This is a genomic window from Falsiroseomonas sp. HC035 (assembly GCF_050563525.1).
Taxonomy (GTDB): Bacteria; Pseudomonadota; Alphaproteobacteria; order Acetobacterales; family Acetobacteraceae; genus Falsiroseomonas.
Genome location: NZ_JBNXUN010000008.1, coordinates 111200 through 166781, shown reverse-complemented (window position 1 = coordinate 166781; position 55582 = coordinate 111200). Strand labels below are relative to the sequence as shown.

General features: G+C 70.8%; 48 protein-coding genes and 2 riboswitches (2 of these 50 cut by a window edge). Of the genes, 26 read left to right on the top strand and 22 right to left on the bottom strand.

Going from position 1 to position 55582, the window contains the following annotated elements; translation table 11 throughout:
• Positions 1-301, bottom strand: partial view of a site-specific integrase gene (locus tag ACLF3G_RS17980; RefSeq protein ID WP_430670787.1) — the 5' portion only. Its footprint begins 323 nt before the window's first position; 301 of the gene's 624 nt are visible here — the first part of the coding sequence; the start codon lies at positions 299-301; its stop codon lies beyond the left edge, outside the window.
• Here ACLF3G_RS17980 and ACLF3G_RS17975 point away from each other — a divergent pair.
• Positions 300-1421, top strand: a complete 1122-nt coding sequence (locus tag ACLF3G_RS17975; protein ID WP_430670786.1) for a class I SAM-dependent methyltransferase — start codon at positions 300-302, stop codon at positions 1419-1421. The two genes, ACLF3G_RS17980 and ACLF3G_RS17975, sit on opposite strands and share 2 nt — an antisense overlap.
• Here the strand turns inward: ACLF3G_RS17975 and ACLF3G_RS17970 are convergent.
• Genes ACLF3G_RS17970 through ACLF3G_RS17950 form a run of 5 tightly spaced genes read right to left on the bottom strand, consistent with a single transcriptional unit; the run spans position 1362 to position 11083 of the window.
• Positions 1362-3461 carry a glycosyltransferase gene (locus ACLF3G_RS17970; RefSeq protein ID WP_430670785.1) on the bottom strand — a complete coding sequence of 700 codons (2100 nt, stop codon included), beginning with the start codon at positions 3459-3461 and terminating at the stop codon, positions 1362-1364. The genes ACLF3G_RS17975 and ACLF3G_RS17970 overlap by 60 nt on opposite strands.
• Positions 3458-4456, bottom strand: a complete 999-nt coding sequence (locus ACLF3G_RS17965; RefSeq protein WP_430670784.1) for an NAD-dependent epimerase/dehydratase family protein — start codon at positions 4454-4456, stop codon at positions 3458-3460. The genes ACLF3G_RS17970 and ACLF3G_RS17965 overlap by 4 nt, the downstream gene beginning before the upstream one ends.
• Positions 4453-5721 (bottom strand): glycosyltransferase family 4 protein, encoded by a 1269-nt coding sequence (locus tag ACLF3G_RS17960; protein WP_430670783.1) that lies wholly within the window; start codon positions 5719-5721, stop codon positions 4453-4455. Before ACLF3G_RS17960 ends, ACLF3G_RS17965 begins: the two co-directional genes overlap by 4 nt.
• Entirely contained in the window at positions 5721-6665 is a 945-nt protein-coding gene (locus ACLF3G_RS17955) for a glycosyltransferase family 2 protein (RefSeq protein ID WP_430670782.1), read from the bottom strand. Before ACLF3G_RS17955 ends, ACLF3G_RS17960 begins: the two co-directional genes overlap by 1 nt.
• Positions 6666-6670: 5 nt before the next feature.
• Positions 6671-11083 (bottom strand): rhamnan synthesis F family protein, encoded by a 4413-nt coding sequence (locus tag ACLF3G_RS17950; RefSeq protein ID WP_430670781.1) that lies wholly within the window; start codon positions 11081-11083, stop codon positions 6671-6673.
• A 456-nt stretch (positions 11084-11539) separates the two neighbouring features.
• Here ACLF3G_RS17950 and ACLF3G_RS17945 point away from each other — a divergent pair, with 456 nt between their 5' ends.
• The gene (locus ACLF3G_RS17945) at positions 11540-12655 is read left to right on the top strand and encodes a class I SAM-dependent methyltransferase (RefSeq protein ID WP_430670780.1); all 1116 of its coding nucleotides are present in this window, start codon (positions 11540-11542) and stop codon (positions 12653-12655) included.
• A 10-nt stretch (positions 12656-12665) separates the two neighbouring features.
• On the opposite strand, the gene ACLF3G_RS17940 is transcribed toward ACLF3G_RS17945, so the two are convergent.
• The 4 genes from ACLF3G_RS17940 to ACLF3G_RS17925 form a co-directional block, all read right to left on the bottom strand.
• A complete protein-coding gene (locus tag ACLF3G_RS17940; protein ID WP_430670779.1) occupies positions 12666-14027 on the bottom strand; it encodes a glycosyltransferase in 1362 nt (453 codons plus the stop codon).
• A 445-nt stretch (positions 14028-14472) separates the two neighbouring features.
• Positions 14473-14667, bottom strand: coding sequence for a hypothetical protein (locus tag ACLF3G_RS17935; RefSeq protein WP_430670778.1), 195 nt, complete (start codon positions 14665-14667; stop codon positions 14473-14475).
• Between the two features lie 202 nt (positions 14668-14869).
• The gene (locus tag ACLF3G_RS17930) at positions 14870-15022 is read right to left on the bottom strand and encodes a hypothetical protein (protein WP_430670777.1); all 153 of its coding nucleotides are present in this window, start codon (positions 15020-15022) and stop codon (positions 14870-14872) included.
• Positions 15019-15807: a Rieske 2Fe-2S domain-containing protein gene (locus ACLF3G_RS17925; protein ID WP_430670776.1), complete on the bottom strand. Its 789-nt coding sequence runs from the start codon at positions 15805-15807 to the stop codon at positions 15019-15021. The genes ACLF3G_RS17930 and ACLF3G_RS17925 overlap by 4 nt, the downstream gene beginning before the upstream one ends.
• Positions 15808-16053: 246 nt before the next feature.
• Between ACLF3G_RS17925 and ACLF3G_RS17920 the strand changes: the two genes are divergently transcribed.
• Entirely contained in the window at positions 16054-17085 is a 1032-nt protein-coding gene (locus ACLF3G_RS17920) for an ABC transporter substrate-binding protein (protein ID WP_430670775.1), read from the top strand.
• Between the two features lie 117 nt (positions 17086-17202).
• The gene (locus ACLF3G_RS17915) at positions 17203-17394 is read left to right on the top strand and encodes a hypothetical protein (RefSeq protein WP_430670774.1); all 192 of its coding nucleotides are present in this window, start codon (positions 17203-17205) and stop codon (positions 17392-17394) included.
• A 10-nt stretch (positions 17395-17404) separates the two neighbouring features.
• On the opposite strand, the gene ACLF3G_RS17910 is transcribed toward ACLF3G_RS17915, so the two are convergent.
• Both ACLF3G_RS17910 and ACLF3G_RS17905 read right to left on the bottom strand, forming a co-directional pair.
• Positions 17405-17821, bottom strand: a complete 417-nt coding sequence (locus ACLF3G_RS17910; protein WP_430670773.1) for a hypothetical protein — start codon at positions 17819-17821, stop codon at positions 17405-17407.
• 9 nt (positions 17822-17830) lie between these two features.
• Entirely contained in the window at positions 17831-18376 is a 546-nt protein-coding gene (locus tag ACLF3G_RS17905; protein WP_430670772.1) for a GAF domain-containing protein, read from the bottom strand.
• A gap of 208 nt (positions 18377-18584) precedes the next feature.
• Between ACLF3G_RS17905 and ACLF3G_RS17900 the strand changes: the two genes are divergently transcribed.
• The 5 genes from ACLF3G_RS17900 (at position 18585) to lpxK (ending at position 23773) form a co-directional block, all read left to right on the top strand.
• On the top strand, positions 18585-19427 hold the full coding sequence (locus ACLF3G_RS17900) for a UDP-2,3-diacylglucosamine diphosphatase (RefSeq protein ID WP_430670771.1): 843 nt from the start codon (positions 18585-18587) through the stop codon (positions 19425-19427).
• Positions 19428-19465: 38 nt separating this feature from the next.
• On the top strand, positions 19466-20542 hold the full coding sequence (locus ACLF3G_RS17895) for a glycosyltransferase family 4 protein (RefSeq protein WP_430670770.1): 1077 nt from the start codon (positions 19466-19468) through the stop codon (positions 20540-20542).
• 81 nt (positions 20543-20623) lie between these two features.
• Complete coding sequence (locus ACLF3G_RS17890; RefSeq protein ID WP_430670769.1) at positions 20624-21325, top strand: lysophospholipid acyltransferase family protein; 702 nt, start codon at positions 20624-20626, stop codon at positions 21323-21325.
• Positions 21322-22620, top strand: coding sequence for a 3-deoxy-D-manno-octulosonic acid transferase (locus tag ACLF3G_RS17885; RefSeq protein WP_430670768.1), 1299 nt, complete (start codon positions 21322-21324; stop codon positions 22618-22620). Before ACLF3G_RS17890 ends, ACLF3G_RS17885 begins: the two co-directional genes overlap by 4 nt.
• A gap of 166 nt (positions 22621-22786) precedes the next feature.
• Positions 22787-23773, top strand: coding sequence for a tetraacyldisaccharide 4'-kinase (lpxK, locus tag ACLF3G_RS17880; protein ID WP_430670767.1), 987 nt, complete (start codon positions 22787-22789; stop codon positions 23771-23773).
• Here lpxK and ACLF3G_RS17875 read toward each other — a convergent pair.
• Genes ACLF3G_RS17875 through gcvT form a run of 4 tightly spaced genes read right to left on the bottom strand, consistent with a single transcriptional unit; the run spans position 23770 to position 28644 of the window.
• Positions 23770-24252: a CinA family protein gene (locus ACLF3G_RS17875; protein ID WP_430670766.1), complete on the bottom strand. Its 483-nt coding sequence runs from the start codon at positions 24250-24252 to the stop codon at positions 23770-23772. The genes lpxK and ACLF3G_RS17875 overlap by 4 nt on opposite strands.
• A complete protein-coding gene (gcvP, locus tag ACLF3G_RS17870; protein ID WP_430670765.1) occupies positions 24249-27155 on the bottom strand; it encodes an aminomethyl-transferring glycine dehydrogenase in 2907 nt (968 codons plus the stop codon). The genes ACLF3G_RS17875 and gcvP overlap by 4 nt, the downstream gene beginning before the upstream one ends.
• Positions 27152-27529, bottom strand: coding sequence for a glycine cleavage system protein GcvH (gene gcvH / locus ACLF3G_RS17865; protein ID WP_430670764.1), 378 nt, complete (start codon positions 27527-27529; stop codon positions 27152-27154). Before gcvH ends, gcvP begins: the two co-directional genes overlap by 4 nt.
• Before the next feature lie 14 nt (positions 27530-27543).
• Positions 27544-28644, bottom strand: a complete 1101-nt coding sequence (gcvT, locus tag ACLF3G_RS17860) for a glycine cleavage system aminomethyltransferase GcvT (RefSeq protein WP_430670763.1) — start codon at positions 28642-28644, stop codon at positions 27544-27546.
• A 48-nt stretch (positions 28645-28692) separates the two neighbouring features.
• Positions 28693-28803: riboswitch (glycine riboswitch) on the bottom strand.
• 13 nt (positions 28804-28816) lie between these two features.
• Positions 28817-28927: riboswitch (glycine riboswitch) on the bottom strand.
• Between the two features lie 194 nt (positions 28928-29121).
• Between gcvT and ACLF3G_RS17855 the strand changes: the two genes are divergently transcribed.
• The 3 genes from ACLF3G_RS17855 to ACLF3G_RS17845 are packed head-to-tail and all read left to right on the top strand — an operon-like array spanning position 29122 to position 31962.
• Entirely contained in the window at positions 29122-30150 is a 1029-nt protein-coding gene (locus ACLF3G_RS17855) for an alpha/beta fold hydrolase (protein WP_430670762.1), read from the top strand.
• Between the two features lie 31 nt (positions 30151-30181).
• Positions 30182-31357 (top strand): zinc-dependent alcohol dehydrogenase, encoded by a 1176-nt coding sequence (locus tag ACLF3G_RS17850; RefSeq protein WP_430670761.1) that lies wholly within the window; start codon positions 30182-30184, stop codon positions 31355-31357.
• Positions 31354-31962 (top strand): hypothetical protein, encoded by a 609-nt coding sequence (locus ACLF3G_RS17845; RefSeq protein WP_430670760.1) that lies wholly within the window; start codon positions 31354-31356, stop codon positions 31960-31962. The genes ACLF3G_RS17850 and ACLF3G_RS17845 overlap by 4 nt, the downstream gene beginning before the upstream one ends.
• Before the next feature lie 3 nt (positions 31963-31965).
• Here the strand turns inward: ACLF3G_RS17845 and ACLF3G_RS17840 are convergent, their stop codons facing one another.
• On the bottom strand, positions 31966-34002 hold the full coding sequence (locus tag ACLF3G_RS17840) for a PAS domain-containing protein (protein ID WP_430670759.1): 2037 nt from the start codon (positions 34000-34002) through the stop codon (positions 31966-31968).
• Positions 34003-34116: 114 nt separating this feature from the next.
• Here ACLF3G_RS17840 and ACLF3G_RS17835 point away from each other — a divergent pair, with 114 nt between their 5' ends.
• Complete coding sequence (locus tag ACLF3G_RS17835; protein WP_430670864.1) at positions 34117-35172, top strand: chemotaxis protein CheB; 1056 nt, start codon at positions 34117-34119, stop codon at positions 35170-35172.
• A gap of 13 nt (positions 35173-35185) precedes the next feature.
• Here the strand turns inward: ACLF3G_RS17835 and ACLF3G_RS17830 are convergent, their stop codons facing one another.
• The 3 genes from ACLF3G_RS17830 to ACLF3G_RS17820 all read right to left on the bottom strand — a co-directional run bounded on the left by ACLF3G_RS17830 (position 35186) and on the right by ACLF3G_RS17820 (position 37900).
• Entirely contained in the window at positions 35186-36676 is a 1491-nt protein-coding gene (locus ACLF3G_RS17830; protein WP_430670758.1) for a PAS domain S-box protein, read from the bottom strand.
• Positions 36640-37425, bottom strand: coding sequence for a CheR family methyltransferase (locus ACLF3G_RS17825; RefSeq protein WP_430670757.1), 786 nt, complete (start codon positions 37423-37425; stop codon positions 36640-36642). Before ACLF3G_RS17825 ends, ACLF3G_RS17830 begins: the two co-directional genes overlap by 37 nt.
• Before the next feature lie 88 nt (positions 37426-37513).
• Complete coding sequence (locus ACLF3G_RS17820) at positions 37514-37900, bottom strand: hypothetical protein (protein ID WP_430670756.1); 387 nt, start codon at positions 37898-37900, stop codon at positions 37514-37516.
• A gap of 249 nt (positions 37901-38149) precedes the next feature.
• Between ACLF3G_RS17820 and ACLF3G_RS17815 the strand changes: the two genes are divergently transcribed.
• The 3 genes from ACLF3G_RS17815 to ACLF3G_RS17805 are packed head-to-tail and all read left to right on the top strand — an operon-like array spanning position 38150 to position 40728.
• Positions 38150-38983: a hypothetical protein gene (locus ACLF3G_RS17815; protein WP_430670755.1), complete on the top strand. Its 834-nt coding sequence runs from the start codon at positions 38150-38152 to the stop codon at positions 38981-38983.
• Positions 38984-38995: 12 nt separating this feature from the next.
• The gene (locus ACLF3G_RS17810) at positions 38996-39439 is read left to right on the top strand and encodes a phage holin family protein (RefSeq protein WP_430670754.1); all 444 of its coding nucleotides are present in this window, start codon (positions 38996-38998) and stop codon (positions 39437-39439) included.
• Positions 39436-40728: a DUF3618 domain-containing protein gene (locus ACLF3G_RS17805; protein WP_430670753.1), complete on the top strand. Its 1293-nt coding sequence runs from the start codon at positions 39436-39438 to the stop codon at positions 40726-40728. Before ACLF3G_RS17810 ends, ACLF3G_RS17805 begins: the two co-directional genes overlap by 4 nt.
• On the opposite strand, the gene ACLF3G_RS17800 is transcribed toward ACLF3G_RS17805, so the two are convergent.
• Positions 40725-41300, bottom strand: a complete 576-nt coding sequence (locus ACLF3G_RS17800; RefSeq protein WP_430670752.1) for a TetR/AcrR family transcriptional regulator — start codon at positions 41298-41300, stop codon at positions 40725-40727. The two genes, ACLF3G_RS17805 and ACLF3G_RS17800, sit on opposite strands and share 4 nt — an antisense overlap.
• A gap of 126 nt (positions 41301-41426) precedes the next feature.
• On the opposite strand from ACLF3G_RS17800, the gene ACLF3G_RS17795 reads away from it, so the two are divergent.
• Entirely contained in the window at positions 41427-43031 is a 1605-nt protein-coding gene (locus ACLF3G_RS17795) for an ABC transporter substrate-binding protein (RefSeq protein ID WP_430670751.1), read from the top strand.
• Between the two features lie 136 nt (positions 43032-43167).
• On the opposite strand, the gene ACLF3G_RS17790 is transcribed toward ACLF3G_RS17795, so the two are convergent.
• Positions 43168-44307 (bottom strand): YihY/virulence factor BrkB family protein, encoded by a 1140-nt coding sequence (locus tag ACLF3G_RS17790; RefSeq protein ID WP_430670750.1) that lies wholly within the window; start codon positions 44305-44307, stop codon positions 43168-43170.
• Positions 44308-44407: 100 nt separating this feature from the next.
• Between ACLF3G_RS17790 and ACLF3G_RS17785 the strand changes: the two genes are divergently transcribed.
• From ACLF3G_RS17785 to ACLF3G_RS17745, 9 genes are all read left to right on the top strand, one after another.
• Positions 44408-45385 carry an ABC transporter permease gene (locus tag ACLF3G_RS17785; RefSeq protein WP_430670749.1) on the top strand — a complete coding sequence of 326 codons (978 nt, stop codon included), beginning with the start codon at positions 44408-44410 and terminating at the stop codon, positions 45383-45385.
• Entirely contained in the window at positions 45385-46077 is a 693-nt protein-coding gene (locus ACLF3G_RS17780; RefSeq protein ID WP_430670748.1) for an ABC transporter ATP-binding protein, read from the top strand. Before ACLF3G_RS17785 ends, ACLF3G_RS17780 begins: the two co-directional genes overlap by 1 nt.
• Positions 46059-47096, top strand: coding sequence for an MlaD family protein (locus tag ACLF3G_RS17775; protein ID WP_430670747.1), 1038 nt, complete (start codon positions 46059-46061; stop codon positions 47094-47096). Before ACLF3G_RS17780 ends, ACLF3G_RS17775 begins: the two co-directional genes overlap by 19 nt.
• On the top strand, positions 47093-47974 hold the full coding sequence (locus tag ACLF3G_RS17770; protein ID WP_430670746.1) for a hypothetical protein: 882 nt from the start codon (positions 47093-47095) through the stop codon (positions 47972-47974). The genes ACLF3G_RS17775 and ACLF3G_RS17770 overlap by 4 nt, the downstream gene beginning before the upstream one ends.
• 37 nt (positions 47975-48011) lie before the next feature.
• Positions 48012-49709: a dihydroxyacetone kinase family protein gene (locus tag ACLF3G_RS17765; RefSeq protein WP_430670745.1), complete on the top strand. Its 1698-nt coding sequence runs from the start codon at positions 48012-48014 to the stop codon at positions 49707-49709.
• 55 nt (positions 49710-49764) lie between these two features.
• The gene (locus ACLF3G_RS17760; protein WP_430670744.1) at positions 49765-51267 is read left to right on the top strand and encodes a helicase HerA domain-containing protein; all 1503 of its coding nucleotides are present in this window, start codon (positions 49765-49767) and stop codon (positions 51265-51267) included.
• Between the two features lie 17 nt (positions 51268-51284).
• Complete coding sequence (locus ACLF3G_RS17755) at positions 51285-53285, top strand: M3 family metallopeptidase (RefSeq protein ID WP_430670743.1); 2001 nt, start codon at positions 51285-51287, stop codon at positions 53283-53285.
• A gap of 58 nt (positions 53286-53343) precedes the next feature.
• Complete coding sequence (locus ACLF3G_RS17750; RefSeq protein ID WP_430670742.1) at positions 53344-54978, top strand: alpha-D-glucose phosphate-specific phosphoglucomutase; 1635 nt, start codon at positions 53344-53346, stop codon at positions 54976-54978.
• 181 nt (positions 54979-55159) lie between these two features.
• Positions 55160-55582, top strand: partial view of an amino acid ABC transporter substrate-binding protein gene (locus ACLF3G_RS17745; protein WP_430670741.1) — the start only. 597 nt of this gene lie beyond the right edge of the window; 423 of the gene's 1020 nt are visible here — the first part of the coding sequence; it begins with the start codon at positions 55160-55162; the stop codon falls past the right edge of the window.

Below are 55582 nucleotides of genomic sequence, written 5' to 3'. Positions count from 1 at the left end.
CGAGCGCCCGCACCGGACAGGTGAGTTCGTGCTGGCCGTGCGGCAGCGCCACCTCGGTGCCGGCGCCGTCTGGGTCGGTCTTGCTCCGGCGAAGCGTCAGCAAGATGCCTTTCGGCACTGGCCGAAGATCGGCGACGTCGAGCCCCACTAGCTCCGCGCGGCGCAGCGCCGCGGCAAAGCCGACCAGCAGCAGGGCGCGGTCGCGCAGCGGCCGCAGCCCCGGGGCGGCGGGCCAACTCGCGCAGCGCGTCGCGCAGCACCTCGCTGGTCGCCGCGGTGGTCTGGCGCGGCGCGGTGCCATGCGTCCGCCGGATGCCGGCCCAGACCTCGCGCACCGCCGGGTGGCGGGGGTTGAGGCTGTGGCCCTGCAGGCGGTGCGCCTGGCCGATGGCGACCAGGCGCAGCCGCAGCGAGGCCGGGCGGTGGGTCTGCGCCCGGTCGGCGAGGAACCGCCCGACGGTCTGGGGGGCGGCCGGCAGTGGCGCGAGGCCATGGCCGGCGCACCAGGCGCAGAAATCCGTCCAGGCGATGGCGTAGCTGCGCCGGGTGTTGTCCGCGCGGGCCTGGTGGGCGTAGCCGCGGGCGCGGTCGGCGGTGGCGGCGAGGTCGGCCAGTGCCGGCGGGGTGCCGGGGCGGGAGCGGGGCAGGGGGCTGGGTCATGCGCGCTGATCCGGCCGGAGCCGATCTTTGTGGTGCTTGGCCATTGCTGGGTCTGCCACCGCGCCTCGCAGTTCCAGACCAGCTACGCGCATGGATTCACGGCGGATGACGGCACCCGCACGCCGAACTGGCGAGAACACCTGACCTGCCCGAGCTGCGGCCTGAACAACCGCATGCGCGCGGCGCTGATGTTCATGACGGAGGCAACCAACCCCGCGGATGCCGTCTACCTGACCGAACAGCTGACGCCGCTGTATCGCGCCACCGCCGCACGCTTCCCGCGTCTGGCCGGCAGCGAATACCTGCGCGATGGCGCCGCCCCCGGTCAGATCAACGCTGCCGGCGTGCGGCATGAGGACGTGGCCGCGCTGAGGCTGGCGAGCGGTACCTTCGCCTGCATCGGAAGCTTCGACGTGCTGGAACACGTGCCCGATCACATGGCTGGGCTGCGTGAATTCGCGCCCTGCCTGCGGCCGGGCGGAACGCTGCTGATGACGGTGCCATTCGCGCTGGAATCGCACCTGCATGTCACGCGTGCGGAGCTGCAGCCAGATGGCGCCATCCGCCACATCCTGCCGCCGGAATACCACGGCGACCCGCTGGACGAATCCGGCGTGCTCTGCTTCCGGCACTTCGGCTGGGCACTGATGCAGGATCTGCGCGAGGCCGGATTCCGCGATCCGACGATGGTGTTCTACTGGTCAGCGGAACTGGGGCATCTCGGCGGCATGCAATCGATCCTGCAGGCAACCCGCGCCTGAAGCTTTGCGTGCCGCATCCGGTTCCGCGGCGTTGCGTGGCGGGAAGGCCAGCTTCCATTCAACGCCAAGCGCCAGGCCGAGGTTTGGGTTGTGGAAGGGATCGTTGGCGCAGACCGCTTGCCAGCGCCGCCGCATCCGATGCACCTCGAGGGCGTGGAAGGCGGCGCGGTCGCCGGCATAGTGGTTGCCGTAGGTCAGCAGCTCATGGTGGTGCAGTTCCGCCTGCGGCGCATAGACGATGGCGTGCCCGGTCTCGCCGACGCGCAGCGCGAAATCCACGTCGTTGAAGGCGCTGGGATAGCTTTCGTCGAGGCCGCCGACCTGTTCGAACAGGCTGCGGCGCACCAGCATGCAGGCGGCCGTCACCGCCGAAAGCTCCTGCGCCAGTACGGCGCGGGACATGTAGCCGGGGTCGCCGCCGGGCAGGTGGCGATGCGCGTGGTCGCACAGGCCGGACAGGCCCATGATGATGCCGCCATGCTGCACGCTGCCGTCGGGATACAGCAGCCGCGCACCCACCATGCCCACCTGTTCGTCGGCCAGGAAGGCGCACATCCAGCGCAGCCAGTCGCGCCGGATCGGGGAGATGTCGTCGTTCAGCAGCAGGATGTGCTCGCCGCGCGTACGCTTCGCCATGTGGTTGTTGGCGGCGGAGAAGTTGAAGCCCGGCGCCTGCAGCCAGGTCACCGTCGCGTTCGGGTGGCGCGTGATCGCCGCCGCCGCCGCGCGCTGCCGGGCATCCAGCGGGCCGGGCTGCATCACCACCACATGCAGCTCGAACGCCGCATGGTCGGTGCCGTCCAGGATGGCGCGGATGCAGGCCAGGGAATGGCGCGCACGCAGCGTGGACGGGACGATGGCGGCGACGCGCGGCTCCTTCCCCGTGGCGCCGAGCCGGAACGTCAGCGGCCAGGACGCGACGGGCGTGATGGCCGGTCCGCCATCCTCCAGGTGCCGCGCCACGATCGCCGCCAGCGCCTCCGGCGCGGCCGCTTCCGCATCCGGCCGGCGATGTGCCAGGATGTGCGGGATACGATGGCTGAAGGGCCGCGGGTCTGCGCGATGCCGCGCGAGCCAGGTGGCAAGGCGCAGCGCCTCCGCCGTATCCACGGCCTCCGGCGCGTGGCGCAGCAGCGTGTCCCGCCGCACCAGCCACAGGCCGCGCGACTGCGTGCCGGACAGCATCAGCGCCAGGTTCGGCCGGGGCTTGAAGCGCGGATCGTGGCGGGTGCCGTCCGCCGCCAGATCATCCTCGTCGGCGATGGTGATCTCGGCTGCGCCGAGGTTCCGTGCCGCGAGCTGGGTCGCATGCGGCGGCAGCACCTCCCCGGCCTGGAGTATGCCGATGCTGCCGGCATCCAGCGTGGCGATGGCCGGCCGCAGCGGCGCGTCTGGATGCAGCACGGCATGGGCCGGCCGGGTCGGCTGCGCGGCGAGGCTCGCCAGCGTCGCGGCCAGGGCGGGCGATTCCGCATCCCGCGCCAGCACCAGATAGGCGATGTCCGGCACCGGGGCGCCTTCGGGAAAATCCTGCGCCGACCATTGGTCGAACAGCGCGATCCAGGCGGCATAGGATTGCCGGGGCACCTGCGCCTTGTTGGCCGTCAGTGCCAGCACGTGGCGAAGCTGGCGGCGCAGGCTGCGCGGCTGGGTCAGCGCTAGGCGCGCCAGGCCGGCAACCTCCTCCAGCGGGGCGTGGCGCAGCAGTCGCGCCGCGGCTGCTGCACGGCTCAGCGGCTGCAGCAGGAATGCCTTGGCCCGCAGCGCGGCCGCGGCGGGACCGAGCGCGGAAAGCCGCGCCTCGCAGGCCTCGCCGGGCACGTACCAGATCAGCTGATGTTCCTCCCGCCCGCCATCCGGCGCGGGTGGCGCGTGCAGGTACAGGTTGCCGCTGAGCGATTCGCCGGCGGCGTCGTGCAGGGTCACATAGAGGATCGTGGTTTCCTCCAGCGCCTCCACCGCGAAGAAGATGCGGTGCCAGCCGCCCTCCGCGGAGGGTGCCAGGCGGCGGGACTGGATCAGCGTCGCCTCGCGCCTCATCGCCGCACCAGCGCGCCCTGCCGCGCCGGCAGCACGCCGCGCAGCCATTCCGCCGTGCCACGCAGCCCGGCCATCCAGTCGGTGCGCGGCGCCCAGCCCAGCACGCGCCGGATGCGGGAGATGTCGAGCACGTTGACCGGCACGTCCACCGGCCGCGCCGGGTGGTGGTGGATCTCGGCGCCGCGCAGGCCGAGCATCGCATCGACCGAGGCGACGACATCGAGGATCGAGCGGCCGGTGCCGGAGCCGACGTTGAAAAGTCTCTCCTCCCCCGCATGCACCGCGGCGCGCAGCATCGCTGCCACCAGGTCTTCCACATGCAGGAAATCGCGCACCACCTGGCCGTCGCCCCACACCTCCACCGGCATCCCGGCCAAGCGACGGGCGATCAGCGCGGCGATGACACCCTGGCCGCGATCGGGGCTCTGGAACGGGCCATAGGGGTTGGCGGCGCGCAGCACGACCGAATGCAGCCCGTGCCGGTGAGCCAGCAGGCCGAGGTGCTTTTCCACCAGCAGCTTGTGGATGCCGTAGGCCGAGATCGGGTCGGTCGGGTGATCCTCCGGGATCGGCAGGATGCGCGGCACGCCATAGACGGTGCCGCCCGAGGAGACGAAGACCATGCGCCGCACCCCGGCCGCGCGGCACAGGCCAAGCAGTTCGACCGAGGCAACACCGTTGATGCGAAGATCCGCCGCCGGGTCACGCTCCGCCGCCGCGGGCACGCTGCCGCCGAGCAGGTGGAAGACGACCTCCGCACCCTCCAGCGCGGCGCCGAGTGCGGCCGTGTCGCCGAATTCAGCCTGCGTCCAGCGAAGGTCCGGCAGCGCACCCGGCCAAGCGGGCGGGCGGCCATAGCCATGCACAGCGGCACCCGCGCGCAGCAGGGCGCGGCACAGGTTCAGGCCGATGAAGCCACCGGCGCCGAGCACCAGACAACGCGTGCCCGACAGGCCATCGCCGAGCACCGCGCCATGGCGACGCTGCATGTTCATGGCGCCGCCTTCAGGAAAGCTTCCATTTCGCTGGCCATGCGTTCGAAGGTGAAGCGCCGCCCCGTCTCCTGCCCTTCCGCCGCCAGCCGCGCGCGCAGCGCCGGATCGCCGGCGAGCCGGCCGATGGCAGCGGCGAGGCTGGCGGCATCGCCCTTGCGGAACAGCAGCCCGGATTCCCCGTCGCGCACGATCTCCGGGTTGCCGCCGACATCGGAGGCGATGGTCGGAATGCCGCAGGCCAAGGCGTGGATCAGGGTGAGCGAGAAGGGCTCGTAGAGCGAAGGGAACAGGTAGATGTCGTGCGCATCGAACAAGGCCGGAAGCTCGGCCTCCGCCACCGGCGCACGCATCTCGATATCGGCGACGCGGCCGCTCGCGGCGACCGCGGCCTGGAAGCGTGCGAGATAGGCAGCATCCTGGCCATCGCCGAGGATGGTGAGCGTGACGCGTTCGACGCCGAGTTCCGCCGGATCCAGCAGCGGCAGCGCCGCCACCGCCGTATCGGCGCCCTTCAGGTCCACCAGCCGGCCGGCGAACAGCAGGCGCAGCGTGCCGGGCTGCACCAGCCGGCTGCGGTCCGGCACGGCGGTGGCTGGTCGCGGCGCCTGGCGGACGCCGTTGTGGACGACGCGGTGGCTGCGGAACAGCGATCCGCCGGCGGCGTAGAAGTCACGCATGAAGCGGGCGCCGAAGATCGCCTCCAGCCGCCTCGGCGGCTGGAGGCCGATGGCGCGCTGCAGCGCACGCTTGGTGCGGCCGGCCAGGGCGCGCCAGGCAGGCGGCGGCGGCGGCGGGATGAAGGCGCCACTGCCATGCACCACGTCGCGGAAGAAGCCGGCGACGAATTCCGGGTTCCGCATGACCAGCAGCCAGTTGTCGGTCAGCATGACCACGGTGCGGCAGGGGCTGGCCTCCAGCGCCGCCAGGATCGAAGCGTCAAGGAAGAACAGGTTCCAGGCGAAGACGATGTCGGGCCGGGTTTCGTCCAGCACGCGATGCAGCGTCGCCAGGTTTTCCGCGTTCACGGCGGCGCGGTCCTCGGCGGTGCCGGGGAAAGGCGCGTAGATCTCGGCGCCGGTCAGCAGGTTCCAGTCGCGGATGATGCGCTGGCCGGGGTAGTCCGCCACCTTGCCGCCGTGGCGGCTGGTCAGCACCGTGATCTCGTGTCCGCGCGCCGCGAGCTCGGTCGCGACCTCGTGGCACAGGCGCTCATAGCCGCCGACCACGTTGGGCGGATACAGGTTGCTGAGGATCAGGATGCGCATCAGACCCAGCCCGCCAGCCGAGCGCGGAAGGGCTGGTCCGCCAGCAGCGGGGAAAGGTCCAGTCGTGCCTCCCCGTGCCGGCGCAGATAGGCCATGCAGGGGTGCACGGCGCGCGCCAAGTCGTGGCGCTGGAACACCTGTTCCATGGCGGCCGCCGCGTCCCAATCCGGCTCCGCCGCACCCGGTCGGTCCCAGAGCAGGGTCAGGTAGGCGGCGGCGGAGGCGGCCCATTCGGCACGGACGCGGCGGTGATCCTCTGCGATCGTATTGCTGCCGTGGATGCGGTAGCGCAGCAGCGCCTCGTCGAGCCAAGCGATGCGATGGCCCAGCGCCAGCGCCCGCAGCGCGAAATCCAGGTCGTGCGTGTAGCGCAGCGCCGCGAAGCCGCCGATCCGCGCCGGCAGGTCACGGCGGAACAGGAAGTTCGACGTCGTCATCAGGAAGTTCGCGTTGACCAGCGCGGTGGCCCAGTCCTGCCCGGCGCGGAAGGCCAGCGCCTCCGCATGCCAGGGATTGGCAATGGCGGCGCCGTTGCCGTCGATGAAGGTGATGCCGGTGGCGGCGAGCACGCAATCCGGCTCCGCATCCAGCCGCAGCGCCAGCGCATCCAGCCGGCCGGGCAGGAAGACGTCGTCGGAATTCAGGATGGCGATGTAGTCCGCGCCGCACTCGGCCAGGCCGGCGTTGATGGTGGCGTGGGCGCCCTGGTTCGGCTGGCTGCGGAAGCGGATGCGGGGATCGCGCGCGGTCAGGCCCTGCATGACGCGCGCCGAGTCATCGGTCGAGCCATCGTCGATGACGATGACTTCCCGCAGCACCTCCCCCTGCGCCAGCACGCTGTCGATCGCGGGCGCGATGTAGCCGGCATGGTTGTAGAGCGGTACGACGACGCTGACGCGCCCTGCGCCGGCCCGCGGTGCGGCCGGCTTGCGGAAGAATCGCACCGGCCTCAGAACCCCCGCTGCGCGAGGCGTCGCACCAGCCCGGGCGGGATGCGCGTGACCAGCGGCGGCAGGCCCTCCGTCACCGGCAGCGCCGCGGGGCCGGTCAGCATCACGCCATATTCCGTCAGGTAGCGTTCCAGTTCCATCGGGCTGCGGATGGTGACGATGGTGCTGGTATCCGCATGCAGCGCCGGCTGCGCCACCTTCAGCCACGCATGACCGCTGCGCTCGCAGGCCAGGAAGTACAGGCGCTCGATCACATGCGCCGTGGTGTGGTCCAGCTGCGCGCCTTCCGGCGGGAAGTCGTCAAAGGACAGGTCAAGGGCGAGCAGCGGCTGCAGCGCCGCCGGCCGTGCCCAGAACATGGAGCCTGAGGGAAAATCCAGCGCCCTCGTCGGCGAGACGGCGATACCCATGCGTCGTGCCATGTCGCGCGCCTGCGGGTAGTTGCCGTTCCAGCCGAGCCACCGGCGAACGCCCTCATAGTGCTGCGGCGCCAGCATGCCGAGGCGTGGCAGGCGCGCGAAGGCATCCAGGATGCTGGACACGACGGCGCGGGAGCCGAGAAGATTCTCGAACAGGAAGCTGCGCCACGGCATCAGGAAGGGCGCGTGGTGCGACTGCTTGGAATGCAGGTGCAGCACCAGGTCGTGGTCGGCATAGGCGTCCTTGAACCCGACCAGCTTCGGCGCGATGTCGCGGCCACGGTTCGGCATAACGCGCACATCCACCCGGCCCTCCTGCCAATCGGCGAAGGTAGCACCGATGGCGGCGGCCTTTTCCGCCGTGTCGGTGGACAGGAACAGGTTCGCGGGCACCGGCAGGTTGCGCAGATAGGCCCGAACCTCCGGCCCGATCTCCGGATGGAACAGGTGGCAGATCACGCCGATGCGCGGCGTGGGCGCCTGCATGGGCGGAAAATCGAACGGCACCGCCATGCTGTGGTCCGATGCGAAGGCGCGGCTGGTGCCGGGTTCGGCAGGTCGTTGCGCGACGGGCGACTGGCGTGGCGGCGCGTGTTGCACGCGGCGGCGGGTGATCGGCACGTTGGCCAGCGCGGAGCGAAGTTGAGCCCGGAAGGCGCTCGGCGCGCATTCCACGCGCACCCGGTCCAGCGCCGTGCGGCGCAGCCGTTCCCACAGTGCCGGGTCGCGGTACAGCCGGGCGACGGCGGCGGCGAAGGCGGCGCCGTCATCGGCCACCAGCACCTCCTGCCCATCCTGCCAGCCAAGCTGGTCCGCGATCAGCTTCGTGACCACCATCGGGATACCGAGCGCGGCGGCCTGGTGGACCTTGTGCGGGATGCCGGCGCCGAGCCGCGTCGGCACCACCATCACCCGCGCATCGGCCAGCGCCGCACGCAGGTCCTCGACCATGCCGCGCAGCTCCAGCGCCGTGCCGTCCAGCGCCGCGATGCTCGGCGCGCGGTTCATGCCGACGACGGTCAGGCGCGTTGCCGGGTCCAGCACGCGGCGGATGCCGGGCAGGATCTCCTGCGCGAACCAGCGCACCGAATCCGCGTTCGGTGAATCCTCCTGGTGGATGGCGCCGAGAAAGACGATGCGCTCGCGATCGGCGAAGCCGCTCTCCAGCGGTTCCTCTTCCAGCGCATGGGCCAGGATGAACACCTCCCGCGCGCCATAGGTCTCCAGCGTCTCGCGCTCGGCGGCGGAAACCGACATCACGCTGTCGGCCAGCCGCGTCAGCGCGGCTTCCTTCGCCACAAGCGCATGGCGTTCGGCATCCGTGGCCGCGTCGCCGGAAGCGGCGCGCTGCTGCAGGTCGCGCGTCACGAACAGCGCCTCCGCGTCATAGATCACGCGGGCCTCGCCGATCAGGTCGCGCTGGAAGCCTACTGCTTCCTCCAGCGACGCCATGTTGTGCGGGCGGCAGACGATGATGGCGTCAAAATGCCCACGCCTGGCGCTGAGATAGGCGTGGAGCTGCGCCGCCTCGGCCTTGATCAGCACCTCGATGCGCTTGTCCAGCGCCCGCCGCACGCCGTGCCAGGTCTCCGGCTTGCTATGTGTCGGGAACAGCGTGACCTCCGCGCCGGCCTCGACCAGCTCGTGCAGCAGCCGGTTCGAGCGCGGATAGCCGCTGCCCAGCTCCACTTTCGGCACGCGATCCTCGATCACCAACACACGGGGGCCGTCGCTGCGTGCGGTGCGTGCGGCCAGCACGTTCTGCGGGTCGGGCGGGAACTGGCCATCAAGCCAGTCGCGGTGCCGCTGCACGAAGATACGGTGGTTCGCCTCCTGCAACGCGAGCGCGGCCTCGGTGGAACTTGAGCTGCCGAATTCGTAGTGCAGGATTGCCACGTCCGGATCGAAGACAACACGTCGGCCGGACTTCCACAGCCGCACGCAGTAATCGGTTTCCTCGTAGTAGGCCGGTGCGAAAGCCTCGTCGAAGCCTCCGAGCCCGCGCCATGCCGCCATGGGCGTCAGCAGGAAGGCGCCGGAGCAGTAGTCGACGTCGCGCTGGAACATCACGTCCGGCCCGTTCGGGTCCTGGCCGCGGCCATAGCCGGCGGCGGCTCCGGTGTTCCACAGGATCGACCCGGCTTCCTGCAGGGTTCCGTCCGGCAGGATGATGCGGCCACCTACAGCGCCGATGTCGTCGGCCGAGTCCAATGTCCGTAGTGCCGCGGCGACAGCGCCGGGCAGCAGCTGGGCATCGTTGTTCAGCAGCAGCAGCGTCCGACCGGTGGCGGCGTGCGCGGCCCGGTTCACGCCCTTCAGGAAATGCAGGTTGGTGTCGCTGCGGATGATCTCCGCGCCCGTGACGCGTTCCAGGAGTTCGCTGGTGCGGTCGGTGGAGGCATTGTCCAGAATGATGACCTGGACGCCGGTCTCGGTACCGGCCAGCGTCTCTGCGATCGATGCGAGGCAAGCGAAGGTCAGTTCGGCCTGGTTGTACAGAACCAGCACGATGCTGACATCTGGCGCCTCGGCGCAGGGCAGGCGCAGCTTCGCCGGGGTAGCCAGGAAGGCATCGAGCCGTGCCGAAAGCGTAGCACGCATCGCCGCCTTGGCCGAAAGCCTTGGCGCGTCTTCAGCCCTGGGTTCCGGCGGCGGCAGGGCGAATTGCGGCGGTTGCGCCGGCGGGCTGGGCAGCAGGTCCTGCTGCGGGCGCAGGCGGCCTTCGCGCAGCAGCCGCACGGCGACTCGCATGGGCCGCGTCAGTCGCCAGGAGGTGGAGCCGACATATTGCTGCGTGACGGCCTGCACCGCCTGCTGCGCCTCAGCCTGGACCCGGGCGACCTGTCCCGACATGTCGTCCCGCTGCTGCTTTGCCTGCAGCACCTGGTTCTGAAGCTCGCTCGCTTCTTGCCGGGCGATGTGGCGTTGTTCGTGCAGCTGAGCGGCCATCCGCATCGCCAGCTGGTCGCGCTGGTTGATCAGGCCATCGCGCAGCGCGATGGCGGCGGCACGCGCCGTGACGATATCGGCAAGCATTGCAACCATGGCGTCCCGCGCGCTGACCTGCTCGCGTTGCAGCGCCAGCAGGTCCGCCTGCCAGGCGGCGGCGCGGCCGGCTTCCTCCTGCCGGGCCTCCAGCTCCGCGAGCCGGGCGCGCAGCGTCTCGGCTTCCGTGCGGGCAGCCGCATGCTCCGCGACCAGCGCCGGCAGATCCGCCAGCTGCGCCGTCAGCGCACCGATATGCGTGTCCTTTGCGGCGATCTGGTCCCCCAGCGCCAGGAGATCCGCCTGGCGCTGGAACGCCTCGCCGCGCGCCGCGATCCGACGGCGGAACCGCGCAGCGCCCTCGGCGCCCATGCTGAACAACGCGCGCAGCTCGGGGTCCTGGTCCGGGCCGACGCCGAGCACGCCGAGGCCGTTGGAATGGTCGAAGGCGAAGCCGGGATAGATGCCGCGCAATTCCTCCCACAGCTTCCAGACGCCGAAACCACGCTCGCGCACGTTGATGTCGTGGAACAGCACCACGGCGCGCGGCGACAGGGCGCCGCGCCAGGTCTCGAAATCATGGCGCACAGCCTCGTAGCTGTGCAGGCCGTCGATGTGCAGCAGGTCGATGCCGCCGGCTGAGCCGTCATCGGGGAAATAGGCGCGGGCGTCGTCGAAGGTGTTGCGGATCAAGGTCGAGAATTGGCCGAAATGCGCCGCGTTGAAGCGCGTCACATCGTTGAAGACTTCCTCGCCGTAGTGGCCGGCATGGTCGTCGCCCTGCCAGGTGTCCACGGCGAAGGCGCGTGCGCCCGGGCAGAACACGTTCAGCGCCTGGCAGAGGGCGAAGTAGGAATTGCCGGTGTGGGTGCCGAGCTCGACCAGGCAGGCCGGCCGCAGCGTCTTCACGACCCAGAACGCAAAGGGGATGTGGCCCACCCAGGCACCGGGCTGGGCAATCCGCACCGGGTCCCAGGTCAGCTCCTCGCCGAGGGTGACGCCTGCCATCTGATCCAGCATGTCGATGACCCAGTCTCCTGATCCTGTCCAACCGGCCGCGCCCGTCCGCCGGTAGACTTCCGGTCGATTACCATGCGTTCCCGCCAGCTCCGGCCCAACACATCGTGACCCGCCATGGTTTCATTCCGCATTCGCAGAATAAACTAGCGCGTGATAACGGGATTGCGTGATCCGATGGCGTGATGCGGCCGAGGAAATAGTTCTCCAAGGTCACGCAGCCCTGTCGAGGCCAACGCGATTCTTCTCCGGATAATCGACCGGCACGAGATTGTCGCTTTCAGGACGCCTCAAATGTCCGTGAACATGGTCTTTATACGAAGCGGGCAAACTCATGTCCGAACTGCGTTGAATTGCCCATAGTTTCATTTCACGTTGGCTTCATCCTGCCGGATCAGCGCGCCGTTTAGCTCGTCATCCCTCCGCGGGCCCGGCTATACCGTCTCTATGGAAACCACAGACGCGCCCGACGAGGATCTGCGCCGGGCCAAGGTCAACGAGGTCTGGTCCGCGGATGCGGCCCGCGACACCCAGGAGCTTGGCCGCTATTGGATGGCCCACCCAATGGTGCGCGACCGCGTGAACCGGCTGGCCTCGGGCCGCGCCGACTGCGACGCCTATGGCCATCTGGCGGAGCTTCTTCGGGCCCGTGGCTGGCGCCTGCCGGTGGCCCGCACCCTGTCGATCGGCTGCGGCTTCGGCGCCCTGGAACGTGGCCTGATCGCCACCGACCTGGTGCAGCGTATCGAGGCGCTGGACCTGGCGGAGGGCGCCATCCTGGAGGCGCGGCGCCTGGCGGCGGAAGCGGGCTATGCCGACCGCATCAGCTACGAAGTCTCCGACCTGGAATCCGCGTCCTTCGCGCCGGGCTTCGACATCATCTTCGCGCATTCGTCGGTCCATCACGTGGAGCGGCTGGAGGAGTTGTTCGCGGCGGTGAAGCGGGCGCTGCGGCCGGGAGGACTGTTCCACCTGAATGAATTCGTCGGACCGACGCGCTTCCAGTGGACGGACGCACAGCTCGAGCTGTGCAACACGCTGCTGGATCAGTTGCCGGACCGGCTGAAGCGACTGCCGGACGGGCAGACCAAGCCGCGAATCGCGCGGCCGACCATCGCCGACATGATCGCCTTCGATCCGTCTGAATCGGTGCGGTCGGCGGAGATCGTGCCGCTGATGCGCGCCCATTTCGACGTGATCGAGGAGCGCCGGCTGGGTGGCGCGGTGCTGCACCTGCTGCTCGCGGATATCGGCCAGAACTTCCGCCCCGACGACCCGCAGGACTGCGTCGCCATGCAGCGCCTGTTCGATGCGGAGGATGCGGCGATGGCCGATGGGCGCATCGGCAGCGACTTTATGACCATCACCGCGCAACTGCCGGAGCCCGCGACGCGCCCGCAATCGCTCTCGACCCGGATGAGCCTTCTGCTGCCGCCGGTGCGCCGACTGCACGCCGCGCTGCGCGAGACGCAGGAGAAGTTGGCTCGGCTGGAGGCCGATCAGGCCAGGCTGGCGGCCGAGGTCGCGCGGCTGTCCCGCGCGCTGGACCAGCGCAGGGAGTGACCCGGTGCGGCTACAGTCCGATGCGGCGCAGCATCCGGTCGAGCCGCGCCTGCCAGGCCTCGATCGACAGCGTGCGCGCGGCATAGGCCAATCCATCGGCGGAGAGGCGGTTCCACAACGCGGCGTCGGAATAAGCCTCGCGTAGCCGCGCGGCGAAGGCGGCGGCATCCTCCGCCACCAGCACGCCCGAGGCTTCGGTCAGGGACATGCCTTCCGCCGCCACCGGCGTCGCGATGCAGGGCACGCCGGCGGACAGGCTGGAGGCGACCTTTCCCTTGGCGCCGGCGCCGAAGCGCAGCGGCGCGATGGTCAGGCGCAGTTCCTCGAACCAAGGCCCGACATCCGGCAGGTGGCCAAGAGCGCGCACCCGGCCCGGTACGCCCCGCAGAAGTTCGGCGGGGAAGTCGGGCCCGACAATGCTCAGCTCCATCTCCGGCAGGTCGCGTAGCACCAGCGGCCAGATTTCTGCCAGGAAGTGGCGAATGGCGTCGATATTGGGCGTGTGCTGGAAGCCGCCGATGAAGCCGATGCCGCGACGTTCGGAAAAGCCCGTCGCTGGCCGGACCAGGCGCCGTGCCAGCGGCAATTCCACCGCCAACGCCTGCGGCACCTCGCGCGCCAGGAATTCGAGCTCGGTGGCGGAGACGACGATGGTGGCGTCGCTGGCGCGGATGATCGCCTCCTCCCGCGCCCGGACCTGCTGCGCGATGGCGAGGCCCTTGGCGTCATTCTCGATGTGCGCCTGACGTTCCAGGCGCAGGAAGTGCAGGTCCACCGAGTTGAACACGATGCGCGCCTTGCGCGCCTGCGCCAGCGCCGGCTCCAGGAAACGGCCTCCGCAATAGACGCGGCACAGCACGCACAGGTCCAGCGTCGGCCCCTGGGCCTCGAGGAACGTCTCGACCGAGGGTGCCTCCTCCGGCCGCAGGCAACGCAGGCCGGCCGCGACCAGGGCATCGCGTGCCGGCGCCTCCGCCTTGTGTTCCCGCGCCGCGGCGAGGATGACCTCAAAGCCGAGACGGTCGAGCGACTGCACGAGGTTGACGATATCAAGCGAACCGGAGTCGCGGTCCGGGCGGGGCCAGTTGTCATCAATGACAATGGCGCGCCCGCGCGAGGCCGGGCTGGCTTGCGGCGCTGCCCCAGGGGGTTGGGCCAGCGCCGCGGCCTGGTTGCCGCGCAGGCGATGCACGGCTTGCCGCAGCCCGAAGGGAAGCTGGCGGTAAAGCCTGACGGCACCGCGATAGGCCCGCGTCGGGGCCAGCAATTCCAGCCGGGCCAGGCGAGCCTGCAGCAGCGCGATTTCGGCCTGCGCCGCCGCCAGGCGATCCCGGTCGCGCCGCATCTGGGCGGTCAGAAGCAGTGCGCGCACCACCTCATCATCTGGACGCGGTGGTGTAAGCGAAGTCGGGGGTCGCACGCGCTGCCCTTATTTGACATTGGATCAGGTCTAGCAAGGCCGGGGGCGGCAGGGAAACCCCCACGCTGCCCGGCCTGCCGCCAGCACCGTGCGACCATGCGGCACCACTTGGTCTTGGCAGAGGAGACCACGCCCGGCACGCGGGCACCCAGGTGCGTGCCGGCGCCCACGCAGACGCCGGGCAACCTCTTGTCGAGAGGTACAGCGTGTTCATGCAGATGCTCGTGAACCCAAGTACCCAACTTAACCGTACCAGCCTGCTACTCGCCCTCGGTCCCTGGTTGTTTGATCCTCGGACCTTTCGGTGCCGCCGACCCCGGTCTGGACTTCACTCATCGAGCGCTTCCTCCAGCATCAGGCGGATCCGCGAGCTAAGCTCCCTGCCGTCGTTCGGGCCTCACCATTCATCCTCATGATCGTTGTCCCGGATCTGCCGAAGCTGCCGGGCCAGCAGCTTCTTCCAGAGCAGGTGCTGGCCGGCGGAACCGGACCTGTCATAGACCTCGTTGACGCTGCGGCCGTTGACGTGGCCTAGGGCGGCGCCGGCCATGCGGACCGCGGTCGGGTCTTCCACCAGAAACTCCGTCGCCATGGTGTGGCGCACCTGGATTTGCGCTCACGCGTTGCCGCTGCACTGGCGGAAGGTGCGACCGTCCGAGTGGCGGCGGCTCGCTTCGAGGTTTCGGTGGCCAGTGCGGTGCGGAATGGCCAACTCGCTCGCGCCGGGCAGGGTCTTGAGGCCAAGAAGCGCGATGGCCAGCGCCCGCTCATGCTGCTGAGCGCGGTTGCTGCGGTCACCACTCGGCTTGCCTCGAAAGCGGCACGTCGTAGGTCGTGGTCTCCAGCACGCCGCGATCCTCGGTCGTCACGGCGCGGTCGAAGGCAATGACCTTCTCGGCCGGTGAATCGGCCTCGGTGTCATTTCGGAGAACCCATTGGCAGATCATGCTGGTGGCGTCGTCGATCGGCGTCTCGCCGGTGCACAGGATGTGGGCAGGCCGGTCGGGTAGTCGATGCGGCTGGCGCGGAAGAAGGGCAGGAACCAGCGGCCCTCGATGATCCGCACGGTGCGGTCGCCATTCGACTTCAGCAGCTCCTTGCCGATGCCGCGGTTGGAAACTGGTGCCTCCGACCGCATGACGAAGCCCCAGTCGGTGTGCTCGATGGTCGAGGGTGCCGGGCGCGGGTCCTCAGGAATGCCGAAGGTCGCGGCGTGGACGTAGGAGAAATGCGCGGTGTCGAAGCTGTTCTCCATGATCCGCAGGCCGGCCACCGCCCAGGGCTCGTGGAACTCGTCGATGCGGCGGAAGCGCGGGTCGGCGGCCTCCGGGATGTCGGGGATGTCCGCCAAGGGAGTTTCCAGCGCCACCCAGATCCAGCCATGGCGGCTGGCGGCGTGGTGCGGCCGGGCGCCGCCCTTGAGGCCGCGCAACGGGTCGGCGGCCTTGGGCACCTTCACGCAGCGGCCATCGGCGCCATAGGCCCAGCCATGGTCGCCGCATGCCAGCGCCGGGCCGTCCGGCACCGCCTCGTCGATGAAGCCGGTGGACAGCTTCGCGCCGCGATGCGGGCAGCGATCCGCCAGTGCCGCTACGGCCCCGCCGCGCCCGCGCCACAGCACGATGTCCTGGCCAAGCAGCCGGAACGGCACCGGCTTCGCGTCCGGCAGCGCAGTCTCCGGCATCACCGGGTACCAGAAGCGACGGAGGATCTTCTGGCGCGTGGCGAGCATCAGGATGGTTTCGGCTGGTTCGAAGTGTCTGTCACAACCGGCGTGTCGCAACCGGTGTGCCACGGCCAAGTCCGCCGGGCTTCGCGATCGGCCGCCCGGGACTACGGCAGGCCGCCGCAAAAGACGGCAAATCAGCCCTGCATTTGGCGCAGGGCAGCCGCGGCTTCACGGCATGGCGGTTGCTTGGTTCGGAAACGGAATCAAAGTCGCGTGCCCCGGAGGTACGCGCCAGGAAGGGCCCGACCGATGACGACGACCCGCCGCATCCTCCTCACCGCCGCCGGTGGCCTGCTCGCCACGCCGCACCTGGCCCGGGGCCAGGCGGCGCTGACGCCGGTGAAGTTCTCGCTCGACTGGGCCTTCCAGGGGCCGCAATCCTGCTACCTCCTGGCGCTCGACCGCGGCTTCTTCCGGGAGGAAGGGCTGGCCGTCACCATCGATCGCGGCTTCGGCTCCGGCGACGTGCCGGTGAAGGTGGCCAGCGGCGCCTATGAATTCGGCGTCGGCGACATCTCCTCCACCATGCGGATGCGGCTGACGCAGCCGAACACCGATGTCATCACGCCCTTCGTGCTGCAGCAGGGCAGCCCGCTGGCCGCGATGACGCTGCGCCGCACCGGCATCCGCGTGCCGAAGGACCTGGAGGGCAAGCGCCTGGCGGCGCCGGAGACCGATGCCGGCCGCCAGTTGTTCCCGGCCTTCGCCCAGGCCACCGGCATTGATGCCAGCAAGGTCACCTGGATCACGGTGACGCCGCCGCTGCGGGAGCCGATGCTGGCGCGCGGCGATGCGGATGCCATCACCGGGTTCGAGACCTCCGGCGTGTTCAGCCTGCGGTCGCTGAACGTGGCGGCGGAGGATATCCTCTCCATGCGCTACTCCGCCTTCGGGGTGACGCTGCTGTCCACCGCGCTGCAGGTGCGCCGGCCCTATGCGGAGGCCAATCCGCGCATCGTCACCGGCATGATCCGCGCCATCTTCCGCGGCCATGCGGAGGCGGCGCGCGACCCGGATGCCGCGATCGCGGCCCTGGTGCGGCGCGATGCCACTGCGCCGGCGGCGCTGGAACGGGCGCGGCTGGTGGCGAATTTCGAGTTCATCCGCACGCCGGAGGTGATGTCCGGCGGCCTGGGCAACCTGCCGATGGCGCGGATGCAGGCCGCGATCGAGACCATCCGCACTGCCTTTGCCATTCCGACCGCATTGGCGGCGGCGGATTTCTACCTGCCGCAATTCCAGCCGCCGGCGGACCAGCTGCGATTCCCTGCTGCGGCCTGAAAGACACACAGGCGGCCTCTGGCGGGGGCCGCCTTGTTCTTGCCTGGATCATGGCGAGAAAAAGGCGCATGAAGTGGGCGCTACAAAGTTTCCCGACGACCTGCTGGAGGACAAAGCATGCTGATCGCCCTCTGCATCCTCGCCGCCGGATCGGCCCTGCTCGGCATGTCCACCGTCGCGTTGGCGCTGGTGCCGGCTGCCGGCCTGGGCTTGCTGGGCCTCAGCGCGGCGGCCGGCTTCGCGGTGGTGTCGCTCGGCGCGGGGCTGGCCGCGGCGATGCTCGCGCTGGGGCAGGAGCGCCGAGCCTAGGAGGTGGCCTTCACACCCCGCGTTCGAGCAGGGGCAGCAGGGCCGGGTCCATGTAGCGGATTTCCTGCAGCATCACCTCGGGTTCGACCTGGGCATTGCTGAGCGTGACCGTGAGGCACAGGCAGGCCCCCATCAACTCCAGCCGCTTGTGTCCGCGCAGCGGCAGCGGGATGCGGTTGCGCCGGCAGGATTGCAGCAGCATCGTCAGCATGTCCCCCGCATTGAAGGACCAGTCGCGGCGCCGCCCGATGCGTGGCTGCCGCGGCACCAGCCGGGCCATCACCTCCCCGGATGGCGCGATGGCCAGGTCCAGTCGTACCGGACCGGCTGTCGTCTCCCATCCGGGGTCGGCGAGGGTGAGACCCTCCACCAATGCGCCCTGCACCTCATCGGGTGAGAACAGGACGTAGCGGACTTCCTTCGGCATGGACGGCTCTCAGGGCTGGCGGCGGGCGAGCAGGACGGAAGCGGCCTCGGCCAGGGCCGCCAGCGCGGCGGCCGCCTCCGGGCTGAAATCCGGGCGCGGCACCGTATCGATGACGCAGAGCGTGCCGAGCCGCGATCCCTCCGGCAGGGTCAGCGGCGCACCGGCATAGAAGCGGATGTTGGGAGCGCCGGTGACCAGCGGGTTGTCCGAGAAGCGCGGATCGGCCGCGGCATCCGGCACCACCAGCACCGACGAGTCCCGGATCGCATGGTCGCAGAAGGCCTGGGCGCGGGGAGTCTCATGGCTGGCGGGCAGCCCCACCGCCGCCTTGAACCACTGCCGATCCGCATCGACGAGCGAAACCAGGGAGATCGGAACCTCGAAATCCGCCGCGGCGCGCTGCACCAGCGCGTCGAATTCCGCCTCCGGCCGCGTGTCGAGCACATTCACGCCGATCAGCGCCGCCAGGCGCCCCGCCTCCCGCCGCGCGTGCCCGAGCGCCAGGTCCCAGCCGATCTCCTCCGCCGGTTCCACGGCCATGGCTTCTTCCGTCATCCCGGCCTCCTCGACACGGTCGCAATCTGGCAGGCGCGGCTGAAGGAAGCGCTAACGCTCGGCTGGTGGGCACATGGTCTGGGTGCACCGCAGCACACGTCACTCAAGCTTCACGTCGCGGGCCGGCACCGCGCGATACAGCCCGCCCACGAAACGGGATCGGCCGAATCGCGGCCCGGCACCTCCCGGAGATTGGCGGGACGAGACCATGCACAGCCCCGACTTCCTGCGACCTTCCCGGCGCCGCTACCGGACGGTGTTCCTGTCCGATACCCATCTCGGCACCAAGGGCTGCCGCGCCGACTTCCTGGTGGACTTCCTGCGCCGCACGGACTGCGAGCGGCTGTACCTGGTGGGCGACATCATCGATGGCTGGCGCCTGCGGAAATCCTGGTACTGGGATGCCGACCACGACGAGGCCATCCGCCTGGTGCTGCGCATGGCCCGCGAGGGCTCCGACGTGGTCTGGATTCCCGGCAACCACGACGAGATGTTCCGCGACTGGCTCGGGCTGGAAGTCGCGGGCGTGCGCCTCGCCAAGGAGGCGGTGCACCAGGCCGCGGATGGCCGCCGCTTCCTGGTGATCCACGGCGATGAATTCGACAGCGTGGTGCGCTACGCCAAGGTCATCGCCCATCTCGGCGACTGGGCCTACGACGCCGCCCTGGCCGCAAACCGCCACTTCAACGCGCTGCGCCGCCGCTTCGGCTACCCCTACTGGTCGCTTTCGCAATGGCTGAAGCGCCAGGTGAAGGGGGCGGTGAAGGCGATCGATCGCTTCGAGGTGGCGCTGGCCCAGGAAGCCCGCCGGCGCGGGCTGGACGGCGTAGTCTGCGGCCACATCCACCACGCCGAGATGCGCGACGTTCAGGGCATCCTGTACATGAACGATGGCGACTGGGTGGAAAGCTGCACCGCGCTGGTCGAACACGAGGATGGTTCATTCCAGCTGGTGGACTGGGCGCGCGAGAACCGCTTTAGCTTCTTCCGGACCGGGGAGGATTCTTCGGTTGCGGAAGTGGCCCCGGTGGAGACACCGGAAGCGGTCTAGGCGAAGGGCGCGGGTTGGACGCAGGACAGGTCTGGGGGATGGGGGCTCTTCCGGCTGCGGAGGTGACCACGGCGACGGGACCGCTGCGCATCCTCGTCGTTTCCGATGCCTGGACGCCGCAGGTGAACGGCGTGGTGCGGACCATGCAGATCGTGGTCGAGGAACTGCGCGCCGGCGGCGACGTGGTGGAGGTGATCGGGCCGGATCGCTTCGCCACCCTGCCGACGCCCGGCTATGCCGAGATCCGGCTGGCGCTGGCGCCCCGCCGGCGACTGGCCCGGCTGGTCGAGGCGTTCCGGCCGGATGCGGTGCATGTGGCGACGGAAGGGCCGCTCGGCTGGGCGATGCGGGCGCTGTGCCGGCGGCGCGGCTGGCGGTTCACCACCTCCTTCCACACCAAGTTCCCGGACTACCTGCACGCCCGTACCCGCATCCCGAAATCCTGGTCCTGGGCGCTGATGCGGCATTTCCACGCGGCCGGCGGTGCCACGCTGGCCGCCACGCCGACCTTGGTGGCGGAGCTCGCAGGCCGCGGCTTCGCCCATGTGGTGCCGTGGTCGCGCGGCGTCGACCTGGAGCGTTTCCACCCGAAGGCCGCGGAACAAGGCGAGGCGGAGGCGTGGGAGGCGCTGCCGCGGCCGATCTTCCTGTACGCCGGCCGGGTGGCGGTGGAGAAGAACCTGGAGGCGTTCCTGGCGCTCGACCTGCCCGGCAGCAAGGTGGTGGTCGGCGATGGCCCGCAGCGCACCGCGCTGATGCGGCGCTTCCCCGCCGTGCATTTCACCGGCTGGCGCACCAACGGCCCGCTGGCCCGCGCCTATGCCCGGGCCGACGTCTTCGTCTTCCCGTCGCTGACCGATACCTTCGGCCTGGTGCTGCTGGAGGCACTGGCCAGCGGCACCCCGGTTGCGGCCTATCCGGTGACCGGGCCGCTCGACGTGATCGGCGAGGCGCCGGTGGGGGCGCTGGAGCAGGATCTGCGCGCGGCCTGCCTCGGCGCGCTGGAGGCGGACCGGGCGGCCTGCCGGGCGCATGCCACCCGCTTTTCCTGGGCCGCCTGCGCGCACCGGTTCCGCGACAGCCTGCTGCCGATCCCGGCACGGCCCCGCGCCTGAACAGGGGTCGAACCCACTCGGTTTCCTAACTCCGGCGGGGCGTGCTACCGCCGCAGGCATGGCGTGCGTCCAACCTGGCCCATGATGCGAAAGCTGATCCGGCATCCAGCGGTCCAGGGCGGGCTGGCGCGGCTTGTCGGGCTGTACCTGACGCTTGTGGTCCGCACCACGCGCTGGCGGCTGCTGGGGGCGGAGCCGGCGCTGGCGCTGGTGGCACAGGGGCAGCCGCTGATCCTGGCCTTCTGGCATGAGCGCCTGCCGCTGATCCCGCCGCTGTTCGACCTCGCCGGCGCCGCCGAACCCGCCGTGCGGTCGCTGCGCCCGCATGTGCTGGTCAGCCGGCACCGGGATGGGCGCTTCATTGGTGCGGCGGTGGCGCGGTTCGGCGTCGCCATGATCTATGGCTCCTCCCGCCGCGGTGGCGCCGGGGCGCTGGCGGGGCTGCTGCGGGCGTTGCGCCAGGGCCAGCCGGTGCTGATCACGCCGGACGGCCCGCGCGGCCCGCGCCGGCAGGCGGCGCCGGGGGTGGCGCAGCTGGCGGCGGTGTCCGGCGCGCCGGTGGTGCCGGTGGCGGGCGCGACCAGCGCGCAGCGGCGCCTGGGCTCCTGGGACCGCATGATGTTCCCGCTGCCCTTCGGCCGCGGCGTGCTGGTCTGCGGCGCGCCGATGGTGGTGGCGCGGGATGGCGCCGAAGCCGCGCTGCCCGCCATCGCCGCCGCGCTCAGCGCCGCCTGCGACGAGGCGGACCGGCTTTGCGGCACGGTCGAGCCAGCCCGCGCATGAGGCTGCCGGCGACGATGTGGCGGCTGGCCGCGAACCTGGCCGCGCCGCTGCTGCCCTGGCACCTGTCCCGCCGCGTCGGCCGCGGCAAGGAGATTGGCGCGCGCCTGCACGAACGCCGCGGCCTTGGGACCACGCGTCCACCCGGCCGCCTGCTGTGGCTGCACGCCGCCAGCGTCGGCGAGGCGCGGTCCGTGCTGCCGGTGATCGAGGCGCTGGCCGCCGCCGATTCGGCCCTGCACCTGCTAATCACCACCGGCACCGTCACCGGGGCGGAAACGCTGATGCGTCACCTGCCGCCTGACCTGGCACGGCCCGACGCGCCGCGCGTGATCCACCGTTTCCTGCCGCTCGATGTGCCGCGCTGGGTCGGGCGGTTCCTGGATGGCTGGCGGCCGGATGCTGGGGCGCTGGTGGAAAGCGAGCTGTGGCCCAACCTGCTGGAGGCGGCGCGGCAACGCGGCTTGCCGATGGCCCTGGTCAATGCCCGCATCAGTCCCCGCTCCTTCGCCCGATGGCGTCGCTTTCCGGCCACGGCCCGGGACATCCTCGGCGGCTTCCGTCTGGTGCTGGCGCGGACGGAGGAGGATCGTTCGCGGCTTCAGGCCCTGGGCGCCGTGGCGGCGCTGAGCTGGGGCGACCTCAAGGCCGCGGCGCCGCCGCTGCCGGTGGACCAGGCCGCGCTGGACAGGCTGCGCCGGTTGCTCGGCGACCGGCCGGTGTTCCTCGCGGCCTCGACCCACCCGGGGGAGGAGGCGCTGGTGCTGGAGGCGCATGCGCGTCTGGCCTTGGCGCGGCCCGACCTGCTGACGGTGCTGGTGCCGCGCCATCCGGAGCGCGGCGCGTCCGTGGCCGATCTCGCCGCGCGGCAGGGCCTGGCGGTGGCGCGGCGCAGCGACGGTGGCGCCCCAGGGGCGCAGGTCGCGGTCTATGTCGCGGATACGCTGGGCGAGCTGGGGCTGTTCTATCGGCTGGCCAGCGTGGCGCTGGTCGGCGGCAGCCTGGTGCCGCATGGCGGGCAGAACCCGCTGGAGGCGGCGCGGCTCGGCTGCCCGATCCTGCTCGGGCCGCACACGGCCAACTTCACGGAACCCGTGGCACGGCTGCTGCAGGCCGGCGGCGCCCTACGTGTGCGGGCCGATGCCGGGGCGCTGGCGGAGCAGGTGGCGGCCGTGCTATCGGATCATGGCAGGACGCGGGCAATGGTGGCGGAGGCCGCCTTGGTTGCGGAAGGCCAGGCCGGCCTGCCGGGGCAGGTGGCCGCGGCGCTGCTGGAGTTGATGCCGCCGGCCCGATAGGGCGAGCGGCCATGGCAACTGGGTCCGGACGGGGGCGGCAAGGTCGGCCCCCGCCACGGACGGCGCCCGAGATCGGGCGGATGCGGTCCTGCCCGGCCATGCGCGCCCCTCGGGTCGTGTTGTCGGGACGGCGGGGGTCTGAACGGAACAACATGGTCGAGGCCTGATGCGAGCACCCGCCTTCTGGGCGGGCAGTGGGGGGGTCATGCCCCTGCTGCTGTCCCCCTTCTCCGCGCTGTACGCGCAGGCCACCGCCCGCCGCATGGCGCGCCCCGGCTGGCAGGCGCCGATTCCGGTCATCTGCTGCGGCAATGCGACCGCGGGCGGTGCCGGCAAGACCACTGTCGCCATGGATCTCGGCCGCCGGCTTGCGGATCGCGGCGTCGCCGCGCATTTCCTGCTGCGCGGCTATGGCGGCACCCAGAAGGGCCCCCTGAGGGTCGACCCCGCCACGCATGACAGCACCATGGTGGGCGACGAGGCGCTGCTGCTGGCCGATGTGCGGCCGACCTGGGTTTCCGCGGACCGTGCGCTCGGCGCGCAGGCGGCGATCGCCGCCAATGCGCAGGCGCTGGTGATGGATGATGGGTTGCAGAACCCGGGCCTGCACAAGGATCTGTCGCTGCTGGTCATCGACGGCAGCTTCGGCTTCGGCAATGGCCGGGTGATTCCGAGCGGGCCGCTGCGCGAGCCCGTCGCCGCCGCCGCCGCCCGCAGCCACGCCGCCGTGCTGATCGGGGAGGATGAAACCGGCGCGCTCGACCAGTTGCCGCGCAACCTGCGCGTGCTGCATGCGCGCCTGGTGCCGGGGCCGGAGGCTGCGATGCTGGCCGGGCAGCCGGTCTTCGCCTTCTGCGGCATAGCCAACCCGCGCAAGTTCTTCTCGACCCTGCAGATGGCCGGGGCGGTGCTGGCAGGCCGGGAAGCCTTCGCCGACCACTATCCCTTCGATGCCGGGGACATGCAGGACCTGCTGGCCCAGGCCGATTCGCTGCGCGCGCTGCCGGTAACGACGAAAAAGGACTTCGTCCGCATTCCGCCGCAGTTCCGGTCCCGCGTCACGGTGGTGACCGTGGCGCTGGAATGGGCGGAATCGGCGCAGATCGAGAGCCTGCTGGACCCCTTGGCAGGCCGGGTGCCAATCCCGGCCTAGCCGTCCAGCGCGTGGCCGAACAGGTCCAGCAGCGCCAGGGTGAAGGCCCGCATGTTGGCCTCCCGGTCAGTGCTGCCGGTCTCCAGCGTCACCACCCGTTCGACGGGGCCGCTGATGGCGAGACAGCTATGCCCCGCCGCGTCGCCGTAGCGGTTGCCGGCCGGACCCGCCGCGCCAGTCTCGGCAATGCCCCAATCCGTGCCGAAGCGCGCCCGCACCGTCCGCGCCAGCAGCAAGGCGTAGGGCTCGGAGGAGGATCGCAGGCCGGCCATCTCGGCTGCCGTGATGCCGAGCAGCGCACCGCGCGCCTGCGCCGTGTAGACCACGGCGCCGCCGACGAAATAGGCGCTTGCCCCCGGCATGGCGAGCAACCCTGTCGAGACCAGGCCGCCGGCGGAGGATTCGGCCACGCCAACCGTTTCCCCGCGCGCCTTCAGCCGCGCGCCGATCTCCGCGGCGCGGGCAAAGACCTCGTTCACTCGGCGGCCTGCGCGTAGGCCTCGAGCGGCGCACAGGTGCAGACCAAGTTGCGGTCGCCATGCACGTTGTCCACCCGCTTCACCGGCGGCCAGTACTTCTGGCGCGCCACGTAGGGCAGCGGGAAGGCGGCTTCCTCCCGCGTGTAGGGGTGGGTCCACTCGTTGGCCATGACTTCCGCCGCGGTGTGCGGCGCGTTCTTCAGCGGGTTGTCGGCACGGTCCATCCGGCCCTGCTCGATGGCGCGGATCTCGCCGCGGATCGAGACCATGGCGGCGATGAAGCGGTCGAGTTCGGCCATCGTCTCGGACTCGGTCGGCTCTACCATCAGCGTGCCGGTGACGGGCCAGGACATGGTCGGCGCGTGGAAGCCGTAATCCTGCAGGCGCTTGGCGATGTCCTCGACCGAGGCGCCGCCATTCTGCTGGAAGCCGCGGCAATCCAGGATGCACTCATGCGCCACCATCCCCTGGCGGCCGCGGTAGAGCACCGGGAAATGCTCCGACAGCTTCGCCGCCATGTAGTTGGCGTTGAGGATGGCGACCTCCGTCGCGCGCTTCAGCCCATCCGGCCCCATCATGCGGATATAGGCGTAGGAAATCGGCAGGATGGAGGCGCTGCCGAAGGGCGCCGCGGCGACCGGCCCATGGCTTGTCGCCTGCGGCCCGGCCTCCGCCAGCATCGGATGCGCCGGCAGGAAGGGTGCCAGGTGCGCCGCGACGCCGATCGGACCCACGCCCGGCCCGCCGCCGCCATGTGGAATGCAGAAGGTCTTGTGCAGGTTCAGGTGGCAGACGTCGGCACCGATCGCGGCGGGCGAGGTCAGCCCGACCTGCGCGTTCATGTTGGCGCCATCCATGTAGACCTGGCCGCCCTTCTCATGGATCAGCGCGCAGATCTCCCGGATCGCCTCCTCGAACACGCCATGCGTCGAGGGATAGGTGACCATCAGCGCGGCGAGGCGGTCCGCATACTGGTCCGCCTTGGCGCGCAGGTCCGCGAGATCCACGTTGCCGTCGCGGTCGCAGCCCACCACCACCACCTTCATCCCCGCCATCACGGCGGAGGCCGGGTTGGTGCCATGCGCGGAGGACGGGATCAGGCAGATGTCGCGGGCCATGTCGCCGCGCGCGCGGTGCCAGCCGCGGATCGCCAGCAGCCCGGCATATTCGCCCGCGCTGCCGGCATTCGGCTGCAAGGATACCGCGGCGAAACCGGTGACGGCGCAGAGCCAGGATTCCAGCCGCCGGATCATCTCCAGGTAGCCGGTCGCCTGGTCGATCGGCGCGAAGGGATGGATGTTGCCGAAGCCGGGGAAGGTGACGGGGATCATCTCCGCCGTCGCGTTCAGCTTCATCGTGCAGGACCCCAGCGGGATCATGCTGCGGTTCAGCGCGACGTCCTTGTCTTCCAGCTTCTTCAGGTAGCGCAGCATCGCGTGTTCGGCGTGATGGCTGCGGAACACCTCGGCCGTCAGGAAGGCGCTGCCGCGGCCGAGCGCGTTGGGGATGCCGCCCTCCGGGTCGATGCCGTCGAGCTGCGGCGCCGCCATGCCGGCGGCCTCGCCGATCGCATCCAGCAGCGCCAGCAGGTTCTCCCGGGTCACCGTCTCGTCGCAGGCGATGCCGACGCCGCCGCCCTCGTGGCGCGCCAGGTTGAAGCCGCGCTTCAGGGCGGCGGCGACCAGCGCCTCCGACTTCGCGCCGGCCTCGATGCAGATGGTGTCGAAGATGTCGCGGTGGCGCAGGCCGAAGCCGGCGCGCTTCGCCGCCCCCGCCAGCAGCCGCGCCTGCAACGCCACGCGCCTGGCGATGCGGGTCAGGCCCTCCGGCCCGTGCCACACGGCGTACATGCTGGCCATCACCGCGAGCAGCACCTGTGCGGTGCAGATGTTGCTCGTCGCCTTCTCACGGCGGATGTGCTGCTCGCGAGTCTGCAGGGCCAGCCGCATCGCAGGATGCCCGGCGGCGTCGAGCGAGACGCCGACGAGGCGGCCCGGCATCAGCCGCTTATGCGCATCCTTCACCGCCATGTAGCCGGCATGCGGCCCGCCATAGCCCATCGGCACGCCGAAGCGCTGCGTCGAGCCGACGACGACATCCGCGCCCATCTCGCCCGGCGGCTTCAGCAGCACCAGCGACAGCGGATCGGCGGCGACGACGGCGAGGCCGTTCGCCTCATGCACCGCGGCGATCTCGCGCGTCAGGTCGCGCACCTCGCCGGTGGCGCCGGGATATTGCAGCAGCAGGCAGAACGGCTTTTCCGCCTTCACCGTCGCGACCACGTCGGCGGGCTTCGCGATCAGCACGCGGAAACCGAGCGGCTCCGCCCGTGCGGCGACCACGGCGCGGGTCTGCGGCAGCACGTCGGATGCGATGACGATCGTGTCGGATTTGCCGCGTGTGGCGGCGTGGGCGAGGGCCATCGCCTCGGCGGCCGCGGTCGCCTCGTCGAGCAGCGAGGCGTTCGCGACTGGCAGGCCCGCCAGATCCGTCACCACGGTCTGGAAATTCAGCAGCGCTTCCAGCCGGCCCTGGGCAAGCTCGGCCTGGTACGGCGTGTACGCCGTGTACCAGCCCGGATTCTCCAGCACGTTGCGCAGGATGACGGGCGGCGTCAGCGTGCCGTGGTAGCCGAGGCCGATCAGCGACTTGATGTCGGCCCGGTTCTTCCCGGCCAGCGCGCGCAACTCGGCGATCGCCTCGGCCTCGGTCGCCGCGGGCGGCAGCGGCAGCGGCGTGTTGCTGCGGATGTCGGCCGGCACGGTGCGCGCGGCCAGCGCCTCCAGGCTCTCGGCGCCGACCACCTTCAGCATGGCTGCGATCTCGGAGTCGGACGGGCCGATATGCCGGCGGGCAAATTCGCCCTTGTCCTCCAGCTTGGAAAGCTCTGCGATCGCGCTCATGCCAGTTCGTCCACGAAGGCGGCGTAAGCGGCTTCGTCCATCAGCCCGGCGACGGTCGCGGCATCGACACCCGACAGCTTGAAGAACCAGCCCTCGCCGGTCGGCGCGCTGTTGATCAGCGCCGGGTTTTCCGTCAGCGCCGCGTTGGTCTCGACCACCTTGCCGGCGACCGGGGCATAGACGTCGGAGGCCGCCTTGACGCTCTCGACCACGGCGATCGCCTCTCCTTCCGTCACCTCGCGCCCGGCTTCCGGCAGGTCGACGAACACCACGTCGCCCAGCGCGTTCTGCGCATGGTCGGTGATGCCGACGGTGGCGACATCGCCCTCCAGCCGCACCCATTCATGGTCCTTGGTGAATCGCAATTCGGCCATGTCGGAAATCCTTCTCAGCGGGCGTAGCGGTGGGGGGTGAAGGGCAGGGGGCAGATGCGGGCGGGCAGCGCCTTGCCGCGCACCGAAAGCGCGATGGCCGTGCCATCGGTCGCCGCGTCGCGCGCGACATAGCCCATGGCGACCGGCGCGTTGACGGAGGGGCCGAAGCCGCCGGAGGTCACTTCGCCGACCGTCTCGCCGGCCAGCTGCACCGGCGTGTGGCCGCGCGCGGGCTGGCGGCCTTCCGGCTGGATGCCGACGCGCAGGCGCGACGGACCATTGTCCAGTTCCGCGCGGCAGCGTTCGGCGCCAAGGAAATCCCAGGCGGTGCGGCGGCGCTTGCCCATGGTCCAGACCAGGTTGGCCTCGACCGGGCTGGTGGTCTCATCCAGGTCATTGCCGTAGAGGCACAGCCCGGCCTCCAGCCGCAGCGAATCGCGTGCGCCGAGCCCGGCCGGCAGCACGCCCGGCAGCGCCAGCAGCGCCTTCGCCAGCGCCTCCGCCTGTTCGGCCGGCACGGAAATCTCGACGCCGTCTTCTCCGGTATAGCCGCTGCGGCTGACCAGGCAGGCGATGCCCGCAATCTCGTGCTCGGCGAAATCCATGAACTTCATGGCGGCGACGCCGGGCGCCAGCGTGGCCAGCGCCGGCACCGCGGCCGGCCCCTGCAACGCGATCAGCGCCCGGTCGGGCAGCGGCCTCAGCGTGACGCCGGCGGGCAGCACCGCCTCGATGGCCGGGATGTCCAGGTGCTTGCGGGAGGCGTTGAGCACCAGGAACAGCCGGTCGCCGCGATTGGCCACCATGAAATCGTCCAGGATGCCGCCCTGTTCCGTCATCAGCAGCCCGTAGCGCTGCCGTCCGGGCTTCAATATCTGCACATCCGCCGGCGTCAGCTTCTCCAGCGCCGCCGCGGCGCCTTCACCGATCAGCTCGGCCTGGCCCATGTGGGACACGTCGAACAGGCCGGCGCTGGCCCGCGTGTGCAGGTGCTCGGCCATGATCCCGGCAGGGTATTGCACCGGCATCGCGTAGCCGGCGAAGGGCACCATGCGGCCGCCCAGGTCGCGATGCAGCGCCGCGAGCGGTGTCTCGAGCAATTCGGTATCGGCCACGGTGCCCCCAAAGGCTTCCCGTCGCCAAAGCGGCGCCGGGTCAATCCGTGGCCCCCCTCTGTCCGGTGACCTGAGAGATTCGGTCCGTGCCACCGGCGCGAGCCTTACTCCGTCGGTGCCGCACCCCGTTCGGGGAGCGAGCTTTCCAGAGTCCCGTTGCCGCCTTTCGATGGCATCCCGCGCGGCCCTATCTGCCTGAGCGTTTCCGGGGGCCGGTTGCGCCTTCGGCGGCGGCGCCACCAGCCCAAAGGGCGACGGCACCGCTCTCTCCCGCGCGGAGTTGCGGGAGCAGCGGGTATGCCCGAGCCGCTGGCCGCGCGCAACGGCGCGATAGCCGGCCGTGTGAGGGTCGCGGCGCGGCGGCGCTGCATGATCGCGCAGATGCGGCCAGAAAGTGCCTCGGACCGGTGCAGCCAGGCTTCGGGCAACTTGCTGCACCGCAGCACGTTGGCGGTCTGCAAATCCGGAACCCAGGCCATGTCCCGCCTCTCCGCTCCTCGCCCCGCCTCGACCGGCGCCTGGCTGGCCGGTGCCGCCGCCGTGCTGGGCGGCGCTGCGCTGGCCAACCACCTGCTGGCCCGGCGCAGCGAGAGGCGCAACCCGCCGCTCGGGCGCTTCCTCACGGTCGATGGCGTGCGGCTGCATGTGATCGAGGCGGGGGAGGGTCCACCCGTGGTGCTGCTGCACGGCAATGGCGCGATGGCGGAGGATTTCGTCCTCAGCGGCGTGTTCGATGCGCTGGCGCGCCGCCACCACGTGATCGCCATCGACCGCCCCGGCTTCGGCCACAGCGACCGGCCACGCAGCCGCGTGTGGAGCGCCGCGGCGCAGGCCCGGCTGATCCATCGCGCCCTGGCCCGCATGGGCGTGGACCGCCCAGTCCTGGTCGGGCATTCCTGGGGCACGCTGGTGGCGCTGCGCATGGCGCTGGATCATCCCGCCGATGCCGCGGCGCTGGTGCTGCTGTCCGGCTACTACACGCCGACGGCGCGCACGGACGTGGTGCTGTTCACCGGCCCCGCCATTCCGGTTCTGGGCGACGTGATGCGCTACACCATCGCGCCGCTGGTGAGCCTGATGATCCTGCCGATGCTGCTGCGGAAGATGTTCGCACCGGCGCGGGTACCCGGGCATTTCCGCCGCGGCTTCCCCTTCGGCCTGGCGCTGCGGCCCTCCCAGCTTCGTGCCAGTGCCGCGGACACCGCGCTGATGATCCCGGGCGCCTTCGCGATGCGACACCGCCACGGCGAGCTTGCGATGCCCGTCCTCATCATGTCCGGAGACGGCGACCGGATCGTCGATCTCGGCCGCCAGGCCAGGCGGATGCACCGGGAGGTGCCGGGCAGCGAACTGCGCATCGTGCCGGGCGCCGGGCACATGATCTACCACACGGCCCCCGGTGCGGTGGTCGCGGCGATCGAGGACACCGCTGGCCGCGCCCTCGTGTCGCGGCACCGTGATCAAGTCGCGGCAGAACCCGCTTCGGGTGGCGGCTTTCCATCCTGAACGCGGCGTTGAAATCCGAAGGGAACACCTGATGCGAGCCCTCGTCTGGCACGGCAAGGAAGATATCCGCTGCGACACCGTCACGGATCCGACCATCGAGGATCCACGCGACGCCATCATCAAGGTCACCAGCTGCGCCATCTGCGGCAGCGACCTGCATCTGTTCCACAACATGATCCCCGCCATGATGCCCGGCGACATCATGGGCCATGAGACGATGGGCGAGGTGGTGGAAGTAGGCGAGGCGGCGAAGGGCAAGCTGAAGAAGGGCGACCGCATCGTGGTGCCCTTCACCATCACCTGCGGCAATTGTCCGCAATGCAAGCGCGGCAACTGGTCCGCCTGCGAGGTCAGCAACCGCAAGGCGGAAGCGGCCGAAAAGCTGTTCGGCCACGCGCCCGCAGGCCTGTTCGGCTACACCCACCTGACCGGCGGCTACCCGGGCGGCCAGGCCGAATACCTGCGCGTTCCCTTCGCCGACGAGACGCACATCAAGGTGCCGTCGGGCATGACGGACGAGCAGGCTCTGTTCCTGTCGGACATCCTGCCGACCGGATGGCAGGCCGCCGTGCAGTGCGACATCCAGCCGGAGGATACCGTCGCGATCTGGGGCTGCGGTCCGGTCGGGCAGATGGCGATCCGCAGCGCCGTGCTGCTCGGCGCCAAGCAGGTCGTCGCCATCGACCGCCTGCCGGAACGCCTCGGCATGGCCGCCGCCGGCGGCGCCATCACCATCAACTTCGAGACCGAAAGCGTCGTCGAGCGCCTGAACGACCTGACCGGCGGCAAGGGGCCGGAGAAGTGCATCGACGCCGTCGGCATGGAGAGCCATGTCGGCCTGGCGCAGCCGGACACGTTGTACGACCGCGCCAAGCAGGTGGTGATGATGGAGAATGATCGCCCGCATGTGCTGCGGGAGATGATCTACGTCGCGCGCCCCTGCGGCGTCCTGTCCGTGCCCGGCGTCTACAGCGGGCTCATCGACAAGTTCCCGATGGGCATCGCCATGAACAAGGGCCTCACCTTCCGCATGGGCCAGACCCACGTCCGGCGCTGGACGGACGACCTGCTGCGCCGGATCGAGGAAGGCCAGCTCGACCCCTCCTTCGTCATCACCCACACGGTGGGGCTTGAGGAGGGGCCGGAGATGTACAACGTATTCCGCAACAAGCAGGACGGCTGCATCAAGGTGGTGCTGAAGCCATGAACCCCCTCGCGAACCGCACCCGCCCTCGCGGCGACCCACGCATCCTGCGCAGCGGCCCGGGCTCCCTCGGCAATGCGGATCGGCTGGCGCGTGCGCTGGGCTGGTTCAGCATCGGACTCGGCATCACCCAGATGCTGGCGCCGCGGCGCCTGACCCGGGCGCTGGGCATGCGCGGCCAGGAAAACCTGGTGCGGGCCATGGGCGCGCGGGAAGTGGCGAGTGGCGTGCTGTCGCTGTCCGTCGACCGCGGCCTCGGCATGCGGGCGCGTCTGGCTGGCGATGCGGTGGATGCCGCGGTGCTGCTGGCGGCGGTTCGGGGCGCTGGCCTGAAGCGGGACAACGTGGCGCTGGCGCTGGCCATGGTCGGAGGCATCGCGCTTCTGGATTTCGTCGCGATGCAGGCGCTGGAGGCCCGGCACAGCCGCGAACGCGCCTTGCCGCGCAGCCACGCGCCGTTGCGCCGGCACCGCGGCGACCGCAGCGGCTTCCCGCAGGGCCTGGCCCGCGCCCGCGGCGCGGCGCAGGATTTCGAAACGCCGCGGGACATGCAGAGCTGGCCGGAGCCGCGGGTCTCCGCCCGCCCTGCGGCACAGACCGGCACATAGGCGTCAGGCCGCTCGCTTGGCCTCCGCGGCGCGCAGCAGCGCGCGCCGCAATTCCTCCAGCCCGAACGGCTTGCGTAGCAGCGGCAGCCCGGCCGCGGCCACCCGCAACGGTGCGCCGCTGAAGCCGCTGCACAGCAGGATCGGCAGGTCCGGCCGCTCCGCTCCCAGGCTTCGCGCCAGGTCGAGGCCATCCTGCTCGCCCGGCATCACCACATCGGTCAGCACCAGGTCCGGCGCCGGGCCCCGGTTGACGGCGGCGATCGCCAGGGCGGCGGAGGCGACGCGGACGACCTGGTGGCCGAGGTGGCGCAGCATCTCCTCGGTCAGCGCCGCGACATCCTCGTCATCCTCGACCAGCAGCACGCGCAGCGGCGCCGCCATGGCCTGCGGCTCCACCCGGTCGGCGGGTCTTCCGGCCATTGCCTGCTTCGCGCGGGGCAGCAGCAGGGTCACCGTCGTGCCGCCTTCGGCCGCGTTCGAGATGCGCGCGGCGCCGCCGGATTGGCGCACAAAGCCGTAGACCTGCGCCAGGCCCAGCCCGGTGCCCCGGCCGGCTTCCTTGGTGGTGAAGAAGGGCTCGAAGGCGCGTGCCAGCACTTCCTGCGTCATGCCGGTGCCGCTGTCGGTCACGGACAGCGACAGGAAATCGCCATCCAGCTGGTCGGGGTCGCTGGCCCGGCGCAGCGTGGCATTCCCGGCGGACAGGCGCAGCGTGCCGCCGCGCGGCATCGCATCCCGCGCATTCACGGCGAGGTTGAGCAGCGCCAGCTCAAGCTCTCCCGAATCCACCATCACCGGCCACAGATCCTGGCCTGCCTCGATCCCGATCGTGATGTCGCCGCGCAGCGTCCGCGACAGCAGGTCGCGCATCTCGACCAGCCAGCCGGCGAGGTCGAGCGGCTCGGCGTTCAGCGCCTGGCGCCGGGCGAAGGTCAGCAGCCGGCGTGTCAGCTCCGCACCGCGCTTGGCGGCCTGGCCCATGGCATCCACCAGCTTGTCGCGCCGCGCCGGGTCGTTGGTGGTGCGCAGCAGGGCGACACCGCTGGTGATGACAGACAAAAGATTGTTGAAGTCGTGCGCAACGCCGCCGGTCAACTGGCCCAGCGCCTCCAGCTTCAGGGTCTGGAACAGGCGCGCCTGTGCGGCCTCGCGGGCCCGCACCTCCTGCTCCACCTCCCGCCGCAGGCCGCGGTTGACATCCTCCAGCCGCATCTCGGCGGTCTTGCGGTCGGTGATGTCCATGTTCAGGCCGATCAGGCGCACCGGCTCCCCGGCTTCGTCGAAGACCATGCGGCCGCGCCCCGAAAGCCAGCGCATGCCCCGGCGCGGGTGCATGATGCGGTATTCGGTGTGGAAATCGGTCGCCTTCTGCTTGATGCAGGCGCTGAGCGCCAGTTCCGCAGCCCCGCGATCCTCCGGCAGGATGGAGGCTGCCCATGTGGCGTAGGACGGATTGGTGGTATCCGGGTCCAGGCCGTACAGGTCGAAATACTCCTCCGACCACTCCACCCGGTCATTCTTGATGTCCCAATCCCAGGTACCCGCGCCGGCATAGCTTTGCGCCAGGCGCAGGCGCTCCTCGCTTTCGCGCAACCGCGTGTTCGCGGCCTCCAGTTCCGCGGTCCGCGCGGCGACGCGCTGTTCGAGCTGGCTGTTGGCGTCCGCCAAGGCGGCATTTGCCTGCTCCAGTTCCTCCGCGATGACGTGCAGTTCCTCAAGTGCCACACGAAGGTTCTCGGCGGTCGCGGCCTCGATGGCGCGGTCGGCCGACCCGGCCGCGCCGCCAATCACCGTGGCTGGCTCCAGCCGGTAAGGTCGCAGGCGGTCCTGCGCTGCCGCCGCCGCGGCTTCCCGCCGCGCCAACTGGCCCTCGACCTCGCGTAGCCGATCGGTGCAGGCGGCAAGCTCGGTCTGCAGGCGCAGCCGCTCGGCGGCGAGGTCGGCCGCCTCCTCGCGCGCATCTTCCAGCGCGACCCGCAATTGTTCCAGCTCGTCCTCCCGATGCGAGACTGAATTTCGCATCGCTGTCGCGTCCGTCATCCGGCGGTCCCTCGCTTGCGCGACTTTTTGAACGATCTAGCGTTACATCCCTGGCATAGGGAATAGAAGCAAGCGGCCTCTCGGCAGGAAAGTTTCGGCCGGCTCAACCGCGGGCTGCAGGTTGGAGCGAATTCGCTGGATCAGCACGACACCATCGTTATCGGAGCATCAGCCGGCGGGGTCGATACGCTGGCTGGAGTCTGTCGCGGCCTGCCGGAGGATTTGCCGGCGGCGGTCCTCGTGGTGCAGCATATCTCCCCTACGTCGCGCAGCGCCATGCCGGAAATTCTTGCCCGTGCGGGAAGGTTGCCGGTGCTGCCGGCCGTCGACGGCGCGCCGATCCGCCGCGGCACCATCGTGGTGGCGCCGCCCGACCTGCATCTTCTGGTTTCGCCCGATGGCGAACACATCAACCTGCGCCGCGGGCCGCAGGAAAACCGCACGCGGCCGGCGATCGACCCGCTGTTCCGGTCCGCCGCCGTGGCGCGGGGGCCGCGCGTGATCGGCGTGGTGCTGAGCGGCATGCTGGACGACGGTACGGCCGGGCTGGTGGCGGTCAAGGCCTGCGGCGGGATCAGCGTGGTGCAGGATCCGGAGGATGCTGCCTGGCCGGACATGCCCCGCAACGCACTGCTGGGGGACAGCCCCGATTATTGCGTGCCCGCCGCCGAATTGCCGATGCTGCTGTCTCGCCTGGCACGCACCGCCGCCGCCGCGTCGTTTCCCGTTTCGCCACGCCTGCTGGCCGAAGCTCGCATCTCGCAACAGGAGTTCGCCTCCATGCCCCCCAGCAGCGGTGCGGTCGGCCGGCCGAGCCGGATGAGCTGCCCGGCCTGTGGCGGCGTGCTGAACGAGATCGAGGATGAGAAGCTGCCGCGCTTCCGTTGCCAGATCGGTCACGCCTTCGGCCCGGAATCCCTTGCCCTGACGCAGCAGGAAGCGCTGGAGGAGGCGCTTTCGGTGGCGATCCGCACGCATCACGACCGCCGGCAACTGTTCCTGCGCATGCGGCAGCAGGCCGAACAGCGTGGCATGCGGCACGCCTCCCGGCGTTGGCAGATGGCGGCGGAGGAGGCGGAGCGCGCCGCAAGCCTTATTTCCAGCGCGATCGGCATCCTGCGCAGCGAGGAGGCGGAGGCCGTGCAGGATGGCATGGAGCCGCCCGACTGAGGCCGCAGAATCCTCAGGCCAGTTTCTGCCGCTCCGCGATGTCGTGCACCATGGCGATGAGGATTGGCGGGTCCTCCTTTGGGAAGTGCTGCAGGCACAACTCCACCGCGCGCTCCTGCCCGTCCGGGCCGCGTATCATCGCCTCGATCACCAGTTCCGGCCGCTTGCCCTCCAGCACCGGGGCCAGCATGGCGCGGAAGGGCTGCAGGGCGACGCCGACCAGAAGATCCGGCAGGGCGATGCGGCGCAACTGCGCGATCGTGTGGCCCAGCTTCTGTTCGCCGCCGTGGTTGACGAGCAGGAAGCGCAGCGTCTCCGGGTCCAGGAAATAGACCTCGTTCAAGGACTGCCCGATGATGCGGCCGAGATACCGGGCGTAGTCCTGGTCCTGCCGCGCCTCGGTCACATCCTCGATGATCAGCACCACACCCTGTGTCGCCTGGGTTTCGTAGCGAAGGGGTGAGACGCGGACGCGGCAGGTCAGGCTGCGGCCACGTCGGTCGACCGCCGCCACCACCTGCTCGGAATGTTCCGCCTCGCCGCCCAGCACACGCAGCATTTCGGCGCGCAGCCGGTCTACCGGCAGGCCGATGTCGAGCCCGAACACATCCTGGCCCTGCACCTCATCCGCCCGCAGGCCCCAGATACCCTCGTTCCAGCGGTTCCAGGATTGCACCTTCAGGGACGCATCGAGGACGACGATGCCGGCATCCATGCTGCGCAGGACCCCCTCCGCATAACGGTGATACTCGGCATTCTCCTCCTGCCGCAGGCGCAGCTCCTCGTTCACCGCCTCCAGCTCGTCGTTGGTGGATTGCAGCTCCTCGTTCATCGTCTCCAGCTCCTCGTTCGTGGACTGGAGTTCCTCGTTCGTGGTCTCGAGTTCCTCGTTGGTGGATTGCAGTTCCTCGTTGGTGGTCTCCAGCTCCTCGTTCGCGGACTGCAATTCCTCGACCGTGGTTTCCAGGGTTTCCTGTGCTGTCTGCAGTTCCTGCTGCATGGCCCAGGCGCGGGTGGTGTCGGTGAAGCCGATGAGGGTCGCGAATTGCTGGCCCTCCCGCCCGAACAGCGGCGTCACCTCGATGGTCAGGCGGACCGGCTCGGCCGGGGGGCGGTGGTATTCCTGGTGATCCACGCGGACGCTGCGGCCGGCGCGGGCGGCTTCCTCGATCCGGCTGCGAAGCTCCGCCGGGCGGTAGGAGATCGAAAGGTCATGGAACGGGCGGCCGACATCGCCTTCGCCCACCTCCAGCAGGCGGCGTGCGGAGGGGTTGGCGAAGACCAGCAGCCCCTCCCCATCCACCGCGAGGTAGGCCTGTGCCGTGCTGTCAGCGATCGCTTCCAGCAGTCGCTGGTGCAGCGCCGGCACCCGGGCGGTATTCGGTGCCGCGCCATTGGCGCCGATGGCGATCGACCCGCCGATGCTGCGGCGCCAGGTTTGCGGCACCTTGCGGAAGATGCGGTGCTTCAGGTCGACCGCCTCGAACAGCCGCGACCGCGCCAACTGGGTCTCCGCCTTGCCGAGGAACTCAGCCCGTCCTCGGCCAGGGCGTAGTGCAGCCGGGGCAGGACCTGGTTCTGGGTTTCCGTCTCCAGGTAGATCAGCAGGTTGCGGCAGACCAGCAGGTCGATGCGGATGATCGGCGCGTCATGCACCACGTTGTGCCGGCCGAAGATCACGCATTTCCGCAACTCGCGCTGGAAAACATAGTGGTTCGGCGTGCGGTCGAAATACTTGGCCAGCAGTTCCGGCGGCACGCCCTCCACGTCGCGCGGCGCGTAGGTGGCGTGGCGCGCAGTGCGGAGCGCGTCCTCGTCGAGGTCGGTGGCGTAGATCTTCAGGCGGTTGCAGACGTCGGCCCCGAACACCTCGGCGAAGGCCATGGCCAGGCTGTAGGGTTCCTCCCCGGTGGCGCAGCCGACGCTCCAGATGCGCAGGTGGCCATCGGTGCCGGCGCGCTCCCGCAGCCGCGGCACCACCTGGGTGCGCAGTGCGTCCCAGGCCTCGGTGTCCCGGAAGAAGGAGGTGACGTTGATGAGGACGGTGTTCAGCAGTTCCGGGAATTCGCCCGCGTGCTTCTCCAGGAAGGCATGGTAGGCACCGAAGCCCTCGATGCCCACGTCCTCCATGCGTCGCAGGATCCGCCGCCGCAGACTGGACTTCTTGTAGCCACGGAAGTCGACCCCGCGATTTTCCTGGATGTAGCGGATGAGCGCCTGGAGTTCGGGCTCAACCGTCTCGGTTCCGGTCATCGTCGGTCCTGTCTGCAACGTGACCGGTCTAGCACTTCATCCTTCGTCCTGCACGCGAAAGCCTGCCCTGGCGGAAGGCCTGCCCTGCCTATTGCAGCGGCGCGGCGTCTTCATCCGGGGCCTCGGTCCAGGCACCGGCCGGGGCTGCAACCTCGGGTGTCGGGTTGTCGGCCAGGATGGCGGCGGTGTCGTCGTCGAAGGCGGTCACCACGGCGCCGTCCTCCGCCGCCTCCGCCAGCCCCAGCGCCGCCAGGCTGGCTGCCACCACCCGCGCGGCAAGCGCAGCGGTACGCTCGTCGCGGCATTCCACCACCACCTCTGCCTCCTCCCCGTCGTCCTGCACCAATTCCACCAGGAAGAACTGCGCGCCCTGGCGTTCGGAGGTTTCCCAGACGCCTTCCGCGGTCCTGCGCATCGGAGTCACCGCGATCGAGATTGATTCGTCCTTGGTGGAAGCGGCCTTGCTGTCCGACATGATGCGATCCTCCTGCGCGACCCGCCACGCTGCGCGGGACGTTCGACTGAACGCGGGCGCTCCGCCGTGTGTGGCAGGCCTTTCCGCCGGCGCAAGATCGCGATGCTGCATCGCGAAACGCCGAGAAGCTACGGATGCGCAAAGAACCTTTGCGGGTGTGTGCTGTTGGAATGAACACAGGCGAGGGCGCGACTTCATCGAAGTCGGGCGGTCTGAGGAAATCACAGCAACAGCAGCCGAGGTGGGCAAATGAGCGACACGCGAATGCCGGGACACACCGGCCCGACACCGGCAGGCAACACGCCGGGCCATATGGGCGGCACCAGCATGGGTAGCCAGTCCAACGACGCCATGCGGCGCACGGCCGATGAGGCACGCGCCGCTGCTGGCACGATCCGTGAGGAAGCCGCGGGCGTCGCGAGCGACATCAAGAAGGAAGGCGCCGAAGTGGTGCGTGCCGCGCGCGAGCGCGCCGAGAGCTTCGCCGAGGCGCAGCAGCAAGCCGGGGCGGAGCATGCGGACAGCGTCGCGCGTTCCGTGCATGGCGCCGCCGACAAGCTCGGCGAGACATCGCCGCAGGTCGCACGCTACGTGCACGAGGCGGCGAACGCGATGGAGGGCATCGGCCGCACGCTCCGCGAAAGCACGCCGGGCGAGTTGCTTGGCCGCGTCGAGGACATCGCGCGCCGTCAGCCGGTCGCCTTCTTCGGCGCCGCGATGCTGGCGGGCTTTGCGCTGGTGCGCTTCGCGAAAAGCTCCGCCGATGCCTCTCGCCGCCGCCGCAGCGGCGGCTACACAAGCGAGTATTCCGGTGGCTACTCGGATTACACGGGGCGGCGGGTCGACCATGACAACGACCATCGCGCCGGCGCCGTGAGCCAGCGTCCCGTCGGGGCCGGTGGCGCCCCGGGCTGGGTTCCGCCGACGACGCCGGGTGCCAATGATGCGCATGCCGGAACGCACACAGGTGATGCCTCCGCGCCGGCACGCCCGGCAACGCTTGCCGCCGCATCACTGGGTGGCGCGGCGGCCTGGCCGGGTGGCAAGGCGCGCGATACCGATTTCCCAGAACGGGCTGGCTGAGGAGATACGGGCATGCCATCCGAGAACTATCAACCGACACAACCCACGGAGCGCTACATCGCGGACCGTCCGGCGAATGACCGTTCGCTGCCGGAGCTGTTCAGCACCGTCATCGGCCAGATGTCCACGCTGTTCCGCCAGGAGATCCAGCTGGCGCGGGCCGAGATGGGCGAGAAGGTGGGCCACGCGGCCGGCGCCATCACGCCGATCGCCGCGGGTGCCGCCATGCTGCTCGGCACCTTGATCCTGATGCTGTTCGCGCTGGTTTCGCTGCTGGTCTACTTCGATGTCCCGGTGGGCTGGTCGCAGCTCATCGTCGCGGTCTTCGCGGCGCTGGTCGGCTACCTGCTGATCCGCAGCGGGCTGAACCGCCTCAACACAGCCAACCTCGTCCCGAACCGCACGGCCGAACAGCTGTCGCGGGACGCCCAGGTCGCAAAGGAGCAGGTGCGATGAGCAGTGCAACGGATCCCGGCAACCGCACCAGCGCGCAGATCGAGAACGAGGTCGAAGCCACGCGCGCCAACCTGACCGAGACGCTGGAGCAGCTGCGCGACAAGGCTTCGCCCGGCCAGCTGTTCGAGCAGGCAATCGACTATGCGCGGAGTTCCGGCGGCGCGGAATTCACCCGCAACCTCGGCGCCTCCGTGCGCGACAACCCGCTGCCGCTGCTGTTGATCGGCGCCGGAATTGGCTGGCTGATGATGTCCGGCAACCAGACCGGGCGGCGCGGCGTGACGCGGACCTACGACTACGAGGACGACTACGCCGACAGCTACGGCAGCACCTATTCCGGTCGCCGCGTCGGTGTCTACGAGGCACCCTCCCGCGGGATCGGCGAGCGGGTCAGCGGGGCCGGTAGCGCGGTGACGGGGGCTGTATCCGGTGCGGCTGGCACCGTCTCCGATGCGGCCAGCCGGGCTGGCGAAGCGGTGGGCGATGCGGCCAGCGCCGTGCGCGAGAGTGTGGCCAGCGCCGCGAGCAGCGCGGCTGATGCTGCCAGCGCCGCCTATCGCAGCGTGGCCGGTGCGGTCGGATCCGCGGCTGGTTCCGTGCGCGGTGGCGCGCGACATGCGGGCGACCGGGCATCGCGCTTCGCCGGCGGCTCGCGCGACCGCTTCGGCAACTATGTCGGGGAGTCGCGGGACCGTCTTGGCCATTACGCGGAGGATGCCCGCGACCGCTTCGGCCACTACGCGGACGACGTGCAGCATGGTGCGTCGCGCCTGATGCAGGAACAGCCGCTGGTGATCGGTGCCGTCGGCCTCGCCCTTGGTGCCGCGATTGGTGCGCTGTTGCCTGGCACGGAAACCGAGGATCGTTGGATGGGCGAGACCCGCGACGACCTGGCCGAGCGGGCGCAGGAGATGGCCCAGCAGGGCTATGAGCAGGCGCGCGAGAAGGTCGGCGAACAGGCCGAGCGGGCGCGCGAGGCGGTCAGCGGCGCCGCGGCGGGCCTGGTGCCGCAGGTGCGTGAGGCGGTGCGCGAGACGGCGAAGGACATTGCCGGTCAGGCCCATGGTGCGATCGGCAAGGCCGAGGAGGCCGTGAAGGACCGGTCCGCCACGGCGGGCACGTCCAGTGCGGCGTCTGCCGGCGGCACGTCGCCCGGCAATACCAATCCCGGTGGCACCACCGGTAGCGGATCGCTGGCCACGCCGTATGTCAGCCCCACCGCGACGCATTCGGGTTCCACCACGACGCCGATTGCGCCCGGTGCTGGAACCGGCTCCGGCCGGGTCTAGTCCAGCAGGACCAGGCCCTGACGGACCGCGCCCTCCAGCAGGGCGCGGTCCGGACGGCCGCGGGACAGGACGCGAAGGCCCATCACCAGGGCCACCAGCAGCCGCGCGAGGTCGGCCGGATCCCGCGCGGCATTGATGCTGCCCGCACGCTGGCCCGCTTGCGCGGCACGGCGGAAAAAACCCTCCAGCTCCGCGAGCCGCGCCGTCACCACCTGCCCGACATCGCGGTCGTGTGGCGCCAGTTCCAGCGCCGAATTCACCAGCAGGCAGCCAAGCCTGTCGCGCAGCGATCGGGCGACGATCTCCTGCAGCATCGTCTCGATCGCCTGCCGTGGCGTGAGCTCCGCCTCCAGCCGCGCGATGCGCGTCCGCATTCCCATGTCGAGGTAGCGGTCCAGGCAGCGTGCGAACAGCCGGCGCTTGTCGCCGAAGGCGTTGTAGAAGCTCGCCTGGCCGATCCCCATCGCCTGCCCGAGGTCGCGCACGGACGTCGCGGCATAGCCATGGCGCCAGAACCGCTGCATCGCGGCCTCCAGCACCCCATCCTCGTCGAATTCGCGCGGCCGGGGCATCGGCGGCAGGACCTTTCAACTGGCTGGCGCGCCGCGCGGCCGACTCCGCCGCGCCGTGGCAGCTTGCCCGATATGGAGCGAACAGTCCATAATACCGGATCGTAATGTCACCGGGGGTTCCCAGCCATGCTCACCCGCCTTGCCGCGCTCGCCGTGGGCGTAACGCTCACCGCCTGGGTGACCGCGGCGCCGCTCCAGGCGCAGCCCGTGCCGCCCGAACGCGTGCTGCGCATGGTGCCGAACGCGGACCTGCAGACGCTGGACCCGATCAACACGACGGCCGGCGTGGTGCAATCGCATGCGCACATGATTTACGACCAGCTGTTCGGCCGCGATGCGCAGCAGCGCCCGCAGCCGCAGATGGTGTCGGCATACAGCGTCTCGCCCGATGCGCTGGTCTGGCGCTTCACGCTGCGCGAGGGGCTGAAGTTCCACGACGGCGCGCCCGTGACGGCGACCGACGTGGTTGCCTCCCTGCGGCGTTGGGGCGCGCGCGACCCGCATGGCCGGCAGATCATGGCCATCACCACCGCCATGGAAGCACAGGCCGATGGCCGCACCGTGGCGTGGACGCTGAGCCGGCCCTACGGCCTAATGCTGGACGCGCTGTCGAAGCCCGCCGGCAACATGCCCGCCATCATGCCAGCGCGCGTCGCAGCCACAGACCCCTTCACGGCCATCCGGGAGACCATCGGCAGCGGCCCCTTCATCTTCGTGCGGGAGGAATGGGTGCCGGGCAGCACGGTGGTGTATCGCCGCAATCCGGACTACGTGCCGCGTAGCGAGCCCGCCTCCGGCACCGCCGGCGGCAAGGTGGCGCATGTGGACCGCGTGGAATGGCTGAACATCGCCAACGCGCAGACCTCCGCCCTGGCGCTGATCCAGGGCGAGATCGACTATGTCGAGAGCCCCGGCGTGGACTTCCTGCCGATGCTGCGGCGGCGCGGCATGCAGATCATCCGCACCAACACGCTCGGTGCGCCGGGCATGATCCGCATGAACCACATCCACCCGCCCTTCAACGACCAGCGCGCGCGGGAAGCGCTGATGCTGCTGGTGAACCAGGAGGAATTCCTCCAGGCGATGTTCCCGGACCCGTCGCTGTACCAGGTGTGCCACGCCTTCTTCATCTGCGGTTCGCCGCAGGAGACGAATGCCGGTGTCCCCGAAGGCCTCGGCACGCCGGCGGCACGCGAACGGGCGCGGCAGTTGCTGCGCGAATCAGGCTATGACGGCAGCCCGATCGTCATCATGGACCCGACCGACAATCCCTTCGTCCATGCCGCGACGCTGGTGCTGGCGCAGCAGATGCAGTCGGTCGGCTTTCGCACGGATGTGCAGGCCACCGACTTCGCGTCCATGGCCGGGCGCCGCGCCAACCGTCGTCCGCCGAGCGAGGGCGGCTGGCATATCGGCCTGACCTTCTGGAACGGGCTCGGCGCGTCCGACCCGGTCGGCAACGTGCCGATGCAGGCAAGCTGCGAGCGGGCCTGGCCGGGCTGGCCGTGCGACCCGGCGCACCAGGCGCTGATCGATGCCTTCCCCTATGCCGCCGACGCCGCCGAGCGGAAGCGCATCCTGGAGGAGCTGCACGCCAGCGCCTACCGTCTGGTGCCCTACGTCCCCTACGGGCAGTGGTACCTGCCGAGCGCGGTAACGCCGCGCATCAGCAACGTTCTCGCGATGCCGGGCATCATCATCGCCTGGAACATCCAGAAGACCGCGCGCTAGCCTCGCGGACGGCAGATCGGCGGCCCCTGCGGACCGCCCAGCGGTCCGAGGCCGTGAACGCGGCCCGCCGCCTATGCGGCGGGCCAAGCGGCCGGACAGCCACGCCCGGCACAGCCGCGCCCGGCGCGCGAGGGCCTCAAGAAGCCACCGTATCCGCCATCTCCGCCTGGCGCTGCCCCATCGGCCGTTCCGGGCGGGTGGTGGTGTCGCGGGCGGTCTGGTGTTCCATCTCGGCGTTCACCTCTGCCCCCAGAAGGATCACTGCCGCCGAGATCCAGATCCAGGTCATGAAGCCGATGACGGCGCCGAGCGAGCCGTAGGTCTCGTTGTAGCTGCCGAAATTGGCGACATACCAGGAGAAGATGGCGGAGACGCCAAGCCAGGCGAGCGCGGCAAAGGCGCTGCCCCAGGTCACCCAGCGCCAGCGCGCCTTCGCCCGGCTCGGCCCCCAGCGATACAGGCAGGCCAGCACCAGCGAGACCACCAGCAGCAGCAGCGGCCAGCGCCCATAGGCGAGCAGCGCCTCCACAGTCGAGCCCAGGCCGACGAAGCCCAGCACCACCGGCAAGGCGACCACCGCCACCATGGTCAGGATGGCGAAGACGATGAAGCCAAGGGTGAACAGCAGCGTCGTCACAGTCAGCTTGATGAAGCTGCGCTTCTCATGCTCCTCGTAGACCACGTTCAGGGCATCGAAGACCGCCTTCGCCGCCTGGTTGGCGGACCACAGCGAGACCAGCAGGCCGGCAATCGCGCCGAAGCCCAGCGTACCGGTCGCGGTCTCGGCAACGCGGCTGACCTGCTCGTTGATGATGTCCATGCCGCCGCCGGGGACGACGCCGCCGAGCGCTTCCAGGTGACCCTGGATCGTAGCGGGGTCTGCGACCAGCGCATACAGCGACACCAGCGCAGCAATCGCCGGAAACAGCGCCAGCAGCGTGTAGAAGGTGATGCCGGCGGCCTCCGTCAGCAGCCGGTCTTCGCTGGCCTGGGACAGGGTGCGCTTCGCCACCTGCCACCAGCCGCGCGCCGGGATTTCGGATGGGGTGGTGGCATTTCGTCCGCGACCTTGAACCTCGCTGCCAGTCGCGGCGTCCTGTTGCCCGGTGCCCACCTGACCCACGCGCCGCTGGCGTGCGGCATCGCGTCGGGCTCGCGACAGCACCGGCTGTGGGCCGCCCCGCTTGGCATTGATGGCCAGCAATCCGGCCAGCGCTGCCGCGGCGACCATCCATCCCCCGCCGCCCTGGCGGGCATCCCCCTGATTGTCCGGCATGTGCGAAGGCCTCCGTCGTTCGGTGGCGCAACGCAACCGCGCCGCCCGGGTGCCGCCGGTGCGGAAACTTTTTGCCGCGCGGGGCGCTGAACGATGCGGGATGGCAAGGGAGGAGGCGATGCTGGAGGCACGGCCCGCCCCGGCGCGGAAGGCGCCGCCCGACCGGACGCCGGCGGTGCGGGATGGCGCGAGCCCGGTCCTGCAATTCCCGCCTCGCCCCACTGCCGCGGCCACGCCCCGGCAACAGGCGGCCCCGCCACCTGCGTCCCGCGATGAACCGCCACCCGCCCTGGTCTGGCTGCTTCTGGAGCGTCTCGGTGCGCCGGTGCGGCGCGGCGTGCTGCTGCTGCTCGCGACCGCGGCCCTCGCCCTCGGCGTGGTGTCGGAAGGCGTCCGGCCGGGGACCTGGCGCCGCACGCTGCGCGCGGAGTTCCGCCGTACCCTGCGCCAGGCCATCGCCGGCGGCCTCGGCACGGTCCTCATTACCGCCTGCATCGTCGGCTGGGGCATCGTCCACCAGACGCTGACCTGGCTCAGCTACGCGGGGCAGGAGGGCCTCACCGGCAACCTGCTGACCGTGGTCCTGGTGCGGGAGGTGACGCCGGTGCTGGTTGGGCTGATCCTGCTCGGCCGCAGCGGCACCGTCACGGTGGTGGAGTTCGGCGCCACCAAGGCCAGTGGCCAGTTGGACGTGCTGGAGGCGCAGGGCCTCGACCCCTTCGCGCTGCTGGTGCTGCCGCGCGTGGTGGCGCTGTCGCTCGCCTGCTTCACGCTGGGCGTCATCTTCCTCGGCGTCGCATTGGCCACCGGATACATGACAAGCTGGCTGGGCGGCCTGGCCCAGGTGACGCCGCGCGAACTGCTGGTGAACCTGTTCGGCGCGACGGATACCGCGGAGTTCGCGCTGTTCGCGGTGAAGCTGGTGCTGGTGGGCGCCGTGGTGGCGCTGGTCTGCGCCATCACCGGCATGTCCTCGACGCGCGCGGAGACGCCGTCCCACCTGCTGCCGCGCGGCTTCGTGCGCGGCTTCCTCGGCATCCTGGCCACCAGCGCGCTGCTCAGCGTGGCGGCGGCGTGATGGCGGGGGGCGCGCCCGTGCTGGACCTCCAGGCGGCACTTTCCGAGCCGGGCGTCTCGCCGATCGACGGGCCGGTGGAGTTGCGCCTGGCGCCGGGGGAGTTGGCGCTGGTGCGGGCGGAGGATCCGGCGATGGCCCGCGCGCTGGCCTTGCTGTGCGCCGGGCTGGTCCCGCTGCGGGCGGGGCGCGTCGCCTTCCTGGGCCAGGATTGGGCAACGCTGCCGCGGCAGCCGGCGCAGGCGCTGCGCGGCCGCATTGGCCTCGCGCCGGGTGATGGCGGCTGGCTACCGCATCTCAGCGTGGCGGACGGCATGCTGCTGGCCCGTCGCCACCACGACGACATCCCCGATGCGGCCCTGCGTGAGGAGGCCGAGGCGCTGGTCCGGCTGTTCGGCCTGCCCGGCTTGCCGCTGGAGCATCCGGCGGAGATGTCGCGTGAAGACCTGGCGCGGGCCGGCTGTGCACGCGCCTTTCTCGGCGCGCCGGCGCTGGTGCTGCTGGAAAGCCCGCTGGACCGGGAGACGGCGGACAAGCTGGCCGGTCCGCTGTTGCAGGCGCTGGAGCCGGCGCGGGCGCGCGGCGCCGCCGCCATCTGGTCCACCCGGTCCCGTCGCGCCTGGGAAACCCCCGGCTTTCCCGCGACGCAGTGGTTCGAACTCGAGGAGGATGGGCTGTGTCGAGCACCACCATGACGCGGGAAGACCGGGTCCGCCTGCGCCACACCGATCGCTGGGTCGGCGTGCTGGTGATCCTGGCGCTCGCCCTGTTCTTCGGCGCCCTGTTCCAGCGTGGCTTGATCCGCGAATGGTTCGCCAGCGGCACGACCCTCACGGTGATGCTGCCGGAGGAAGGCGTCGCCGGGCTTTCGGTGGGGGCGGAGGCGGAGGTGCTGGGCATCCGCGCCGGCACCGTGCGCCGCATCGTGGTGGACCCGAACCAGCGCATCCACGCCGAACTGCGCATCGAGGAACAGGCGAAGCCCTTCATCCGCCAGGACTCCACCGCCGTGGTACGCCGTCGGTTCGGCGTCGCCGGCCCGGCCTTCCTCGATATCCAGCGCGGCGAGGGGCCGCCGCTGAACTGGGACTGGGCCACCATCGAGGCGACCAGCGAACGTGCGCCGACGGAAACCGTGGGCGCCCTGCTGGACGAGTTGCAGAAGCGCGTCTTCCCGATCTTGGACGAACTGCGTACCGGCACCGCCGCCTTCGCCGCCGCGACGCAGCGGCTGGAACGCGGGGAGGGCACGGTGGGCCGCCTGCTGGCCGACGACACGCTGGTGCGCCGGGCGGAGGAAGCGACGCAGCGCGCCGCGACGCTGATGCAGAACCTTGAGACGGCGTCGCGCGACGTGCAGACCCTGACGGCCAGCCTGACCGGCACCGGCAACGGGGGCCGCGCATCGCCGAACTCGTTGCCCGCGCTGATGGCACGCGCCGACCGCGCGCTGGCGCAGGTCGAACGCGCGACCGCCGACATCGCCCGCGCCACGCCGGCGCTGCCGCGCGTTACCGCGAATGTGCGGGACGGCACGGACAGCCTGCCGGCGGTGATGGTGCAGGCGCAGGAAGCGGCGCGGCAGATGGAATTGCTGCTGGCCCAGCTGCGCCGACATTGGCTGCTCGGCGGCGGTGGTGGTGGCGGCGCGGAGGTGCGCAGCGTCTCGGCCGGTGCCGTGCCGCGGCCGATGGTGGAACGGCTGCGCCCGTGAAACGGCTGGCGGCGCTGGTGCTGATCGCGGCTCTGGCCGCCTGTGGTGGCCGCGCGCCGCCGCCGGGACCGCCGCCCGATGGCGTGCTGGACCGCGCCGCCGACAGCGCACGGGATGCGCTGAACCAGGACCAGCCGCAGGTCGCGGAGCGGCTGTATGCCCGCGCCCTGGCGCGGGCGCGGGAACGCGACGATGCCGCGGCGATTGATGCCATGGCCTTCGGCCAGGCCACCTCGGCGCTCGCGCATGGCGATGCCGCGGCGGCGCTGGCGGTGGCGCAGGAGGTCCGCGTGGGCCTCGCCCGGCGCGGCCGCGGCGCCTCCGCGGGCCTGCTGCTGGCGGAGGCGACGGCGCTGTTCCGGCTGAACCGCGTGCCGCAGGCGGAGGCGCTGGCGCGGCAGGTGGCCCAGCGCGGCGCGGAGAATGCCGAAGCGGCGCTGCGCGCGCAGTTCCTACTCGGACTGATCGCCTCGCAGCGGCAGGATCTGCGCGGCGTCACGGCCGCGCGTGCCGCCATCGGCGCCCCGGCGGATATCGCCTTCCGCGCCGATGCGGTGGAGCTGGAGGCCGCTGCCGCCCTGCTGCGCGGCGATCCCGCCACTGCCCGGGTCCATGCCGTGACGGCGGCCGAACTGCGCCGGCAGTCGCTCGACTACCGCGGCCTGTCCCGCGCCCTGGCGGCGGAGGGGGCGGCGCTGGAACGGCTTGGCCAGCCGGGTGCCGCGGCCGATGCCTATCTGCGGGCCGGGCGCGGCGCCGCCGAACGTGGCGAGGCCACGGATGCGCGGCGCTGGCTCGGCGAGGCGGAGCGGCTGGCGGGCGCCGATGCCGGGCTGCGTGCAGCCATCCGCCAGGCCCGCGCGACACGGGACCGCTGAGCTTGCCCGCCCTTCGCGCAGTGCCGAGGATGGCGGCGTGGAGGACCGCATGAAGAAGCTGGTGAACGATCCGCGCCGCGTGGTGCGGGAGATGTTGGAAGGCTTGGCCGACCTCAACCCCGGCCTGGCGCTGCTGGACACCGAGGATGTGGTGGTTCGCGCCGGGCTGCCGGAGCCGGCGGGGCGTCCGGTCGCGGTGCTGTCCGGCGGCGGCAGCGGGCATGAGCCGGCGCATGCGGGCTATGTCGGAGAGGGCATGCTGGCCGGCGCCATCGCCGGGGATGTCTTCACCTCGCCTTCCGTCGACGCCGTGCTGGCCGCGATCCGTGCCGCCGCCGGGCCGCGCGGGGCGCTGCTGGTGGTGAAGAACTACACCGGCGACCGGCTGAACTTCGGACTCGCCGCCGCGCTGGCCACCGCCGAGGGCATTCCGACCGAAGTCGTCCTGGTCGCCGATGACGCGGCGCTGCGCGACACGGTGGCGCCCGGCCAGCGGCGCGGAATCGCCGGAACCGTGCTGGTGCACAAGGTCGCCGGCGCCGCGGCGGCGGCCGGCCTTGCGCTGGAGGAAGTGCGGGCGGAGGCCGAGGCCGCGGCGGCCTCGGTGGTGTCCATGGGTGTGGCGCTCGGCGCCTGCACGGTGCCGGCCGCCGGCACGCCCGGCTTCACGCTGGGCGTGGACGAGATGGAACTCGGCCTCGGCATCCATGGCGAACAAGGCGTCCGCCGCAGCGCCATGCAGCCCGCCGACGCGATCGTCGCCACCATCCTGGACACGCTGGTGGCGGATGCCGGGCTGGCGGCGGGGGATGAGGTGGCGCTGCTGGTCAACGGGCTGGGCGGCACGCCGCCGATGGAATTGGCCATCGTCGCCCGCGCCGCGCTGGCCGCGCTGCGGACCCGCGGCATCGCGGTCCCGCGCGGCTGGGCGGGCAACTTCATGACGGCGCTGGAGATGCCCGGCTGTTCGCTGAGCCTGATGCGGCTGGACGCGGCGCGGCTGGCGCGGCTGGATGCGCCCGCCACGGCGCCGGCCTGGCCCGGCGGCGGGATGCTGGTGCCACGCCGGGTGGTGGCGGCGCCCCCGGCGGAGGCCGCCACGTCGGCCACCGCGCCCGGCCCGCTGGCCCCGGTCCTGCGCCGCGCGGTGCTGGCGGTGGCGGCGGCGCTGGAGGCGGAGGAGCCGGGGCTGACGGCGCTCGACAGCCATGCGGGGGATGGCGACCTCGGCCTGTCCATGGCGCGCGGCGCGGCGGCGGTCCGCGCGCTGCCTGAGGCCGCCTTCGCCACCCCGGCCAGCACGCTGACCGCCATGGCGCAGGCGCTGCGTCGGGCCATCGCCGGCAGTTCCGGGCCGTTCTACGCCGCGGCGCTGCTGGCCGCGTCCCGGCGGCTGGACCAGCCCGCGCCGGGGCGCGCCGAGTGGGAGGCCGGCTTCAGCGCCGCCGTCGAGGCGATCGGCGAACTCGGCGGCGCCAGGCCGGGCGATCGCACCATGCTCGACGCCCTGCACCCGGCCGCCGAGGCCTTCGCCGCCGCGCGGCACCTGCCCGCTGGCGCGGCCTGGGATGCCGCGCTGGCCGCGGCGCTGGCGGGCCAGGAGGCGACGCGCAGCATGCGCCCCCGACTCGGCCGCGCCGCCTATCTCGGGGACCGGGCGCTCGGCCAGCCGGATGCCGGGGCGGCTGCGGTGCTGGTCTGGATGCGGGCGGTCGGAACCAGCCTGGGGCGGTGATCGTCGGCCGGCGCCACTTCCGGTAGGGCGCGGTTGCCGCTAGGTCTCCGGCCTGATGACCATCGCCATTGATATCGGCCTGAGCGCCTCCGGCACCCCCGCTACCCTGGACCTGGAGGAACTGCTTTCCACCCGCCTGCTGGTGCAGGGCAACTCCGGCTCCGGCAAGTCCCATCTGCTGCGGCGGCTGCTGGAACAGAGCGCCCCCTGGGTGCAGCAGGTGGTGGTGGACCCGGAGGGGGACTTCGTCTCCCTGGCCGACCGCCACGGGCACCTGGTGGTGGATGCGGCCGACCATACCGAGGCCGCCTTGCAGGTGGTGGCGGAACGGGTCCGGCGGCACCGCGTCTCCGTCGTGCTGAACCTGGAGAGCGTCGAGGTGGAGCAGCAGCTTCGCTTGGCGGCGGCCTTCCTCGGCGGGCTGTTCGACGTGGACCGGGATGCCTGGAACCCGGTGATGGTGGTGGTGGACGAGGCGCAGTTGTTCGCCCCAGCCGCCGCCAGCGAGACCTCCGACGAGGCCCGCCGTGCCGCCCTGGGGGCCATGACCAACCTGATGTGCCGCGGCCGCAAGCGCGGGCTGGCCGGCGTGATCGCGACGCAGCGGCTGGCCAAGCTGGCGAAGAACGTCGCCGCCGAGGCGTCCAACTTCATGATGGGCCGCACCTTCCTCGACATCGACATGTCCCGTGCGGCGGACCTGCTGGGGATGGAGCGTCGGCAGGCGGAGGTCTTCCGCGAACTGGAGCGCGGGCATTTCGTGGCGCTCGGCCCGGCGCTGTCGCGCCGGCCGTTGCGGCTACGGATCGGCGCGGTCGAGACCGGCTCCCGCAGCGCCGCGCCGAAGCTGGTGCCGCCGCCGCCGGTGGCCTCGGCGGCGGAAACCCGCGGGCTGATCCTGACGGCCTCCGAGCCCGAGGCGATCCGTCCCCCACGCCGCACCCCGCGCCCGCCGGCACCCGACATCCTGTCGCAGTTGGCGCAGCATCGCCCGGCCTTGGCGCAGGCCGAGCCGGTGGCGACGCCGACGCCGGAAGAAAAGGCGGAACAACGCCGCAGGCTGGCCGCCGTGCTGCAGAAGGTGCTGGCGGAGCCGGATGCGCCGTTCCGGCCGGCCAGCGTGCTGTACCAGGACTTCCTGGTGCGCTGCCGGATCGAGGAGGTGACGGGCCCCGCCATCGACATCCCCGCCTTCCGCCGCCTGCTGACCACCGCGCGTGCCGGCATCGGCGCCGACGCCGCGGAGGGCAGCGACTGGGCGCAGGCGGTGGCGCGGGCGGAGGCGCTGCCGGACGATGTGCAGGGCGTCTTCCTGCTGCTGGCCCGCGCCGCGCTGGAACGGCTGCCCTGTCCCTCCGACGCCACCTTGGCGCGGGCCTATGGCAGCCGGTCCATCGGCCGCGCCCGGCGCCTGCTGACCTATATGGAGGAACAGGGCGCGTTGGTGATCCGGGCGGAACGCGGCGGGCGGCGCAGCGTGGTGCTGGTCGGCCTCGCCTGGGAAACCACGCCGGGCGACCCGAACGGACCCGAGGAGGCCGTGACCGCGGCGGCCTGAGCGCCTATCTCGGACGGATGACCGAGAACCCGCTGCTGACCGCCTGGACCACGCCCTTCGGCGTGCCGCCCTTCGACCTGATCCGCCCCGAGCACTTTCCGCCGGCCTTCGACCAAGGCATGGCGGAACAGCGTGCGGAGATCGCCGCCATCGCCGCCGCGCCCTCCAGCTTCGCCACTACGGTCGAGGCGCTGGAGCGCAGCGGCCGGACGCTGGACCGCGTGCGCTCCGTGTTCTTCAACCTGGTCTCCAGCCAGGCAACCGAGGCGCTGCAGGCGATCGAGCGCGACTACGCGCCGCGCTTGGCCCGCCATCGGGCGGAGGTCACGCTGGACCCTGGCCTGTTCGCCCGGGTGTCCGACCTGCTGGCGCGGCGAGATGAGCTCGGCCTGGCGCCGGACCAGGACCGCCTGCTGGTGCGGCTGGAATCCGGCCTGCGCCGCGGCGGCGCCGCGCTGGATGCGGCGGGGCGGGAGCGGATGGCGGCGATCTCCACCCGGCTGGCGGTGCTGCACACGCAGTTCGGCCAGAACGTGCTGGCCGACGAGAATGAATGGCAGATGGCGCTGGCGGCCGATGAGCTGGATGGCCTGCCGGACTTCGCCATCGAGGCGGCGCGGGAATCCGCGCGGGAACGTGGCGTAAAGGGCCATGTCGTCACCTTGTCGCGCTCCTCGATCGAGCCGTTCCTGACCTTCTCCACCCGCCGCGACCTGCGCGAGGTGGCCTGGGCCGCCTGGGTCGCCCGTGGCACCGGCACCCGCGACAACACGGTGCTGATCCGCGAGATCCTGGCGCTGCGGCGGGAACGCGCCCGGCTGCTCGGCCATGCCGACTACGCCGACTGGCGCCTGGCCGACAACATGGCGCGCCACCCCGAGGCCGCCGGCTCGCTGCTGCGCCAGGTGTGGGAACCCGCGAAGCGCCGCGCGGCGGCGGAGCGGGCGGAGCTGGAAGCCCTCGCGGGCCACGCCATCGCGCCCTGGGACTGGCGCCACTACGCCGAGCGTGTTCGCCGCGCGCGCCATGCGGTGGATGAGACGCTGACGAAGCCGTATTTTTCGCTGGAGGGCATGCTGCGGGCGGTTTTCGACACGGCGCGGCGCCTGTTCGGCGTGCGCTTCGTCGAGCGCCCGGACATTCCCGTCTACCACCCGGATGTCCGCGCCTTCGACATGCAGGACGAGGCCGGCGCGCATCGCGGCGTGTTCCTGCTCGACAGCTTCGCCCGCCCCGGTAAGAAGTCCGGCGCCTGGATGAGCAGCTTCCGGAGCGGCGAATCGCTGGACGGGCCGGTGACGCCGATCGTGGTCAACAACAACAACATCGCGAAATCCTCGCCCGCCCTGCTGTCCTTCGACGAGGCGCGGACGCTGTTCCACGAGTTCGGCCACGCGCTGCACGGGCTGCTGAGCACGGCGAAGCATCCCTCGCAGTCCGGCACCGCCGTGCTGGCGGATTTCGTGGAGTTCCCGAGCCAGGTGCTGGAGCATTGGCTGGAAGTGCCGAAGATCCTGCGCGAACACGCCCGCCATCATGAGACCGGGGAGGCGCTGCCGGATGCGCTTCTGAACGCCATCCTGGCGGCACGGCGCGAAGGGCAGGGCTTCGCCACGGTCGAATTCGTCTCCTCCGCGCTGATCGACCTGGCCCTGCACAAGCATCCGGAGCCCGAGGCGCTGGACGTGGTGGCCTTCGAACAGGAATTCCTCGCTGGGATCGACATGCCGGAGGCGATCGGCCTGCGCCACCGCCCGCCGCATTTCCAGCACCTGTTCGCCGGCGGCGGCTATGCCGCGGGCTACTACGCCTACATGTGGGCGGAGGTTCTGGACGCCGACGCCTTCGAGGCCTTCGAGGAAGCCGGCGACCCCTTCGACCCGGCGCTGTCGGCCCGGCTGAAGGACATCTACCAGGCCGGCGACACAAGGGACCCGATGGAGCTCTACGTCGCGTTCAGGGGACGCCCACCGCAGGTTGATGCGCTGCTGCGGAACCGCGGTCTGCTGGAGGCGTAGCGCAAGGGCTTGCCGCCGTCGCCGCACCGGGGTGATGGTGCGACGACGGGAGAAACACATGCAGATCCGACGCGTGGCCACGACCCCCTTTGCCGACCAGAAGCCCGGTACCTCCGGCCTGCGCAAGAAGGTCACGGTGTTCCAGCAGCCGCACTACGTCGAGAATTTCGTCCAGGCGATCTTCGACACGCTGGGCAAGGCCGTGCAGGGCGCGACGCTGGTGGTCGGCGGCGACGGACGCTTCCTGAACCGGGAGGTGGTGCAGACCACGCTGAGGATCGCCGCTGCCAATGGCTTTGGAAAGATCCTGGTGGGGCAGGGCGGGCTGCTGTCGACTCCGGCCGCCTCGAACCTCATCCGCATCTCCGGTGCCCTCGGTGGCGTGGTGCTTTCGGCCAGCCATAATCCGGGCGGACCGGACGGCGATTTCGGCATCAAGTTCAACGCCGCGAATGGCGGCCCGGCGCCCGAGGACATCACCGGCGCCATCCATCGCCGCGCCAGCGCCATCAACGAGTTCGCCCTGGTGGAGGCGCCGGACCTCGACCTGGACCGGCTTGGCGAGACGCGGCTCGGCGACTGCACGGTGTCCGTCCTGGACCCGGTTGCCGACTACGCCGCGATGATGCGGAAGCTGGTGGACTTCGAGGCCATCGCGGCACTTTTCCGCGGCGGCTTCCGCATGCAGTTCGACGCCATGTGCGCCGTGACCGGTCCCTATGCCCACGCCATTTTGGAAGGCGACCTCGGCGCCGCGCCGGGCACCGTGCGGAACGGCACGCCGCTGCCGGATTTCGGCGGCCATCACCCGGACCCGAACCCGGTTCATGCGGCGGAACTGATGCAGGCGATGTTCGGCGCCGATGCGCCGGATTTCGGTGCGGCCTCCGATGGCGACGGCGACCGCAACATGATCGTGGCGCCCGGCCTGTTCGTCACGCCGTCCGACAGCCTGGCGATCCTGGCGGCGCAGGCGCATCTGGCGCCGGGCTATGCGCACGGCCTCGCCGGCGTCGCGCGATCCATGCCGACCAGCCGCGCGGTGGATCGGGTGGCAAAGTCGCTCGGGATCGAGTGCTACGAGACGCCGACGGGCTGGAAGTTCTTCGGCAACCTGCTCGATTCCGGTCGCATCACCCTGTGCGGCGAAGAATCGGCCGGCACCGGATCCGACCATGTGCGGGAAAAGGACGGGCTCTGGGCCGTGCTGGTCTGGCTCAACATCTTGGCTGCCACGGGCAAGCGGGCGGATGCCATCGTGCGCGAACACTGGGCGCGTTTCGGCCGCGACTACTACACGCGGCACGACTACGAGGAAGTGGAATCGGACGCGGCTCAGGCGTTGATGCAGGCGCTGCGCGGGCGGCTGGCCGCGCTGCCGGGCCAGCGCTTCGCCGGCCTGACCGTCTCCGCCGCCGACGACTTCGCCTACACTGATCCGGTGGATGGCTCCGTCACCACCGCGCAGGGCGTGCGCATTTTGTTCGCCGAGGATGCGCGTGCCGTGTTCCGCCTGTCCGGCACCGGCACCGTCGGCGCCACGCTGCGCGTCTACCTCGAGCGCTTCGAGCCTGACCCGGCGCGGCACGGGCTGGACACGGCGGAGGTGCTGGCCCCGGTCGTGCAGGCGGCTGCCGAAATCGCCGAGATCGCCCGCCACACCGGGCGCGGCGAGCCCTCCGTGGTTACCTGATGCCGCGCTAGGGTGGGCGGCGCCCGACTATTATTGGACTTGAAACGGATTTCCGATGCCCGTAGCGTGAACGGAGGAGCGGTGTCTGGCGAAGACCAGTGCACAGCACGCAGGCCGATTGGCCGCGGCACACCGATCCGGGGGTTTCCGCTGCAGCTTCTGGGAGTTCGTTGGGATGAAGATGAGTGTTTCGCTGCTCGTTGCGGCGGCGGCGACGTTTGGCATGGCCGCGACGGCCACGGCACAACAGACTTTGCAGCAGGTGCGCCAGCGCGGCAGCCTGAACTGCCAGGTCGGCCTGCCGACGCCGGGCTTCTACGCCCTGGCCGCGAACGGCACCTGGTCCGGCATGGACGTGGATGTGTGCCGCGGTGTCGCCGCGGCGATCTTCGATGATCCCAGCAAGGTGCAGTACCAGTCGGTAACTTCTGCGGTGCGGTTTACCTCGATCGCCAATGGCGAGTCGGACGTGTTGTCCCGCACCACCACCTGGACCGCGGTGCGTGACGGTCAGCTCGGCCTCGAATTCGCCGGCGTGAACTTCTACGATGGCCAGGGCTTCGTGGTGCCCCGCGCCTCCAACGTCACCTCCGCACGCCAGCTC

Bases quoted from the DNA above. Each gene is read 5' to 3' on its own strand.
- ACLF3G_RS17975 (WP_430670786.1), top strand. From the start codon at position 300: ATGCGTCCGCCGGATGCCGGCCCAGACCTCGCGCACCGCCGGGTGGCG.
- ACLF3G_RS17970 (WP_430670785.1), bottom strand. From the start codon at position 3,461: ATGAGGCGCGAGGCGACGCTGATCCAGTCCCGCCGCCTGGCACCCTCC.
- ACLF3G_RS17965 (WP_430670784.1), bottom strand. From the start codon at position 4,456: ATGAACATGCAGCGTCGCCATGGCGCGGTGCTCGGCGATGGCCTGTCG.
- ACLF3G_RS17960 (WP_430670783.1), bottom strand. From the start codon at position 5,721: ATGCGCATCCTGATCCTCAGCAACCTGTATCCGCCCAACGTGGTCGGC.
- ACLF3G_RS17950 (WP_430670781.1), bottom strand. From the start codon at position 11,083: ATGGCAGGCGTCACCCTCGGCGAGGAGCTGACCTGGGACCCGGTGCGG.
- ACLF3G_RS17945 (WP_430670780.1), top strand. From the start codon at position 11,540: ATGGAAACCACAGACGCGCCCGACGAGGATCTGCGCCGGGCCAAGGTC.
- ACLF3G_RS17935 (WP_430670778.1), bottom strand. From the start codon at position 14,667: ATGGCGACGGAGTTTCTGGTGGAAGACCCGACCGCGGTCCGCATGGCC.
- ACLF3G_RS17930 (WP_430670777.1), bottom strand. From the start codon at position 15,022: ATGATCTGCCAATGGGTTCTCCGAAATGACACCGAGGCCGATTCACCG.
- ACLF3G_RS17925 (WP_430670776.1), bottom strand. From the start codon at position 15,807: ATGCTCGCCACGCGCCAGAAGATCCTCCGTCGCTTCTGGTACCCGGTG.
- ACLF3G_RS17920 (WP_430670775.1), top strand. From the start codon at position 16,054: ATGACGACGACCCGCCGCATCCTCCTCACCGCCGCCGGTGGCCTGCTC.
- ACLF3G_RS17915 (WP_430670774.1), top strand. From the start codon at position 17,203: ATGCTGATCGCCCTCTGCATCCTCGCCGCCGGATCGGCCCTGCTCGGC.
- ACLF3G_RS17910 (WP_430670773.1), bottom strand. From the start codon at position 17,821: ATGCCGAAGGAAGTCCGCTACGTCCTGTTCTCACCCGATGAGGTGCAG.
- ACLF3G_RS17905 (WP_430670772.1), bottom strand. From the start codon at position 18,376: ATGACGGAAGAAGCCATGGCCGTGGAACCGGCGGAGGAGATCGGCTGG.
- ACLF3G_RS17900 (WP_430670771.1), top strand. From the start codon at position 18,585: ATGCACAGCCCCGACTTCCTGCGACCTTCCCGGCGCCGCTACCGGACG.
- ACLF3G_RS17895 (WP_430670770.1), top strand. From the start codon at position 19,466: ATGGGGGCTCTTCCGGCTGCGGAGGTGACCACGGCGACGGGACCGCTG.
- ACLF3G_RS17890 (WP_430670769.1), top strand. From the start codon at position 20,624: ATGATGCGAAAGCTGATCCGGCATCCAGCGGTCCAGGGCGGGCTGGCG.
- ACLF3G_RS17885 (WP_430670768.1), top strand. From the start codon at position 21,322: ATGAGGCTGCCGGCGACGATGTGGCGGCTGGCCGCGAACCTGGCCGCG.
- lpxK (WP_430670767.1), top strand. From the start codon at position 22,787: ATGCGAGCACCCGCCTTCTGGGCGGGCAGTGGGGGGGTCATGCCCCTG.
- gcvP (WP_430670765.1), bottom strand. From the start codon at position 27,155: ATGAGCGCGATCGCAGAGCTTTCCAAGCTGGAGGACAAGGGCGAATTT.
- gcvH (WP_430670764.1), bottom strand. From the start codon at position 27,529: ATGGCCGAATTGCGATTCACCAAGGACCATGAATGGGTGCGGCTGGAG.
- ACLF3G_RS17855 (WP_430670762.1), top strand. From the start codon at position 29,122: ATGTCCCGCCTCTCCGCTCCTCGCCCCGCCTCGACCGGCGCCTGGCTG.
- ACLF3G_RS17850 (WP_430670761.1), top strand. From the start codon at position 30,182: ATGCGAGCCCTCGTCTGGCACGGCAAGGAAGATATCCGCTGCGACACC.
- ACLF3G_RS17845 (WP_430670760.1), top strand. From the start codon at position 31,354: ATGAACCCCCTCGCGAACCGCACCCGCCCTCGCGGCGACCCACGCATC.
- ACLF3G_RS17840 (WP_430670759.1), bottom strand. From the start codon at position 34,002: ATGACGGACGCGACAGCGATGCGAAATTCAGTCTCGCATCGGGAGGAC.
- ACLF3G_RS17825 (WP_430670757.1), bottom strand. From the start codon at position 37,425: ATGACCGGAACCGAGACGGTTGAGCCCGAACTCCAGGCGCTCATCCGC.
- ACLF3G_RS17820 (WP_430670756.1), bottom strand. From the start codon at position 37,900: ATGTCGGACAGCAAGGCCGCTTCCACCAAGGACGAATCAATCTCGATC.
- ACLF3G_RS17815 (WP_430670755.1), top strand. From the start codon at position 38,150: ATGAGCGACACGCGAATGCCGGGACACACCGGCCCGACACCGGCAGGC.
- ACLF3G_RS17810 (WP_430670754.1), top strand. From the start codon at position 38,996: ATGCCATCCGAGAACTATCAACCGACACAACCCACGGAGCGCTACATC.
- ACLF3G_RS17805 (WP_430670753.1), top strand. From the start codon at position 39,436: ATGAGCAGTGCAACGGATCCCGGCAACCGCACCAGCGCGCAGATCGAG.
- ACLF3G_RS17800 (WP_430670752.1), bottom strand. From the start codon at position 41,300: ATGCCCCGGCCGCGCGAATTCGACGAGGATGGGGTGCTGGAGGCCGCG.
- ACLF3G_RS17795 (WP_430670751.1), top strand. From the start codon at position 41,427: ATGCTCACCCGCCTTGCCGCGCTCGCCGTGGGCGTAACGCTCACCGCC.
- ACLF3G_RS17790 (WP_430670750.1), bottom strand. From the start codon at position 44,307: ATGCCGGACAATCAGGGGGATGCCCGCCAGGGCGGCGGGGGATGGATG.
- ACLF3G_RS17785 (WP_430670749.1), top strand. From the start codon at position 44,408: ATGGCAAGGGAGGAGGCGATGCTGGAGGCACGGCCCGCCCCGGCGCGG.
- ACLF3G_RS17780 (WP_430670748.1), top strand. From the start codon at position 45,385: ATGGCGGGGGGCGCGCCCGTGCTGGACCTCCAGGCGGCACTTTCCGAG.
- ACLF3G_RS17760 (WP_430670744.1), top strand. From the start codon at position 49,765: ATGACCATCGCCATTGATATCGGCCTGAGCGCCTCCGGCACCCCCGCT.
- ACLF3G_RS17755 (WP_430670743.1), top strand. From the start codon at position 51,285: ATGACCGAGAACCCGCTGCTGACCGCCTGGACCACGCCCTTCGGCGTG.
- ACLF3G_RS17750 (WP_430670742.1), top strand. From the start codon at position 53,344: ATGCAGATCCGACGCGTGGCCACGACCCCCTTTGCCGACCAGAAGCCC.